The organism is Mediterraneibacter agrestimuris, from assembly GCF_943193195.1.
Taxonomy (GTDB): Bacteria; Bacillota; Clostridia; order Lachnospirales; family Lachnospiraceae; genus Schaedlerella; species Schaedlerella agrestimuris.
Genome location: NZ_CALPDG010000014.1, coordinates 1 through 57,671 on the forward strand (window position 1 = coordinate 1; position 57,671 = coordinate 57,671).

The 57,671-nt window shown below is 38.1% G+C and carries 49 protein-coding genes and 3 pseudogenes (1 of these 52 running past the window's edge); 7 read left to right on the forward strand and 45 right to left on the reverse strand.

The genetic code is table 11. The annotated features are described in order from the left end of the window. Positions 1–537: 537 nt before the first annotated feature. The 21 genes from NFS18_RS08665 to NFS18_RS08765 form a co-directional block, all read right to left on the reverse strand. Positions 538–1,326 carry an ABC transporter permease subunit gene (locus tag NFS18_RS08665; protein WP_251389664.1) on the reverse strand — a complete coding sequence of 263 codons (789 nt, stop codon included), beginning with the start codon at positions 1,324–1,326 and terminating at the stop codon, positions 538–540. A 1-nt stretch (position 1,327) separates the two neighbouring features. Beyond that, positions 1,328–2,191 carry an ABC transporter ATP-binding protein gene (locus NFS18_RS08670; protein WP_251389665.1) on the reverse strand — a complete coding sequence of 288 codons (864 nt, stop codon included), beginning with the start codon at positions 2,189–2,191 and terminating at the stop codon, positions 1,328–1,330. Beyond that, entirely contained in the window at positions 2,166–2,639 is a 474-nt protein-coding gene (locus tag NFS18_RS08675) for a DUF3021 domain-containing protein (protein WP_251389666.1), read from the reverse strand. The genes NFS18_RS08670 and NFS18_RS08675 overlap by 26 nt, the downstream gene beginning before the upstream one ends. Then, positions 2,632–3,081, reverse strand: coding sequence for a LytTR family DNA-binding domain-containing protein (locus tag NFS18_RS08680; RefSeq protein WP_251389667.1), 450 nt, complete (start codon positions 3,079–3,081; stop codon positions 2,632–2,634). Before NFS18_RS08680 ends, NFS18_RS08675 begins: the two co-directional genes overlap by 8 nt. 149 nt (positions 3,082–3,230) lie before the next feature. Further along, complete coding sequence (locus NFS18_RS08685; protein WP_251389668.1) at positions 3,231–4,010, reverse strand: enoyl-CoA hydratase/isomerase family protein; 780 nt, start codon at positions 4,008–4,010, stop codon at positions 3,231–3,233. Between the two features lie 14 nt (positions 4,011–4,024). Continuing rightward, on the reverse strand, positions 4,025–5,491 hold the full coding sequence (locus NFS18_RS08690; protein WP_251389669.1) for an acetyl-CoA hydrolase/transferase C-terminal domain-containing protein: 1,467 nt from the start codon (positions 5,489–5,491) through the stop codon (positions 4,025–4,027). Beyond that, positions 5,492–6,640 (reverse strand): acyl-CoA dehydrogenase family protein, encoded by a 1,149-nt coding sequence (locus NFS18_RS08695; RefSeq protein WP_251389670.1) that lies wholly within the window; start codon positions 6,638–6,640, stop codon positions 5,492–5,494. It lies immediately after the preceding gene. A 16-nt stretch (positions 6,641–6,656) separates the two neighbouring features. Continuing rightward, positions 6,657–7,430 carry an SDR family NAD(P)-dependent oxidoreductase gene (locus tag NFS18_RS08700; RefSeq protein ID WP_251389671.1) on the reverse strand — a complete coding sequence of 258 codons (774 nt, stop codon included), beginning with the start codon at positions 7,428–7,430 and terminating at the stop codon, positions 6,657–6,659. 12 nt (positions 7,431–7,442) lie between these two features. Next, positions 7,443–8,909 carry an SDR family NAD(P)-dependent oxidoreductase gene (locus NFS18_RS08705; protein WP_251389672.1) on the reverse strand — a complete coding sequence of 489 codons (1,467 nt, stop codon included), beginning with the start codon at positions 8,907–8,909 and terminating at the stop codon, positions 7,443–7,445. Beyond that, on the reverse strand, positions 8,881–10,236 hold the full coding sequence (locus NFS18_RS08710; protein ID WP_251389673.1) for an SDR family NAD(P)-dependent oxidoreductase: 1,356 nt from the start codon (positions 10,234–10,236) through the stop codon (positions 8,881–8,883). Before NFS18_RS08710 ends, NFS18_RS08705 begins: the two co-directional genes overlap by 29 nt. 1 nt (position 10,237) lies before the next feature. Then, positions 10,238–11,509, reverse strand: coding sequence for a beta-ketoacyl synthase N-terminal-like domain-containing protein (locus NFS18_RS08715; RefSeq protein ID WP_251389674.1), 1,272 nt, complete (start codon positions 11,507–11,509; stop codon positions 10,238–10,240). A 3-nt stretch (positions 11,510–11,512) separates the two neighbouring features. Continuing rightward, positions 11,513–12,841, reverse strand: coding sequence for a beta-ketoacyl synthase N-terminal-like domain-containing protein (locus tag NFS18_RS08720; RefSeq protein WP_251389675.1), 1,329 nt, complete (start codon positions 12,839–12,841; stop codon positions 11,513–11,515). An 11-nt stretch (positions 12,842–12,852) separates the two neighbouring features. Further along, a complete protein-coding gene (locus NFS18_RS08725) occupies positions 12,853–13,647 on the reverse strand; it encodes an SDR family NAD(P)-dependent oxidoreductase (RefSeq protein WP_251389676.1) in 795 nt (264 codons plus the stop codon). Positions 13,648–13,657: 10 nt separating this feature from the next. Further along, a complete protein-coding gene (locus NFS18_RS08730) occupies positions 13,658–14,623 on the reverse strand; it encodes a ketoacyl-ACP synthase III (protein ID WP_251389677.1) in 966 nt (321 codons plus the stop codon). Positions 14,624–14,639: 16 nt separating this feature from the next. Next, positions 14,640–15,635, reverse strand: a complete 996-nt coding sequence (locus NFS18_RS08735; RefSeq protein WP_251389678.1) for a ketoacyl-ACP synthase III — start codon at positions 15,633–15,635, stop codon at positions 14,640–14,642. Positions 15,636–15,648: 13 nt separating this feature from the next. After that, positions 15,649–16,650 (reverse strand): ketoacyl-ACP synthase III, encoded by a 1,002-nt coding sequence (locus tag NFS18_RS08740; RefSeq protein ID WP_251389679.1) that lies wholly within the window; start codon positions 16,648–16,650, stop codon positions 15,649–15,651. Further along, positions 16,647–18,320: a CoA-transferase gene (locus tag NFS18_RS08745; protein ID WP_251389680.1), complete on the reverse strand. Its 1,674-nt coding sequence runs from the start codon at positions 18,318–18,320 to the stop codon at positions 16,647–16,649. Before NFS18_RS08745 ends, NFS18_RS08740 begins: the two co-directional genes overlap by 4 nt. Continuing rightward, a complete protein-coding gene (locus NFS18_RS08750) occupies positions 18,317–19,561 on the reverse strand; it encodes a beta-ketoacyl-[acyl-carrier-protein] synthase family protein (RefSeq protein WP_251389681.1) in 1,245 nt (414 codons plus the stop codon). The genes NFS18_RS08745 and NFS18_RS08750 overlap by 4 nt, the downstream gene beginning before the upstream one ends. Positions 19,562–19,580: 19 nt before the next feature. Beyond that, positions 19,581–21,092 carry an acyl-CoA carboxylase subunit beta gene (locus tag NFS18_RS08755; RefSeq protein ID WP_251389682.1) on the reverse strand — a complete coding sequence of 504 codons (1,512 nt, stop codon included), beginning with the start codon at positions 21,090–21,092 and terminating at the stop codon, positions 19,581–19,583. Further along, a complete protein-coding gene (locus NFS18_RS08760; protein ID WP_251389683.1) occupies positions 21,089–22,213 on the reverse strand; it encodes a CaiB/BaiF CoA transferase family protein in 1,125 nt (374 codons plus the stop codon). The genes NFS18_RS08755 and NFS18_RS08760 overlap by 4 nt, the downstream gene beginning before the upstream one ends. An 18-nt stretch (positions 22,214–22,231) precedes the next feature. Beyond that, on the reverse strand, positions 22,232–23,407 hold the full coding sequence (locus tag NFS18_RS08765; RefSeq protein ID WP_251389684.1) for an aspartate-alanine antiporter-like transporter: 1,176 nt from the start codon (positions 23,405–23,407) through the stop codon (positions 22,232–22,234). Between the two features lie 804 nt (positions 23,408–24,211). Between NFS18_RS08765 and NFS18_RS08770 the strand changes: the two are divergent. Both NFS18_RS08770 and NFS18_RS08775 read left to right on the forward strand, forming a co-directional pair. Then, positions 24,212–25,446 (forward strand): annotated as a pseudogene (locus NFS18_RS08770) (IS110 family RNA-guided transposase). 382 nt (positions 25,447–25,828) lie between these two features. Next, positions 25,829–26,548 (forward strand): annotated as a pseudogene (locus NFS18_RS08775) (IS110 family transposase); the annotation flags it as partial. An 18-nt stretch (positions 26,549–26,566) separates the two neighbouring features. Here the strand turns inward: NFS18_RS08775 and NFS18_RS08780 are convergent. Then, positions 26,567–27,699 (reverse strand): IS3 family transposase gene (locus tag NFS18_RS08780; RefSeq protein ID WP_251389687.1). Its coding sequence is split into 2 segments (ribosomal slippage): positions 26,567–27,432 and positions 27,432–27,699, totalling 1,134 coding nucleotides; the frame shifts between segments, so codons are not numbered across the junction. Positions 27,700–27,773: 74 nt separating this feature from the next. Between NFS18_RS08780 and NFS18_RS08785 the strand changes: the two are divergent. Further along, positions 27,774–28,163: pseudogene (locus tag NFS18_RS08785) on the forward strand (IS110 family transposase); the annotation flags it as partial. Positions 28,164–28,443: 280 nt separating this feature from the next. Here NFS18_RS08785 and NFS18_RS08790 read toward each other — a convergent pair. From NFS18_RS08790 to NFS18_RS08860, 15 genes are all read right to left on the reverse strand, one after another. After that, entirely contained in the window at positions 28,444–29,103 is a 660-nt protein-coding gene (locus NFS18_RS08790; protein ID WP_251389688.1) for an ABC-2 transporter permease, read from the reverse strand. Next, positions 29,100–29,948 (reverse strand): ABC transporter ATP-binding protein, encoded by an 849-nt coding sequence (locus tag NFS18_RS08795; protein WP_251389689.1) that lies wholly within the window; start codon positions 29,946–29,948, stop codon positions 29,100–29,102. Before NFS18_RS08795 ends, NFS18_RS08790 begins: the two co-directional genes overlap by 4 nt. 1 nt (position 29,949) lies before the next feature. Next, positions 29,950–30,324 (reverse strand): GntR family transcriptional regulator, encoded by a 375-nt coding sequence (locus tag NFS18_RS08800; RefSeq protein ID WP_251389690.1) that lies wholly within the window; start codon positions 30,322–30,324, stop codon positions 29,950–29,952. 232 nt (positions 30,325–30,556) lie between these two features. Next, positions 30,557–32,146, reverse strand: a complete 1,590-nt coding sequence (locus tag NFS18_RS08805; protein ID WP_251389691.1) for a hypothetical protein — start codon at positions 32,144–32,146, stop codon at positions 30,557–30,559. Next, positions 32,130–32,852 (reverse strand): ABC transporter ATP-binding protein, encoded by a 723-nt coding sequence (locus NFS18_RS08810; RefSeq protein ID WP_251389692.1) that lies wholly within the window; start codon positions 32,850–32,852, stop codon positions 32,130–32,132. Before NFS18_RS08810 ends, NFS18_RS08805 begins: the two co-directional genes overlap by 17 nt. Positions 32,853–33,078: 226 nt before the next feature. Further along, positions 33,079–35,643: a heavy metal translocating P-type ATPase gene (locus NFS18_RS08815; RefSeq protein WP_251389693.1), complete on the reverse strand. Its 2,565-nt coding sequence runs from the start codon at positions 35,641–35,643 to the stop codon at positions 33,079–33,081. A 39-nt stretch (positions 35,644–35,682) separates the two neighbouring features. Next, complete coding sequence (locus NFS18_RS08820) at positions 35,683–36,051, reverse strand: metal-sensing transcriptional repressor (RefSeq protein ID WP_251389694.1); 369 nt, start codon at positions 36,049–36,051, stop codon at positions 35,683–35,685. Between the two features lie 167 nt (positions 36,052–36,218). After that, the gene (locus NFS18_RS08825; RefSeq protein WP_251389695.1) at positions 36,219–37,049 is read right to left on the reverse strand and encodes an Mrp/NBP35 family ATP-binding protein; all 831 of its coding nucleotides are present in this window, start codon (positions 37,047–37,049) and stop codon (positions 36,219–36,221) included. Positions 37,050–37,152: 103 nt separating this feature from the next. After that, the gene (locus NFS18_RS08830; protein WP_251389696.1) at positions 37,153–38,292 is read right to left on the reverse strand and encodes an ABC transporter permease; all 1,140 of its coding nucleotides are present in this window, start codon (positions 38,290–38,292) and stop codon (positions 37,153–37,155) included. Continuing rightward, the gene (locus tag NFS18_RS08835) at positions 38,279–39,448 is read right to left on the reverse strand and encodes an ABC transporter permease (RefSeq protein WP_251389697.1); all 1,170 of its coding nucleotides are present in this window, start codon (positions 39,446–39,448) and stop codon (positions 38,279–38,281) included. The genes NFS18_RS08830 and NFS18_RS08835 overlap by 14 nt, the downstream gene beginning before the upstream one ends. Positions 39,449–39,460: 12 nt before the next feature. Beyond that, complete coding sequence (locus NFS18_RS08840; RefSeq protein WP_251389721.1) at positions 39,461–40,390, reverse strand: ABC transporter ATP-binding protein; 930 nt, start codon at positions 40,388–40,390, stop codon at positions 39,461–39,463. Between the two features lie 441 nt (positions 40,391–40,831). After that, positions 40,832–41,305, reverse strand: a complete 474-nt coding sequence (locus tag NFS18_RS08845; RefSeq protein ID WP_251389698.1) for a very short patch repair endonuclease — start codon at positions 41,303–41,305, stop codon at positions 40,832–40,834. 17 nt (positions 41,306–41,322) lie between these two features. Beyond that, positions 41,323–42,546 carry a hypothetical protein gene (locus tag NFS18_RS08850; protein ID WP_251389699.1) on the reverse strand — a complete coding sequence of 408 codons (1,224 nt, stop codon included), beginning with the start codon at positions 42,544–42,546 and terminating at the stop codon, positions 41,323–41,325. Beyond that, positions 42,530–43,774, reverse strand: coding sequence for a DNA cytosine methyltransferase (locus tag NFS18_RS08855; protein WP_251389700.1), 1,245 nt, complete (start codon positions 43,772–43,774; stop codon positions 42,530–42,532). The genes NFS18_RS08850 and NFS18_RS08855 overlap by 17 nt, the downstream gene beginning before the upstream one ends. A 4-nt stretch (positions 43,775–43,778) precedes the next feature. Next, positions 43,779–43,991, reverse strand: coding sequence for a helix-turn-helix domain-containing protein (locus NFS18_RS08860; protein ID WP_251389701.1), 213 nt, complete (start codon positions 43,989–43,991; stop codon positions 43,779–43,781). 447 nt (positions 43,992–44,438) lie between these two features. Here NFS18_RS08860 and NFS18_RS08865 point away from each other — a divergent pair, with 447 nt between their 5' ends. Next, positions 44,439–45,506: a sensor histidine kinase gene (locus NFS18_RS08865; RefSeq protein WP_251389702.1), complete on the forward strand. Its 1,068-nt coding sequence runs from the start codon at positions 44,439–44,441 to the stop codon at positions 45,504–45,506. 20 nt (positions 45,507–45,526) lie between these two features. Then, positions 45,527–46,144, forward strand: coding sequence for a response regulator (locus NFS18_RS08870; protein ID WP_251389703.1), 618 nt, complete (start codon positions 45,527–45,529; stop codon positions 46,142–46,144). On the opposite strand, the gene NFS18_RS08875 is transcribed toward NFS18_RS08870, so the two are convergent. The 6 genes from NFS18_RS08875 to hrcA form a co-directional block, all read right to left on the reverse strand. Then, the gene (locus tag NFS18_RS08875) at positions 46,141–46,992 is read right to left on the reverse strand and encodes an aldo/keto reductase (RefSeq protein WP_251389722.1); all 852 of its coding nucleotides are present in this window, start codon (positions 46,990–46,992) and stop codon (positions 46,141–46,143) included. The genes NFS18_RS08870 and NFS18_RS08875 overlap by 4 nt on opposite strands. A 45-nt stretch (positions 46,993–47,037) precedes the next feature. Then, positions 47,038–47,514: a YbaK/EbsC family protein gene (locus tag NFS18_RS08880; RefSeq protein ID WP_251389704.1), complete on the reverse strand. Its 477-nt coding sequence runs from the start codon at positions 47,512–47,514 to the stop codon at positions 47,038–47,040. Between the two features lie 196 nt (positions 47,515–47,710). Further along, positions 47,711–48,895, reverse strand: coding sequence for a molecular chaperone DnaJ (gene dnaJ / locus NFS18_RS08885; protein WP_251389705.1), 1,185 nt, complete (start codon positions 48,893–48,895; stop codon positions 47,711–47,713). A 373-nt stretch (positions 48,896–49,268) separates the two neighbouring features. Further along, the gene (dnaK, locus tag NFS18_RS08890; RefSeq protein ID WP_251389706.1) at positions 49,269–51,134 is read right to left on the reverse strand and encodes a molecular chaperone DnaK; all 1,866 of its coding nucleotides are present in this window, start codon (positions 51,132–51,134) and stop codon (positions 49,269–49,271) included. Between the two features lie 298 nt (positions 51,135–51,432). Continuing rightward, positions 51,433–52,110: a nucleotide exchange factor GrpE gene (gene grpE, locus NFS18_RS08895; RefSeq protein WP_251389723.1), complete on the reverse strand. Its 678-nt coding sequence runs from the start codon at positions 52,108–52,110 to the stop codon at positions 51,433–51,435. Between the two features lie 27 nt (positions 52,111–52,137). Beyond that, the gene (hrcA, locus tag NFS18_RS08900) at positions 52,138–53,187 is read right to left on the reverse strand and encodes a heat-inducible transcriptional repressor HrcA (protein WP_251389707.1); all 1,050 of its coding nucleotides are present in this window, start codon (positions 53,185–53,187) and stop codon (positions 52,138–52,140) included. Between the two features lie 246 nt (positions 53,188–53,433). Here hrcA and NFS18_RS08905 point away from each other — a divergent pair, with 246 nt between their 5' ends. Continuing rightward, complete coding sequence (locus NFS18_RS08905; protein WP_251389708.1) at positions 53,434–53,973, forward strand: chromate transporter; 540 nt, start codon at positions 53,434–53,436, stop codon at positions 53,971–53,973. Positions 53,974–53,976: 3 nt separating this feature from the next. After that, positions 53,977–54,531: a chromate transporter gene (locus tag NFS18_RS08910; protein ID WP_251389709.1), complete on the forward strand. Its 555-nt coding sequence runs from the start codon at positions 53,977–53,979 to the stop codon at positions 54,529–54,531. 139 nt (positions 54,532–54,670) lie between these two features. On the opposite strand, the gene hemW is transcribed toward NFS18_RS08910, so the two are convergent. After that, positions 54,671–55,918: a radical SAM family heme chaperone HemW gene (gene hemW, locus NFS18_RS08915; RefSeq protein ID WP_251389710.1), complete on the reverse strand. Its 1,248-nt coding sequence runs from the start codon at positions 55,916–55,918 to the stop codon at positions 54,671–54,673. An 81-nt stretch (positions 55,919–55,999) separates the two neighbouring features. After that, positions 56,000–57,671: the 3' portion of a translation elongation factor 4 gene (gene lepA / locus NFS18_RS08920; RefSeq protein ID WP_251389711.1), read on the reverse strand. 143 nt of this gene lie beyond the right edge of the window; only the last 1,672 of its 1,815 coding nucleotides appear in the window; the start codon falls outside the window, past its right edge — the gene reads right to left on this strand; the stop codon is at positions 56,000–56,002.

Consider the following 57,671-nt stretch of genomic DNA (forward strand, 5'->3'; position numbering starts at 1 on the left):
TGGGAGTCGCTATAAAGTTCGTCGGTAGCTACGCCTAAGTGGACTTTCACCACAGAACAAGGGCATGCCCGTCATACCTAAAAAAGACACCCAGAACTTCCATTCTGAATGTCTATATTTGTTTTCAATATTCTATTTTGGTCCTATCGACTAAAAGTGCACCGCACCTTAAAACTTACCTCCCGGTCTTTTGAGTCGGAACTAAAACCACTTGTCTATCCTTAACTGAATATACAAAAGCTAGATTCCAAAATCATATTAACACAAGATGTAGTATGAGTTAACGTCCGAATTTTTATATATACAGAAAATGGAGAAATACTTATCCTCTCCCCATTATTTTCTTTTGTATTAAACGACAGGGCATAATAATCATAACCAAAGCTTCCACTTCATTAACTTACAGTAAAATTATTCAAGTTTGTTTACAGTCACCACCCGGAAGGATGGTCTACTTTTAGCTAAATACTGGCTATAAAGTTTTTATCACCTACTATCAAAAAATTTATTCAAGTATTTAACTAAACTAGTTCTAGATTATACACACAAATCTCTTCGACTATACCATAATTGTGCCACTCCTGCTGCCACTAAACTAATGACAACACCAGTTATTATCAATCCACCTTTACTTTCCTCCCCTACAAACAAATCCGTAGCATTTGCAAAATAAAATGGTGTTACATATTTTAAAAACTTTGCATCTGTAATTGTATGATATATAATATCAGCTAAATACATAAAAATTGCAATTCCAAGTGACAAACCAATCTGCTTTCTGTGACAAAATGATGATATTAAAAAGCATATACTTCCAATTTCAAATTGCATAAAGAAAGCTACAAGATGATAGATACAATATTCATATAATTTAATATTGGCATCAACTGCCAAAAAACTTATCCCTTCAAAAATGATACAAAAAATATTAAAAGTAATAACTAAAATAAGCATTGCTACATATTTCCAAAATACAATAGCGTGTCTATTCGAAGGAAAAACATATATAAATTCTGCTGTATGTCCTTCTTCTTCTTTAGAAAGAAGAGAAGCACCTATCATTGCAGCAAACATTGCACCCCCTAATGAAAAAATAACACTAATTGTTGTAGCATAATAACCTTCCATTGTTGCAATGCTAATTTTGCTCATTCCCAGTGCATTTGATATATTTTTCATATTTGAAAATGTTTCTGCCATATCTTCCATTCCTTCAGTCATACTTGGAAACAACAAAATGCACCCCAAAATACTTATTCCTACACAAAGACTCCATATAAAAAACACTTTAAAATTCATCTTCAATTCATGTTTTACAAATGTCATGCTACTTACCTCCTTCATTTTTATTATAATAATGTATGAAGAGCTCATCTAAAGAAGGTTCTTCAATAAGTACATCATCAACTGACTGACCATCTAATTTATGTATCAATTCTTTCATCGAGCCGGTATAGGAAAATGTTTCAACTTTATTATTATGCCATATTTTTACGAAACGCAAATTGGTATGCGACATTTTTTCTATACTATCTTCTTTTAATACACATCCATTTTTTATGATTGCTGCACGTGTACAATACTTTTTTACTTCAGATAAAACATGCGATGATAAAAAGCATGTTGTTCCATTTTGATTAGCTTCTTTAAGAATATTAAAAAAAGTTTCTTGCATCAATGGATCTAATCCAGATGTCGGCTCATCTAAAATCAATAATTCAGGTTTGTGTTGTAATGCACAAATGATACTAACCTTTTTCCGATTACCTAAAGATAATTCTTCAACTTTTTTTTCCAATGGAACTTCAAGTATTTCACATAATCGGTTACTTTCTTTTTTACAATTCAATTTTCTTGCGTCTGCTGCTAATTGTATTACATCTTTTACTTTCATAGTAGGGTAAAACATAGTTTCAGAAGGCATATATCCAATATGTGCACGCATTTCTGAAGGGCTATGATACTCATTTCCTAATAACTTAATATTTCCTTTTTGATACTGAATCAAGCCAAGCATACATCGGATTGTTGTTGACTTTCCAGCTCCATTAGGCCCCAGAAATCCATATATTTCACCTGCTTTAACTTTTAATGAAATGTCATCTACACCTTTGTGTTTTTTATAATATTTTTGAAGATGTTCTATTTCTATTGCATATCCTTTGTCATCTTTCATTGTTAATTTCTTCATTTTTTATTCCTCCTTGTTTTTTGTAATTATCCAATAGAAAGTTTAGTCTCTTTGTATCAATTTTTCTTTTTAATTTATTTATTAAAAATATACAGGTATAGCAAGAAAATATATATCCCCAAAAAACAACTGTATTTATCCAACAAGAATCAAACCACTGCAATATCTGAGAAATTGCTGTATATAAAGTAGAACATATAATTATCTTGACTACCTCTTTCTTTCCGAGGCTATCAGCTTCATCAAAATTTTGTAATAAGTAAACTTGAACATACCCCATTAAATAGCAAACAAAAACAATTTCCATTAGATACAAAATATTAGCTTTCAAAGAATGTTGAATAATTTGATAAATATAATAATAAAAAGTAACACATATACTATAAATACTTGCTTTATACTCAATAGCAATTTCTCTACTTAAAAATTGACTCCATCTATTATTCATCCTGATACCCCTCTTGTAAAATTTGCCGCAATCTACCAGAATATTTTCTAGAAATAATTACTTGCTCACCGTTTTCCATTGTTGCACGAATTCTACTATATGGTTCGCTTTTTAAATTACTAATTTTATAAATGTTTAAAATCATCGATTTAGAGCATCTAAAAAAGCCTCTCTCTGAATAAATTTCGGTTAATATTTTAAGCGTTTGAGAAAGTTTAAAAACATGATCGAAAGTATATGCAAATGTTGTTCCATCAACATTTTCTATGTACAATATTTCTTCTGGAAGTAAAAATATCATTTTTTCGTTTTCTGATGCAACAATTTTTCTACTTTTCCCGTGAACAATTTCGACTAGCGTTTGAAGCGTTTTATTCATTTCTCTATAACGAATGATAATTTCATTTTCCCCTTGAAAAATCTGTTCCATTGTAAGTTTCACAAATACTAAGTCCTCCCTTCTTTACTGATAGTATAGCAAATAAGAAGATAAACTCAATAGTAAATGGGGTAAGTTGCAAATCAAGAGTCTAACATACATTAATTACTTTATTTTTTATTAATCATGTATATAAATTACAAAACCAAATACTAAATCTCCTTAAAATTAGGCATTCTTTTAGAAAAAAAAGCCTCTATTCCTTCCTGCTTATCACCATATTCCATCAAAACAGCTTGACACATTTTCTCATATTGCATACCAGAATAAGTATTATCTTTATTTCCTATATTTATAGCCATTTTTGATAAGTATAATGCCATTGGAGATTTCTGGGATAAAGTATCGCTAATACGTATACATTCAGTAATTAAATCTTCTTTGTTAACTATTTTAGAAATTAGACCATATTCTATCGCCTCATTAGAAGTCAATCTTTTTCCGAGCATTATGACCTCCTTCGCCTTTGCTTCACCGATTAGCCTAATCAATCGTTGTGTACCTCCTGCTGAAGGAATTAATCCCAAAGAAGTTTCTGGAAGGGCAAAACAAGTGCTCGAGACTGCGATTCTAAAATCACATGCCATTGCAAGTTCCAATCCTCCTCCCATAGCAACACCATTTATTGCAGCTATAACTGGTGTATAATAATTTTCTATCTGATAGCATAAGTCCTGAAGATTGGTCTGCAAAATATCAAAACATGTTTTGGATCTTATCCGTTTTAGATCTCCACCAGATGAGAATGCTTTTTCTCCTATACCGGTTATAATTAGCACCTTAACTCTCTTTTTTTCTTTAAATAAATTCAAAGCTTCTATTAATTCATTAGTTGTGTGATCATCGATTGCATTATAGAATCTTTCTCTAGTTAAGGTAATAAGACCATATTTTTCACATAATATTTTAATTTTTATATTTTTAAACTCCATATTTTTCTCCTATTTCAAATCATAGAACCATGCTTCTTGAAGTTTACATGCATTTGAAAAGCATTTGCCAAGTCGTGAGGAGTGTGTTTGTTTCCGTTTTTTTCTATAGCATTTTTATAATATCTCCAGAGTTGTTCCTTATATTTTGGATGTGCACAATTATTAATGATTATCTCAGCTCTTTCTTTGGGGGATTTCCAACGTAAGTCTGCAATTCCCTGTTCTGTAACAAATATCTGTGTATCGTGCTCTGTGTGATCACAGTGACTTACCATAGGAACAACACAAGATATTAACCCATTTTGGGCCGTTGATTTTGTAGCAAAAATATTGATTTTAGAATTTCTTGCAAAATCTCCCGAACCACCTATACCATTAATGATGTTAGAACCTAATTTATGTGTAGAATTAACGTTCCCGTATATGTCAAATTCTACAGGAGTATTCATTGCTATGACGCCTAAACGCCTAATCACTTCGGCACTATTAGAAATATCCTGTGGACGTAAAATGATTCTATTCTTAAAATAATCTATATTATCAAATAATACCGTCTCTTTTGCTTTGGATAGGCAAATAGCACATGTAGAAATCCCATCAATTATACCTTCATCAAGAAGTTCAAATGCTGTATCTTGCATAGTTTCTGTATACATTTTTAAACCTTTAATTCCAATACCACGTAATCCTGCCAAAACCGCATTGGCAACTGCCCCTACGCCAGATTGGATGGGAAAGTTTTTTAATAAATCCGTATTGCTATCTAATTCTGCTCTTAAGAAACTTATAATATGCTCTGCAATTTTATCCGATTCTTCATCTTGTGGTACAAATTGTGGATATGTTCCGTCCTCGTGAGTAAAAACAATTGCTTTAATTTTACTTATCTCACATGGAATATATGTAGTTCCCACTCTATCCGTTGCCTCACATATGGGTATAATATTTGCCGATGGTGCATTACCGGCATAAAAGATGTCTGCTATTTCACTAAATTCAATTGGAATTTGAGTATTTACTTCTAAAATAATATTTTTTGCATATTTAGCTAAAAAAGGTGAAATTCCAACAGACGTCGTTGGATATATACCATTATCATCTACTTTTACACATTCAATAATTGCATAATCAATATCTATTATACCAGTCTCTATCATTCTTGGAACATGACTTAAATGTATATCAGAATATAATATTTCCCCATTATTTATACAACGTCTCACATCAGAATGGGTTTGATATGGATATCTTTTTTTGATTAAACCTTTTCTGCATAATACACCTTCTGCCTTGTCTCCAACAGAAGCAGATGTTATTAGGGTCAAATCCCCAGCTTCTATATATTGAGGAATGACTTTAGGATCTCCAGACAGAGTGAAACCACTAAATCCTAAAGTCATCCCAGGCATTATCAATTTTGCTGCTTCTGAGGCATCAGTAACCATTTTCTTTAATTCTTTTGTAACTCTATTTGTAACCATCTAATCCACTTCTTCCATATTGTTCATTAAATTTTTAACTATAGATTCCTTATGTATTTGGGAGGTTCCTTCGTAAATCTGACACACCTTAACATCTCTATATAACTTTTCCAATGGAAAGTCACTTAGATATCCATTACCTCCACATATCTGTAACGCATCAGAACATATCTGAGTCGCCATATCTGTACTAAATACTTTAGCATACGACGATAATTGTTCTGGATCGGAATTCATTTTAAGATTTTTAGCAGCATACCAACCAAGTAATCTGGCCGCTTTGATTTGAATATCCATCTCTGCAATTGTATGACCAATTGCTTGATGCTTCCAAATTGGCTTTCCATAACTATATCTTCTATTTGCATATTTCATAGACTCGTCTCTGGCTTTCCTTGCGATTCCAACGGCCATTCCTGCACAACAGATTCTATTGTATTCAATACTTTTAATAGCCAGCGAAAGCCCATTTGTCGAGTAAAGATTCTGCTCTGATGGAATAATAACATTTTTCAATTCGAGTTTCCCTATAACATTGGCCTTTTGTCCCATAGTTTGAATAGGACCACTATAGGTTACTCCATCGCTCTTCATGTCAACTATAAACATAGAAAACTCTTTTGGACTTTTTTCACCTATACGCGCAAACACTATTGCATAATCAGCAAATGGTATTGCAGATATTAATGTTTTACTTCCATTAAGTACATATACACCATTCTGATAAGTGGCTTCTGTATTAATATATGTCAGGTTACTCCCTGCCTCTTCCTCTGTGTATGCTAACGAAAATATTTTCCCATTTAACATTTCTCTAAAATATCTCTCTTTTAACTTTACATTATCACTTAACAAAATAGGAACTGTGACAGCATCTTGCACTTGTAACGCGGTTCCAATTCCTGCACATCCCCATGCAAATTCTTCGGCAATTATGTAGCGTTCTATGATACTATATCCCAGACCACCATATTCAGTAGGAATCATACAGTTCAATAATCCCTCCCTTTTTGCCAACTTAATAATTTCTAAGGGAAATGTTACCTCTTTATCATATTTTTCTGCAAAAGGTAAAATATTTTTAACGGTAAACTCATGAGCTTTATCTTTTAATTTTAATTGGTTCTCATCATAAATTATATTTAACATATATTCCTCCTTGGTCCTACACTAAGTGCTTATTTAGTTCAAAAAACTTTCGGGTTGAATTTTCGGTGCTAACATTATGATCCATAGGAGTAATCTTTAAAATTGTAGAAAGCTTATAGTTATTTATTTCATACAAATCTGTAATAATCTTTGCTATCTGCTCAGGCTGTAATATCTCATTTTTATCTACCCCTAATAAACTAGGATCTATCGCTAATTTTGTATTAACCCATCCTGGACATAAAGAATATATGTGAATACCAAATTCACTAACATCTAAATCCAAAATTTCCGATAATCGATTAAGGGCTGCTTTACTTACACCATATACCCCCGAATACTGAATTGCTCGACTTCCTATTTCCGATGAAATATTAAAAATCCATCCTCTCTCGTGCTCTTTCATTTCTGGTAACAAGTAATGAATAAATTCATAGGGAATAGTTAAATTTAAATGAATTACGGATTTCCACAATTTCATATTTATTTTATCTATTCCTCCCATTGCAACTCTTCCAGCAGCATTTACTAAAATATTGATCGCTCCTAACTTTTTTTGAACGCATTCAATAATAGATAGTACTGAGTTTTCAATCATCAAATCTTGAGCAACAACAATAGATTCACCGCCAGATTTCTCTATAATCTTTTTTACTTCTTCTAATTTCTTGGCATCTCTTGCGACTAGAGCCACTTTCACACCTTTTCGCGCTAAGGCTATAGCGATAGCTCTTCCAATTCCACTTGATGAACCTGTAACAATAGCCACATCTTTATGTATATTTTCCATTGCACAATCCTCCTATTCATCTACTAATTCCGGAACCTTAATCAAGGAATATCCACCATCTACAATGAGATTTTTCCCAACAAGATAATCAGATGCATCACTAACCAAAAAACAAATCACCCCCGAGATGTCTTCTGGATTTCCTAATCTTCCCATAGGGATTTTTTTGCGCCATTGATTTCTATAACTATCAGTAGTGAAATTCATAATTTGTGTATCAATATACCCGGGAGCTACACAGTTTAGTCTGATACCATATTTTGCTCCCAAAAGCGAAATATTTTTCGTTAATTGTGTCATTGCAGCCTTTGTCACGCTATATGAAGCTAATCCATATGATGGTACGAAATTGACATCTATTGTGCTTACCCCAAGTCCTACACCTCTAATATTGTTATCTTTCCACTTTTTAAATAACATTTTTAGTGCTGTAGAATATCCCTGATAATTAGTTTCGTACATAGTTTTATAGTCATTTTCATCATTTAGTTCATCTGTAACATACCCTATTCCTGCAACATAAATAAAAATATCTATTTTCCCAAAAAACTGCCACGTTTCTATAATTGCATTTTCAATATTTTTTTGACATTTAACATCCTTTTGTAAAACAAGACTTTTAGTTTTTGACATATCTATTATTTTTTGAATTTCTTCAAGCTTCTCTTTTCTTCTTGCGATTAATGATACGCAAGCTCCTCTTTTAGCTAATTCAAGGACAGTAGCTTTCCCTATACCAGAACTACAACCAAAGACGATTGCCACCTTTCCTGTTAAATCAAATTCTCTTTGGTTTTCTTTTGGATGTACTAATATACTTGTGCTTTTTTTTATAATACCTTCTTTAATCGGAGGTGTTACTTGATTCATTTCAAGTCCACCATCCAATACGATGGTTTCCCCAGTCATGAATCTTGAACTTTCCGAAAGCAGAAAGGACATTGTAGACTTGATATCCGCCAATTCGACGCATCTGCGTATAGCAAGTCTTCGAAAATATGACCATTCATTATTTATAGAAAAAGATTTGTCTCGTTCTGGGAAATATCCAATTTCTATATTATTATACGTGATATTTTTTTTTGCTAAATCAATAGCCTGCTGCTTAAAGAATGTAACAATGGCCTTTTGTATAGAATACGATCTAGAGTATTTAATTTCATATTTATATCTTTCAAATCCATTTGTTAATAGAACAATTCTTCCGTTATTTTGTTCTTTTAGTTTTTCTATATACTCTTCAATTTCTTCAAATATTACATTCAAATCTGTAGCTTGCGTATGTTGACAAGAAAACACTAATATTCTAGGTGTTCTTTCGATTTTTTTGCGTTTTTCTATACACTCGATATTTAATAATTCTAGAATCCTTTTAGCCAATGATCTCGCATAATCATTAGTTCCTAGAACATATGCAGAATCATCAATTGTTTTCATAAAATCCTTTTCTTTATCCTGTATATCCGTATATTTTACCAAGTGAAACCCCTCCATCAATACAAACTGTGCTTCCTGTAATATGGGCAGACTCGTCATTTACTAGGTATCTTATAACGAATGCTACATCTTTTGTAAAACCAGGTCTTTTTATTGCCATTTTCTGTAACCAATATTGCTTATATTTTTCATCTAAGAATTCTGACATAGGTGATTCTATCCATCCAGGTGCTACACAATTAATTCTAATTCCGTACTTACTATAATTTAGAGCTACAGCCTTTGAAAAATGGATCATTGCACATTTACTTACTCCATATGCTTCCAATCCCGGCAACAGTGCTCTAATTCCTCCAAGCGAAGAAACCCCCACTATATTTCCAAACAATTTAGAACTTCTACAACAATTAATATAAGTAGAAACCGCTACTCGATATCCTTCCATATTGGTTTCCCATATTTGCTTCCAAATGTCATTAGTTTTCAGCATGTTTTCTCCATCAAAGTATCCAGATGAATAAATCATTCCGTGAAATGGACCACTTTTATATGAATCACTAATAGCTTTTTGCAAAGTATCGCTATCTGTTACATCTACTTTATTTATTTTGACATTTACATGATATTTTTCCTCGATATCTGTTTTCATTTCCATTAACATATCTATACGTCTTGCAAAAAGCACTAAATCTGCACCTTCACTCGCTAGTTGATAAGCAGTTACTTTTCCAATCCCACTACTTGCTCCAATAATAAGATATCTGGACCTCTTTACAGAAGTGGTAGCTTTTACTGTTTTTAATGGATTATCTAAAATTGGCTTCAATGGATTAATGTCAATCCCTCCATTAATCTTCAGTGTTTGTCCTATCATATACGTGTTTCCCATACCATATAAAAATTCAACACCATAATACAAGTCTTCGAATATTGTTTTTCTTTTTATAATCATCCAGGGTTCTAATTCAATTGAAGTATCCTCAACATATGTCCAATAACCTAAGTCTATAAAATTTGCAATAATTTTATAAGTTCCCCATTCAAGCAATTTAGTTTTAACCCAACTTAAAAGTTCGCTTTGTGCACCATAAATTTCAGCAGCATTTGGTATTCGAGAACTTTGATCTAAATAATTCATGATGAAAATTATTTTTCCACCACCTATATTCTTCATTTTTTCAATCAGTAACTCAATTTCATGATAGATAAGTTTTCGAGGTTCTTTATCATAAGTATTGTAAAAGCTAATAATACACCCTAAAAATGGTCTATCCTCATCACCCCCTTGTTTTTTTTGAAGGCTTTCAATTATGTATTCACATTCATTTTTTAAAACTTTATTATTACCAATAATTTCATATTTTTCCATTTTATTTATCCTCTATTAGCATTATTGAACAGTCTCCACCAGCACCACAACTCATCAACATGGAGTATTTGGATTTCTTCTTTATGTATCTTTTTATAATTGGAGTTGCACATAAACTTGCAAATTTTTTTTCGCAATTTATTGACGGAGCAATTATACCCTCATTCATCATCATTAAATTACATACTAACTTCAAGATTCCAGCTATGCCTCCAATATGTCCAAACGCTGCTTCTTGGTTTGTTAAATATATTTCACCATTATATTCATTTTCTCTCCGAATATAATTTAGTGCTTGTATAAAGAATTCTTCTATAAAATCCGCACCTTCTGCGAAATCATTAATAAACCCTACTTCCCCAAGCCCAATTTTTGCATCTTTTAGTACTTCTTTCACAGATTTTCCAAAGTTGTCTGGATTACCGCAATCAAACATTCCATGCCCATTCCTTCTTGAATTACTATAATGAAGACGAAATGCTTGCGTATTTTCAGAACAATTATTTTTACTGTCTTCTCTTTCCATAATAATTGCTATAGCACCTTGACCGCATGCATTTCCTTTTGTATTCACATCGTGAGGCCTAATATCTAAAGGATTATCCGTTATTGCAGCTATTGTTTTTTCTGTTTTCATTCGGTAGGATACCGAAGAAAAATATAACGGATCATTTGAATCATCCACGCCTATAATTATTACTTTATCTACATAATTTAATAAAAGTTTTTCACTAGCAAGCTGTATGGCATTTAGTGTTGAAGCACAGCTTCCTGTTAAAGTAAGTACAGGACAATCTAATTCCAATACTTTGCTTATACCACAAGCTACACTTCCAGGTGTTCCTTGAATAAAAAAGTCAAATCCAACTTTACTTTTATTGTAGTTAAATAATTTAGTAAATTGCTTATTTACTGTTTCTAATGTAAGCATAGTTGAAGTAACTACCAATAGTGTTCTTGCATTTGAAAGTTCCTTAGAACTATAATTTGCATCTTCTAAAGCTTTTTTTGTGGCTAAAATGCCCAATAAAGTTGCTTTAGAGTATTTTTCAATATGCTTTTCAGATATATTCAATTCCTCCCTCTGCCAATTGTGTATTTTACCTGCCACCCCGATATCATAACTTTGATATTCTGGTGTCTTAGATATTACACATTCACCATTTTTTATAATTTCCCAAAATCTTTTTTTTGAATTACATATACCAAATTTTTTAATATCTGGCAAAGCAAACCCTATGCCAGTTAATTTCATATAGTCACTGCTTGGCATATACTAATACCTCCCTAACAACACAACACTGCACACACCACCTGCTTGGTAATTAAAGCTTAATGCGTAATTGAATGTTTTTTCCAATGTATTGTTACCCGGCACTGGATCAAATAGACATATTTCATCTTTTTGTTTACATCCAGCGGTAGGACAAATTTTTTTATTATTCATCATTAATAAAGTACCAGATACTCCTGTAATTCCTAATGCAGATGAATTATGCCCAAAACATGCTTCTTGAGATGTTACCGGAAGTAAATTAATTTTTTCTTTAAATAATGCTCTTAAAGCATTGGCTTCAAAAATATTAAATATTTTATCTCCCTGTGCTCCTCCATTTATATATCCAATATCATCAAGAAAATATTTGGAACCCAAACATTTCTTAATTGCTCTCACTAGAGATTCTCCTGTTTCATCAATTGACACTGCACTTGAATTATTCTCACGCGCTGTACACTGATTCAAAATTTCGCCATATATATGTGCATTCCTTCTTATTGCGTGTTCTTCACTTTCAAGAATAATAGTGGCAGAACCAATCCCGGAATTGTATCCTTCAGCTCTTTTATCATATGGTGCCATTAGTTTATTTAACAAAAATTTTGTTGGCGGAGCCGAAAAAGAGGCTTTTTTTCCTGTTTTTTCTGCTTCTTCAACTAAACCAACATATTGTTGAATAACCTCCATGTCTATACTTTCTACTCCTGTCACAACTACGCAATCTGTTTCGCCAGTTAATATCATTTTTTGTGCTAACCCAATTGAAACATTTCCAGATGCACATCCACATGAAACTGCAAACTGGGCATTTCCACTCTTTAACATAGCTGCTTGAACTAAAGCCGCATCGTTTACTGGAACAGAAATCATCAATCTATTAAACATTTTTAATGTGTCTTGTGGCGTTGTTTTTAAACAATCCATAGTTGAAAATTCAGAATAGCTGTTAAAATTAGTTGCTATAGAAGTTCTTGCCGTTATTACTGCAGCATCTTTAAAATCTCCGCTTTCAATACTTAGTCCTGCATCATCACATGCTTCTTGGCAGGAAATAACACTTAATAGATGTGTTAAATTATAGTTATCCAAATATCTTCTTGGAACGTATTTTACAAGTTTTTTCAAATCTTCTTCAGATTTTTTAATAAACCCATAATAAATACCATTATTTTCAGTACATATTTTTCCTGAAGATATAATGTCCCAAAAGTCTTTTTTAGTGATGCATAAGTCTCTCTCTCCATTCGCTTCCTGAACTCCCGGTAGTGCAAATCCCATTCCTGTTACAACAACCCTTTTGTCATTTTGCAATAAATTTTCAATCATATTTTCCACCTCTATTTATTAAAAATAACTTTTGAAGGATATCCACCTCCGTCTAATTCAATAATATTTCCTGTCATATATTTGTTTTTTACACAAAACAATACGGCCTCGCTAACTTCACTTTCTTCTGCAAACCGTTTTAATGGTACTTGATTTTTTAGTTTATCCATATACTCATTATGCCTTTCACTTTTTTCACATGCCGTTCTTAAAGCATCACCTATAATAGCACCAGGAGCAACTGCCATACAACGTATCCCATATCTAGATAATTCAACAGCAATTGAACGAGTCATAGAAATAACAGCTGCTTTTGCTGCTGTATATGCGCATTGTGCATACGCGCCTTTCCATAATGAAGTTGCTATATTAATTATAATTCCTTCAGTTTTTTGTTCGATCATAGTTGCGGCAGCTTCTCTACAACATAAGAAACTCGAAGTTTGATTAAGTAAAATTGTTCTCTCCCATTCTTCCAAACTATGCTTAATAATCGCACCTTCAGCGTTTTGATACACAAATTTTTTTGATAAATTTTTCCCAACACAGTTCACGCAAACACACAATTTACCACAGCTACCGATATACTCAAAAAGTTCTTGTACATCTGATTCTCTTGTTGCATCCATACAATATATTTCCAAAACAATACTTTCTTTTTCTGCTCGTTTTACCGCTGCATTTAAATTTCCCTTACTCTTTCCTGTTATTAATACTCTATATCCATGCATGTATAAAGCATTAGCAATTACGAATCCTATACCTCTACTTCCTCCAATTACTACAGCGATCTCTTTTTTTCCCATATACTTTCTCCTATAATCTTAGCAATGTAGCACCATAATAAATTCCGGAACCTATTGAAGGGCAAAGACAAATATCACCCTTTCTAAACTTTCCCGTTTCTAGGTTAATCGAAATAACTAGGGGGATTGATGCACTAGATACATTTGCGACCTCGCTGAAATTGGTAATAAATTTCCTATCTGTGCAATTAATATGTCTTTTAATTTCTTCATGAACTACTTCTGTTCCTGGATGTGGCACTAGCCAATCGATATCTTGCATAGATATTTTATTTCTGGAAAATATAGTATCAATAGCTCTTTTATTCAATTCAGCTGCTACTTGTGCTAACTCAGGTTTGCTTTTAACCCATCCCTCTGGCATTTTTGCCTTTACAATATCTTTCAGGGAACCATCATTTTTTAATTCAAAATCTATAATTCCACCAGTTGCATTAGTATTTTTAGTTAATACAAGTGAAGCAGATGCATCTCCAACAATTAATTCTCCTTTTGATCCAGGCCTAACTCTATGTGAAAACTGTTCTGTACAAATTATCAGGGCATTATCCACTCTATCATGTGCTTGCAAATACATGCACGCAGTCATAACTGCTGTTGCAAAACCACAACAAGCCGTACACAAATCAAAAGCCATGGCATTCTTAGCTCCAATCAGATTTGCCACCGACGGTGCCAAATCTGGAACATATCTTCTTTCTGTCCAATTTACTAAGAGTAGTAAATCTATGTCACTAGCTTTTAATTTTGCATTTCTCAAAGCATTTTCTCCAGATATTTTCGACATAAGTTCTATAGTCTCCTCATCACTAGACCAATGTCTCTTTTTAACTCCTACATTTCCAATGACTTTTTCATCTATAGAACTTGTCTTTAATGTAATACGAGAATTAACTTCTTCCGTTGTAACAACTCTTTTGGGTAAGTAATGTCCCCAACCTATAATTTCTATTCCATTTGTTTTTAAAGTACTCATATATTATCCTTTCAATTTAATATTTAAATAAAATTCCACCCCAACTGAATCCACGACCAATACTACATGTGAGAATTAAATCACCGTGTTTAATGGTACCCTTGTCAATAAATTCCGAACAACATCCAGGACCACCCACACTAGATGTGTTTCCTCTTTTGTCTATATTTACTAGCAATTTTTCCTCAGGAATTTTTAGTTTTTCTTTAAGTTGTTTAATGATATTAATATTTGCTTGATGAGGAATAAACCAGTCTACATCTTCTATTTGTAATTTGTTTCTGCTTAATATTTCTTCCGTTACTTCTGTTAAAACTTTTGGCGCAATTTCACCGACTTTTTTACCCTTCATCAATACTTTATTTTCATCATCAATATCAAATGCTTCAAAATAATTGCCATCTGAATGGATCACCACATCAATTAAATCTGATTCTTTCTTATCACATATTTGCCATATAGCAGCCGCTGCTCCTGCTCCGAATAACGTAGAATTTTTAAATTTAAAATTTAAGATATTCTTAGGACTTTCTACACATACTATTAATGCATTCTTTTTATTCATTGAATGTAATAATGCTGCTGCTGCCATAGAAATATTTACAAATCCTAAGCATGCAACTGCCGTAAGATCGAAACAAAAAACATTGTTCAATCCAAGTTCTCTTTGCAAGGGTGGTGCTATGTCCATATACTTATTTGATGTTGTGGATGGATTACATACAGGACGTGCTGTAGCACTAGTGCAAATTAAAATATCTATTTCGTCTTTATCCAAATGCGCCTTTTCCAATGCATCCATAGCAGCATTTTTAGCCAAATCAACAAAAGATATTTCATTGTTATCTGCCCAATGTCTGGTATGAACTCCTGTATGTTCTACTATCCAGTCAGCACAAAAACCAAATTTCTGTTCTATCGCCTTATTGTCTATTGGATCTCCTGGAAAGTAATGACCCATACCTAAAAGTTTAACTGGCGCCTCAATATTTTTTGGTATTATATTTTTCATAATTTCCTCCCTCTTAGGCTTTAAATAGAATTCCGCCCCAGTTGAATCCTCTCCCAAAGCTACACGTAAATATTAGATCACCTTTCTTTATCTTTCCCATATGATAATACTCTGATAAACAACTAGGGCCACCAACACAAGATGTATTTCCTCTTTTGTCTATATTAATCAACATCTTATGTTCTGGTATCTCCATTTCTTCTTTAAGTTGGTTGATAATATTAACATTAGCTTGATGTGGTATGAACCAATCTATATCCATTATTTTTAGATTATTCCTTTCTAAAATTTCTTTTGTGACATTAATTAAAGATTTAGGGGCAAACTCTCCAACTTCTTTTCCTTTCATTAATATCTTGTTGCTATCATCAATATCAAAGGCATTAAAATGAGTTCCATCTGTATATAAGGAAACATCTAACAAATCCGAATCTGATCTAGCACATTTTTCCCATATTGTGACCACAGCTCCCGCTCCGAATAAAGTAGAATTTTTATAATTAAAGTTTAGTACCGGCTTAGGATTTTCAACACATACTACCATTGCTCTCTTTAAATTCATTGCCTTTAACATCGAAATTGCAGTTATTGTTGCATCAATGAATCCCACACACGCAGCTCCACCTATATCAAAACATAATGCATTACTTAAATTCAATTCTGCCTGTAAAGGCAATGCAATATCCATATACTTATTACTTAATGTTGATGGATTAAAGAATGCTCTTGTTGTAGAACTTGTACAAACAAGAATATCTATATCTGTTACAAGGATTCCAGAATTTTTCAATGCATATTCTCCAGCTTTTTTTGCTAAATCTACAAATGTTTCTTCGCCTTCCTTAGCCCAATGTCTACTTTTAACTCCAGTATGTTCTACTATCCAATTTGAATCAAATCCATATTCTTTTTCTATTGTATTATTTGTAACAGGGTCTCCTGGAAAATAATGTCCAATGCCCAATAGTTTCCCTGGTGCATTGATGAATTTTTGCTGCAAATTTTCTTTATTCATTTCCTATAAACTCCTTTCCTATCAATCTCCCATACCACTTTTCGTTCTTCTTCTGAGATTTCTTGTTCATACTTAAGAATTTCTTTAATTTGATTCTGTTCCCATTGTGAATATTCTGACAATGCATTTTGTGGAGTAATATATTTTTTCTTAGCATCATACCAAGAATTTAACTTAAATTTACCGTCCTCCTTTTCAAATTCTCCAAAAGTAGTTACTATAGAACAAATATTTGCACCCGGACTTGTAATAAAGTTTACTTTATTCACTAATTTCTTTTTTCCTGGTACACAAACAACAATACAATCTGTAACCGAAGCAATATCATTAGCACCCCCTGAACCTGTCATATATGTTCCATCAAATAATTGTGAAGAATTAATATTTCCGTAACAATCTATTTCTGCTGCTCCTATAACTCCTAAACATGTTCGTTCAAATCCCACCTGTGTACCTAACGTTTGAAGAATATCGCATCGTTGCTCAGTAGTATCTGCAATCTTTTGACTAAACAGAAATACATCTCCATCTACCGCCGTCATCCCATAAAATCCTAATTCAGCCATAATATGAATCCCGATACCTTCTTTATTAAGGATTCTTTGTGCTACCCATGTAGCTATGTGAGACATTCCAATACCCGCTAAAATTGTTTTGTAATTTCCTTTTTTTACTTTTCGTATAATAGTTCTAGCGGCTAATATAATTAAAATTTCATTTAAAGTAAGCTCTGAATCAATGTTTATATCCTCATACTGTTTTTTTCCTTCATGGATAAACTTCCAATTATGTTTGGTAATACGTTTCCAATAATCATGTGAAAAGCACTTTTTTATATTATCCATATACCACTTTTGAGCTGTTAAGGGATCTGAAACTAATTCACGTGCTTCAACAAAATAATCGTAATCATCATAATAATTTTGAATTCCTTCTATACCAAATGTACGTACAGCCTGCGGGTATGCGCCATACGGGACTTCACAGACTCCCAATACCCGGCTACCTGGAATAATTACTTTATCAGAATGCATCTGAAAAGTATTTGCATCCACTATCTTTTCTACTGTGGCAAGAACACCTTTTCTAGCCGCTAGACATCCCCACTGTCCTTCTCCAGATGGTGAACTTAGTATTATATTTCCGTTCGTATCTGCACACACTCCATGTACTACTGTAATATCTGGAAATAAAGACTTAATTAATCTTATTTTTTGGTCTTTGTTCTCTCCAACTAATATGGTGTTAGTGTAGCTTGAATTTTCCAAATCACTTTCACCTAAAGAATTTGTCACCATATAGGGTAAGTTTAATGCACCGCCCATTAGTCTTAATACAAAAGTCAACAATGAAACCATCTCTATTTCAAATGGTATATGATATTTTAATACATTAGCATACAAACTGTTTGTCCTTGGTTTCGGGTAGTTATCTCCTAAAAACCCTGTTATTACTTTTTTTGCTATTCCTGATATTGCAATTGCATGTAAATTTCCGTGCACTGCTGTAACGCTAAATGTAAATTGTGGATTTTTTTCTTCAAACATTCTAATCATTGTATTAATTAAGGCATTAGGCCTAGCCATTGTAGAAGCAATATGGATATACATTTTCTCTTGAACATTTTCCTCTATCATTTTTTCCAAATTATCGTATATAATATTTTTCATCTCACTGCTCCTATAGCACACATTGAACTTTGGCTTCCCATTGCATGTGCCATGGAAATGATTAAACTAACATCACAAGCCCTGCTTCCTTCTGTAATATGATCCAAGTCACATTCAGGATCTGGCTGTTCAACATTTATTGTTGGACACAATACTTGTTTTTTAATCATCAGCGCACTTGCTGCCACATTTAAGATTCCCGCTGCTCCAAACAAGTGACCATATATAGGTTTAATTGATCCTATTGGCGGACACTTCTTACCATTTATTAATTTTACTATTCTACATTCTGCTAAATCATTGTAATAAGTAGCTGTTCCATGTGCACAATAATATGATATCTCCTCTGGCTTTTTCTTAATTTCCTTGAGCATTTCTTCCAACATTTGTGCATTCTTATTTCCTGTTATATCCATACGTGTAGCATGTTCTGCTTCGTTTGTTACAGATGTTCCTAAAACTTCGCAATATATTTTTGCATTTCTTTCTTTTGCATGCGAAAGCTTTTCAATACAAATAGCTACTGATCCTTCTCCCAAAGCAAATCCTTCTCTATTTATGGAATATGGACGCATAGCTCTCTTAGGATTTTCCTTTTCGTGACTCATAACAGAAGTTTTTTCATCAGAATAGAGACCTAAAACTGTTTTGCAGATAGGAAATTCTGTTCCAAGAACCAACATAACATCTTCATTTCCACATTCCAACTCGTTTAATGCCACTCTAATTGCTTGATGTCCGCCAACACATGCGCAACTTAATGTAGTTACAAATCCTTGTATATTTCTATAAATCGCATACAGTGATGCGGTAACACCATTCAATCCAGAAAATAAACTATTACTACAAATTAACTCTTGATCAGTACCGGCATGTAGCAATACATTTGCCCAATATCCCTGAGTTGAACGGGATGTTGACTCTACTATACCAATTCGTTTGGGTGAAATATCGTCACGACTTAGACCACTACTTACCATACAATTTTCTAGTGCAGACATGCCAATTAAAATCTCTCTTGAATACTTTTGTGCAAACCGCTCTTCAAGATCTGGTAAATATTTTTGGTAATCAAAATTCTCTATTTCAGCTGCAACTTTCACTTTAAAGTTATCTACTTTTACACTACTAATAAAATCCAGTTGTGAATTTCCCTCAGACAAATTTCTCCATAAAGTATCTTCATCAAAAGTATTTGGTAACATAACTCCTAATCCGGTAATAACATATCTTTCTTTCATAAATATTCTCCTTTACTTCTTATAGCGGAATAATTCCATGTTTCTTTTCAGCACTATTTTTTCTTTTGGATTCTAAAAATTGGATGGTCTTAAATATACATTCACGAGTATTCTCTGGTTCAATTACATCATCTACAAATCCTATTTCCAACGCCCTTTTTACACTTACATATTTTTCTCTATAGTCATCACTTAATTCTTTGATTTTATCCTCTACATTATCTGAATCTGCAAGTTCCTTTTTATAGATAATTGGAATTGCACCTTTTGCCCCCATCACAGCAATTTCTGTATTCGGCCAACTATATACAAAATCTATCCCCATGGACTTACACCCCATTGCCAGACAGGCTCCACCATATTCCTTACGAAGTATTACAGTAATTCTTATTGTTGTTGCCTCAGAATATGCATAAAGCATTTTTGCTCCATGCCGAATGATTCCCTTCTTTTCTTCTTTAGGACCAGGTACAAATCCCGGCGTATCGACTAATGTTATAATTGGAATATCATAAGCATCACAATATCGAATAAATTTTGCTGCTTTATCTGATGCATCAGTGTCTAATATCCCCCCTAAATAGTTAGGATTGTTTGCTACTATTCCAGTTAGTACATCTGATATTTTGGCAAATACGGTAACAATGTTTGGAGCAAATTCTTGATTGACTTCCAATAGGCTATCATCATCACAAATGTATGCTATAATTTTTTTAACATCATATGTTCTTCTTGGATCAGTCGGTAAAATATTATCAATTTTTACATTATTATTTTTAAATAATCTTTTCTTTGAGCCTTGAGGAGAATAAAATAATGGTATTTTAACCTTTTCTTTGACTGAACTTGGTAATGTTTTAATTAAATCTTTTACCTGGTTATAACATTCTTTCTCGTTATTACATCTAAATTGTGCTACTCCTGATTCCTGCGTATGTACTTTTACTCCTCCGAGTTCCTCTGCAGAAGTCTCTATTCCCATAACTTCTTTTACCACTGTTGGACCTGTCAAAAACATTTTGCTGAGATCGTCAATGAGAAAAATAAAATCTTGTAATGCCGGAGAATAACAAGCTCCTCCAGCACATGTGCCAGCAATTATTGCAATTTGCGGTATCAAACCTGACGCTTTCGTATTACTACGAAAGATTTTTCCGTATGCTTCAATTGCTAAGACACTCTCTTGAATTCTAGCTCCACCTGAGTCTAGTATTCCAATAACCGGACAACCGATCTGTATAGCAAGTTCAATAATATTTGCAATTTTTTCTCCATGCGTGCTTCCTACAGTGCCTCCTGCTATAGTAAAATCCTGTGCATATATGCAAACTTTTTTTCCCTCTATAGTTCCAAATCCTGTAATAACAGCATCATAGTCCTTTTTATCTTTCCCATCTGAGAAACTCATGATATCGACTGTACCAGCATTTACCTCTACAAAACTGCCGTTATCTAAAAGCATATTAATCCTTTCAATTGCATGTAGCTTCCCTTTTTGATGTTGCTTTTCTATATTGTATTGTCTCTTCATATTTGATTTTTCTCCTCCCTCAAAGAATCATTCTGTTCTCCAAGTCTTGGTACATCCTTATTGCTAACCTTCTTTATTGTCGAAAAATTTATTGGATTTTCCAATAATATATTGTCAGTAAGCAGTTTTTTCTTTATTAAATTTTCTACAAATTTTACATCTTCTATCTCAACAACCGGTGCCACACAAGCATCTTTATCCTCTAGAATCATCATCCACTCCTTTTGGGTTTTTTGAAGTATGATTTCACTAATGCAGTATCTTAACTCTTTCATTGCATTATCATCATCTATAAGTTCAACATATTCGGGATGTCCTATTGCGTCACAAAATTTCTTCCAAAACTTCCATTCAATGGCTGCTACACTAATCATTTTTTTATCCTTTGTTTTATATACTGAATAATTAGCATATGCACCATATAAGGTATTGCTATCAAATTTAGGTTTTTCTCTACTTGCCAGGTAATTAGGGAGAATTATTGGCATACAATTTCTATAAATACCATCCAAAATAGATATATCAATATACTGTCCTTCTCCCGTTTTTAGTTTATTTATATAAGCAATCAATATTGCAACAATTGTATTCATGGATGCACTTATGTCACTAATCAATATTGGGGGAACAATTGCTTCTATTTTGGTATCTACTATATTTTTTGTCATTAAATCTAATAATCCGGAATAACTAAGATATGTCAAATCATGCCCTGCCTTTAAAGACATACTTCCATATTGTCCAAATCCAGAAATAGAACAGTAAATAATGTCCGGCTTTATGTTACATACACTTTGATAATCTAACCCCGCCTTTTTCATGACTCCAGGCCGAAACGATTCAACTATAATATCTGTATGTTCTATCAATTTTAATATTTTTTTATAATCTTCTTTGCTATGAATATTTACAGCTATACTTTTTTTTCCTCTATTTAGAGAGGCAAATGCTGCTCCAAATTCCCCTTCCTTTGCTTCATATTCCCTTAAATAATCACCTTTTACAGCTTCTTCAATTTTGATTACTTCTGCCCCAAAATCAACAAGTATTTCTGTGGCATAAGGCCCCGGTAACAATCTTGAGAAATCTAGGACTTTTACGTTTTCTAAAATATATTCCATTTGCAAATATCTCCTCTACTAAAAAAATAAAGCTATAATTTGACAAGATAAAACTACTAAAATTAGTGCTACTGGATATGTAGATGCATACGCTGATGATACATCACTTGTTCCTGCAACATTTACTAATGTGCCTAATGCAGGTGTACTTGTCATTCCTCCCGTTATTGCACCTAGATTATTAAGTAGTGCCATTTTCAACACATATCTTGAAAATAAATAGGCTAGTAATAGAGGTATTATCGTCATTACACCACCATATATAACTAAAATAAAACCATACTTTTTCGCAACCTCTACAAAGGCACTTCCTCCATCATATCCAGCACTGATTAAAAATAATATCAACCCAATTTCGCGGACTACCTCTAAAAATTTTTCATTACATCTCACATCTATAATGCCATTAATGCTTTTTATTCCACCTACTAGTAATGCCACTATTAATGGTCCTCCTGTCATTCCTAGAGAAAAAACAACTCCGCCTTTCATCGGGATATTTATATTTCCCAAAACTATTCCAAATACTATAGAAAACGAAAAACTTAAAATTCCGAATGGTTCGATTTTTTTACCACAATGTACTATTCTTTTTTCGTTTTGACTTAAAATGAGTTGGCTTCTTTCATATTCAATATCAGCATGTAGTATTCTAGGAAACAATTGCACAAAAATTACAACAGCAAGCACTCCAAAAGGATATTCTATTGCATGTCCAACTGCTACATTTTTTAGTAATAATTCGGTTCCTGAATATACTTCTTGAGCCGCTGAATATCCGGGTGTACTTGTTAAAGCACCTGAAAGTAACCCAACCGCAAGACTAGTTTCCACTCCTGTACAATTAATCAATATAACGCATACTATAGAACCACTTAGAACACATACAGCTCCAGTTAACACATAAGATACAAAATATTTTTTTATACTTGAAAAAAAATTTTTTCCTGCCATAATACCAACTGATGTTATAAATAGCACTAGTCCTAAATTCTGTACTATTATTGGTATTTCCACGTCAAAAATTGAGTTTTTATATTTTTCACTAATCCCACCTATAAGTAGTGCAACTATAAATACAGCAGATGTTCTAAGGGCAATCCCTTTAACAGAAACAGCACCTAACAGATATCCTAAAATTACGATTAAAAAAATTACAAATATAGATTGAGACATTTCACTCAGTTGAATCATTTCACGCTCTCCTCCTTTTTGCTATTGAAGCATGTATAATCTTCCTTTAAATTTGCTTTTCTATTATTCATATTTTTTCCTTAATCCCCTCCCGCACTAAATATTTCCATCTCTCGACACAGTAAATATCATAATTTTTGCTTGGTATATTGGGATATGTCCAAAATCTTATGTGATATACTAATTTAAAAACAATTTCAAATAATGAACGTTTTCTCTCTCTTTATACTGGACATTCATCCACATCATTGAAGAAAGATATTTAACAATTTCCAATTTTCTATAATATACCACTAATAAAACCACAAATTATGTCTACGTAACAAAACCGACTATTCATGTAATTTTTCCTATAATATTGCTTTCTACTACTTGGTCACTTTCCTAAATATATAACAAAAACCACTTTTTGATTTCTGTCCATAAACTATTTACATCTAATAAGTTGTTATGCTCTTTTTTCTCTAATTCCTCTGTTATATCTTTCATTTCAATCATAATCATATTTCCCTAGCCTTATTGCCTAAACCACCATGCCCGCACACTTGGCGCCACCATAAATGAAACTGTGCAGGCTGTAGGTTATTGAATTTATTTGTGCTGTTATTTATACTTAGTGTAACGGCAAAAATCGTGCTTATTTGGGGCCAGCAGCCCGCTGCCTAAACTGATTTCAGGTACTCTCATTTGCACCACCACCTGTCCAGCCCGCTTGAAGAACTCAACTTTCCGGCAAAAGGACGTATAGTAAAATGATAAGAGACAGAGTACCATGCCGTAAATTTCACCTCGGAGGTGCCAGTAATGGATAAAATTTACGACAAATGTGTGGTATTGATGTGCACAAAAAGCTTATCGTTGCCTGCTTCCGATGCGGCAGAAAGCAGGAAGTACGTGACTTTGGTGCAACAACCCGGGAACTTCTTGCATTGGCTGACTGGCTCAAAGAAGGCGGCTGCGAAATGGTCGCCATGGAGAGCACGACCTCTTATTGGAAGCCGCTGTTTAACATCCTTGAATCTTCTGACCTGAACGCCATAGTGGTTAATGCACGTCATATGAAAGCTGTTCCCGGCCGAAAAACGGATGTAAAGGATGCGGAATGGATCGCAGACCTTCTTCAGCATGGATTGCTTCAGCCCAGTTATATTCCCGACAAGGATCAGCGTGAACTGAGAGAATTAGTCCGCTATCGCAAAAGCCTTGTTGGTGAACGTACCAGAGAACTGAATCGCCTCCAGAAAATGCTGGAAGGTGCCAACATCAAGCTATCCGGAACCGTATCAGACATCAATGGCAAAAGTACCCGTAGTATATTGGAATATCTCCTTACCGGAGAATCCATTGACGAAGCAAAATACGACGAAATGTATGAGCAGAAAGTGATCGCCCATAATCTCAAAGCCACCAAAGCGCAGATCATTGATGACCTGAACGGTGTCATGTCTTCTTTGCAGCATCGGATGATGAAAGAGCTTCTTGTCCATTTGGACAAGCTGAATAAGCATATCAAAAACCTGGTTGACGAGATTGACAACTTTATGAAGCTGGAAGAAAAGCAGGCTTCACAGGCCATTCAGGATGTGACCGGCATCGGTAATACAAGCGCTCAGGCCATCATTTCCGTCATTGGCACAGACATGGAACGTTTCCCCACAGATAAGCACATTTCTTCTTGGGCAGGATTATGCCCTGGTGACAATGAAAGCGCCAAAAAAAGCAAGTCCTGCAAAACCAGAAAAGGAAACGCTCTCTTGTGGACAACATTGATTACCTGTGCACATGCTGCTGTAAAAAACAAGAAATGCTACTTTTATGCTCAATTTATGAGGATCAGTGCCCACCGTGGGTCAAAGCGTGCCTATGTGGCAGTGGCTCATTCCATGCTCATTGCAATATACCACATCCTCAAGGATGGTGTTGTTTTTAAGGATCTGGGAGCTGATTATTACAATCAGTTCAATAAGGAACGCAAAATCAATGCGTACCTTAAAAAGTTAAAAGCGCTTGGCTGGGAGGCTCCAGTAGTTGCCGCATAAGTTTGACAGTTAAGTTCAAAATCAACTTTTTTAAGTTTGACAGGGGCAGTCTGCACTTTTTTGGCTACCCGAAAGGTTATGTTTCATAGTAAATTCGTCTCTACATTTTCTGCTTCATCCGTATCTTCTTTTCTCTCATCCAAATCCACTGATTTTTCCCAGACATATTCTTTCAACTCCTCATATTCCTACTCTGCTTTTTGATATCTGCTGGAAATCTAATAAATTCAAAGTCCTGCTACCAACACCACCAAAAGAAATAGCCCAAGTAACAAATGTTCTTTTCTCATATTCTGCCTTCAACGAAAAAGACACCAGTACACCCTATAGATATACTGTTGCCACACTATTTTGCTACTCTTTAATGATGAGTGGTCATAGAATGGTAAGTGTAGAAATTGATGTTTCAAAGGGGAAGAGTACGGTCTGTATTCTTAAACCATATGGAGAGATTGTATGCAGTCCATTTGAAGTCATGCATGTGGAAAAGGAATTGGAATCGTTAGCAGAACTTCTTCAGCGGCTGGATGGAGAAATCCGGATTGTGATGGAAGCGACAGGGATTTATCATCTCCCGGTTCTTACTTTCTTTCAGGAGAAAGGTTATTTCATAGCGGTTGTGAATCCTTATGCAATGAAAAAATACGAAAGTAATGAAGAAATATATGCTGAATTAAAACTCTTAGGCCGCCGATACCGGCATTACATGGAGCAGCATGTAAGGGCTCTTCAAGAATTGATACATGTCTTGGACTATACAATGCCTGGAATCAAAAAGTTATTGAAAAGCTGGAATGAAGCGAATAACAAAGATAAACTCAGTGATTTCGTAGATGTGTTCTGGCATTTTGATACGATCACTTCTATGAGCAGGGAAGATTTCCTGTCTGCTTACATGGAGTGGGCACGGGAAAGGAAATACCATCAGAGCCAATCCAAAGCAACAGAAATCTATGAATTGGCATCTAATGGTATTCCTACACTGTCTTCCAGTACTCCATTGACCAAAATGTTAGTACGGGAGGCAGTATCAGTATTAAGGACCATTGACAGTTCCTTATCCCATATCTTAGCACGAATGCAGGAACTTGCAAAGACGGTATGGATTGTCAACAGTAAACTAAACAACTTTTTTAAGGTTATTCATTCGATACTCGACTGGTGTTAGATACCCGAGCGAAGAATGAATTCTATGATTGTTAAACCAATTCACATAATCAGCAAGTTGCAGTTTTAACATGTCCAAATTCGCAAATGTTTGATTTTTTACCAATTCAGTTTTGATGATTTTAAAAGTTGCTTCCGCAACTGCATTATCGTATGGGCATCCCTTGTGACTTAATGATCTGGTGATTGCAAATGTTTCCAAAGTTTCTTCTATTAGTTGATTTTTGAATTCGTTTCCACGATCACTATGAAAAATATTGATCTTATCCAGGCTTTCGTTTACTGTCATGAATGCTTGTTTTACAAAAGCTGCCGTTTTGTGTGGACCTGCACTGTATCCTATGATTTCCCGGTTAAAGAGGTCCACAAGTACACATATGTAATTCCAGTTCATTCCAACCCGGACATATGTTAAATCACTTACTACTACGTTTCGATATGGTTGTTCCTCGAATTCTCGATTTACAACATTTGCTATTTTAGACTCATTGCAGGTATCCTTCTGCGGACGGAACTGAGCGGTTGTATATGTTGATACAAGCCCTTCCTGCTTCATGATTCGACTGATACGACGGCGTGATACAATCATATCTCTCTTACTTAATTCCTGCTTTATTTTGCGGGTTCCGTAATTGTTACGACTGGCTTTAAATATGTCAATTACGGCTGCAGTTAATTCAGATTCATCTGTTTTCTGCTTGGCTTCATAATAATAAGTACTTCTCGGAACTTGTAGGACTTTACACATTACTGACACAGAGTATTTGTGAACATTTGCTTTGATCACATTTACTTTCGTCCTAAGATCAGCGCCGCTTGTTTTAAAATATCGTTTTCCATTTTCAGTTGCCGGTTCTGCTTACGAAGTTCAATCAGCTCCTGTTGTTCCGGCGTACGATTATCCTTTTCCTTAAAGGATCCGGAATTGTCTGCCTGGGCAATCCATTTATCCAGGAGTGATTTGGCAATATCGTATTCACGTACAATGTCGCATTTGCGTTTGCCACTATGATATAAATCTACAAGTTGCTGTTTAAATTCTGGCGTATAAGAACGCCGTGGTCTAGGTTGCTTTTTCTCGGACATAATTAAATTTCCTTTCTTCATATAGATTCATTGTATATGCCCTTAAAAAATCTGTCCAGTGTATTGTAACCGATTCAGTACCTGAATATTCAACTGTGCGGGCTATGGGAGGGGTAGGGGATGTTCTTGCGCCAAAACTTATAGCAGAGATTGGTGATGTAAGAAGATTCCATAGTGCAAAAGCACTCACAGCATATGCCGGCATTGATCCGCCGCCATACGAATCCGGTCAATTCGTTGGAAGTAATCGGAGGATAACTAAAAGGGGGTCTTCTACTCTTAGGAAAGTTGGATATGAGGTAATGAGAGTTTTGAAGAGTCATAAGGAGCCAGAGGATGACGCAGTCTATCGGTATATTTTGAAAAAAGAATCTAAAGGGAAGAGTAAGAAACTTGCTAAAATCGCTGGATTAAATAAGTTTTTGAGGATTTATTATGCAAGAGTAAACGAATTGTATTCATAAAGAAAATATCCTGAATAAAGGCATATAGGCTGGCAAATAGAAACCAGCCTTTTTAGGATGCCTAAATCATCTCAATTTGAAATAATTAAAAATTTTCAAGAAAACGCTTGACTTTTGTTAGCAGGTTTTTTTGTGGAGAAAAGGAGCTGTGCACTAATACTCTTAGTGCGGCAGCCCCTATGCTGAACTGTTACTACTAATTTTACGTTAAAAAACAGGGCATAGGGAGCATCCTCCATAAAGAAGATGTCCCTATGTCCTGTTTTTATAAATTTCCTTTTTAAAATTCTTTTTTGTCCATGATCCGAACTGATATCAAGTAAGAAATCAAAACAAGTACAATTACAGCCGCCGTCCCCAGTGCTGCCCACATTCCCATAGGAATCTTACTCAGGCTTATCATTATCTCTGATGTTTCGATCCCTCCGATTTCCATCAGCTTTTCTCCAAGGTACACAACCACAAAAACCACCGCAAAGCTGGCGATAATTGCAATCTGGCGCTTATCAGAGCCAAACTTGAACTGTATCGGGACGGCCACTGCTCCTATTAACATTCCTATTCCCAGCGCTCCCGCCGCTGTAAAGAAAAGGATCATAATCTCTTCTTTCTCTCCTCCTCGTATAATGACAGTTCCAATGCCAAGCAGCAGAGAAAGCATCCACCCAAGAGCAGATATCAGTATATAAAATACATATTTTCCTTTCACATATTCCTTCCGGCTGATCGGCATTGTAAATAAAAACGGAAATCCATTGTCATATTCATCATAGGATATGGTAACCAGAGCAATAAGCCCGCACATAATAGTTAAGTAGGAGATTGCAAACTGATACTGTTCTGTAACCCCCAAAAAAAATACTACAAAAAAACCTGCCGCCAGAAAAAAAGACTTCTGTGATTTTAGCAGATCAAAATCCTTTATCATCATTCCTTTCATGCCATTTTCCCTCCGATCATCATTGTCATTACTTCATCAATATTACCCTTTTCCAATTCAATCTCCGGATAATTTTCCTGATAATATTGCCTTTGTGCCGTCAGGCAGCTATACCCGAATTTTTCCTCCCTGCATCGCAGCAGATATTTCCTGTCCAGCTTTTCATACTGTTCTTTTGTTACCTTCAGCACGGCATAATTACCCAGCAGTATATCTGTCTCCTCATGCATAATGATTCTGCCGTTGTCAATCATATACAGATCGTCGCACAACCCTTCCAGATCACTGGAAATATGTGAGCTGATCAGGATTGCGCGCTCTCCATATTCCATATATTCCCGAAGGAGATCCAGAAGCTCCTCTCTGGCGATCACATCCATTCCGGAAGTCGGCTCATCCAGTATCAGAAGCTTCGCATTGTGGGAAATAGCAGTCAGAAATTGTAATTTTCGTTTCATACCCGTGGAAAACTCTTTTATTTTCTTATCCATCGGGAGCTGGAACCGTTCACAATTCCGTACAAATTCTTCCTTCTGAAAGGTCGGGTACAGGCTATTCATGACCTGAATCACATCTTTAACCATCAGATAACCGCTGAATCCAGAATCTGCCAAAACCACCCCCATCTGCCGCCGAGCATCCACATCCAGCTTCTCCACCGGTTTCCCCAGGATCTCAGCGCTCCCTCCATCCTTTTGGATCAATCCCAATGCCGCCTTAAACGCTGTCGTCTTACCCGCGCCGTTCTTGCCGATCAGTCCGGTAATACAGCCCGGCTGTACTTCCAGTGAACAATTTAAATCAAATCTGCTGTAATGCTTTTCAATATTTTTTAAAACCAACATCTCATTCATCCTCCAAAATCAATTGAAATAACTCTTGAAGCTCTTCACAGCTCATGCCGCAGCTTTTTCCTTTTCGGATGGCCAGTTCCAAATCGGTTTCCACTTCTTTTCTCTTCTCTTCCAACATGAGTTCCTGATTCGCGCTGGCAACAAAACTCCCTTTGCCATGTACAGTATTCACGAATCCTTCCCCTTCCAATGCGTCATACGCTTTTTTTACGGTCAGTGCACTGACCTTCAGCTCTTTTGCAAGTGACCGGACAGAAGGGAGCGCTATCCCTTCTTCTAATTCGCCATGCATGATTTTCGCTTTGATCTGTCCGACAATCTGCTCGTATATGGGCTGCATTGAAGAATGGTTAATAATTAAATTCATGACATCCCTCCTTCATTATAAACAGTATATAACAGTTTATAACTATTGTCAACTGTTATATACTGTTTGCTCATAAATTTTAAAAAAATGTAAAATATGTTTTAAATTTAAATGAAAATATGAGCAAACTGAAAAAAGGAACTGTCTTCGTTCCGGCAGTTCCCTTTTTCATATCAGTATTTTATGAATATTCTTTTTTACAATGTGCACTACTCAGCCTTTCGGCTTATTACTACACTGTTACCTTCTGGTTCCTTTTATACAATACAAGTGTTGCCGCACTGATCATCACTACTGTAGCTGCATTGATAATCATATGAAGATCACCAAACAAAATCAGCAATACGATCGGAATCATGGAAGATATCATACTCAACAAAAGGGTCAGCATGGTAGAAGCGCTTTGTTTGACAACACGCACTTCATTTTCCCAGTCAAATACCGGAAATGCAAGATTTATCGTCAGTCCTGCCACCGATAAGAACAAGGTATACACAAGCGGAACCACGATCAGCCAGATTCCATCTTTTAAAGATGGTTTTACCGCCAGAAATGCAAATACCTCCGCTACTGCAAAAAACGGAAATGCAATACTCAGATTTGCCAAAATCTTTCCGTCCAATATCTGTTTCATGGTGATCGGAAGCGTCTGTGCCAGCCACCACTGCTTTCCTTCCATGGAAATAGAACAAGAGCTCATGGGCATCAGATTTCCCACCATGGACAGCACAAATGGCAATACGAGAAGTATATTCCACTCTGCCGGAAGGTCCAACATTTCTAATACATTTTTTCCGCCCAAGACCCATAGTGCAACAGTCATCATCAAAGCCAGAATATATCCCACAATTGTATTCACCACATATACTGAAGAAGCAAAATACCGTTTTATTTCTCGTTTCCAGAGCGCTTTCATTGCAGAACTTGCGGAAAGACTTCCCATTTTATAATTATTTTTTGCGGCAGTCGCATTTAACGCACTACAAATGACTATAAAGAATTTCTGCAATATTGCAAGCAATATTCCTGCAAATATAAGCGAAACTCCAATCAACATTCCGCCTTGCGCCAAGTTATTGCCCAAGACAGAATTTCCAAACCACCCCGCAGGCGGATAAATCTTCTGAATCTGTTCAATTGCCATCACTGCCAGATTACGGAGCATCGTCAGATCAATCTGTTCCAGACTTTCCTGATAACCGGCTATTCCAAAATTCACGCCAAGTATGGCAACGATCAGTCCTATTGACAACAGAATATTTACCAGATTTTTATACCGCATTCTTGAACTTATTGCAAAAATCAGAGAGCCTGCCGCCGTTGCGATCGTCAGCGGAATGCATGGCAGAAACAGCATTCCTATGATCCCCCAAATATAAAAGCCAAAAGATGGCTTCATCAAAATCCCGTAGAGAATTCCGCCCGGAATTATAACAGCCATACTGATCAACAGATCTGTTACATACATCGTCAGAAAACGGCTCGTAACAATCGCAGCCTTACTCACCGGAAGTGAAATCTGAATCTCATATGTGTTTATCTGAAAAATTATATTTGCCGCTTTAAAAAAAGAAAAGCAAAGGATAACGAGACTGACGATCATATACAAGTAATAAGGAACCACTTCTCCAATTCCCAGCGAAACCATTCCTATCGTAAATGCACTGATATATCCAAACAATGCAAGCATCAAAATCACATAGACAATTCCCATGCCGATAAAACGCATGCGTTTTGATTTATCTTTCCCATGGCGCACTATATTCAGTCCGCAGATATTACAAAGCTGAATTGCTGTCAGACATTTAATTTGATGCAGCATCTGTCACCACCTCCATAAATACAGATTCCAGAGAGTCTCCCTTCGTCAGATCCGCAGTTGCCCCGGACGCGATCAGCCTTCCCTGCTTTATAATCGCCACTTTATTGCAAAGTCTTTCTGCCACATCAAGCACATGCGTTGAAAAGAAAATGGCTGAACCTTCCTCGCACATCCGGTGCATTTTATTCTTCAGGACAAGAGTCGCCTTCGGATCCAGTCCCACAAAAGGTTCATCCAGCACCATCAGCTTCGGACGATGAATCAATGCACCGATAATCGCAAGCTTCTGTTTCATTCCATGTGAATAAGAAGAAATCAGATCTCCCAGCGCACTAGTAAGCTCAAAATCGTCTGCTTCTTTCGCAATCCGTTCCTCCCGCTCTTTCTTCCCAATATGGAAAATATCCGCAATAAAATTCAGATACTGGATTCCTGTCAGATATTCATACAGGTCTGGATTATCCGGAATATACGCAAGAATCTCTTTACAGCCAAGAGGATTCTCCTTTACAGAAATATTGTCCACAAGAACCTCACCCTTTTCAAAATCATGGATTCCCACAATACACTTGATGGTAGTTGTCTTTCCTGCGCCGTTGTGACCGATAAATCCATAGATATCTCCCGCCTCTACATGTAGATTCAAGTCATCCACTGCCATCTTGCCGCCTTTATATGTTTTCGTTAAATTTTGAATCGTAAGCATCTCTCTTCCCGCCTCCTTATTTTGTTATCTTTCGATATCATAATGATATCACTTTGTCATTGAAATGTAAAGAAAAATATGTTAACAATAGGAAAAGAGAGTAATCGAAAAATAGAATCCCCCATACTAAGTTCACCTGCAGTGAAAGGGTGGATTCTATTTCTCCATACTCTTAATATATCATATTTTTAATCGGTCTGGTAATATTACAAATGTTATCTCTTTCTTACTCAACAGAAAGCACTTTATAATCTTTGTCTTCTACCGTTTTCTTCAATACTTCATCCGCAAGCTCTGCATTCAGTGTAATAACGGCAGTTCCTGTTTCATGGCTTACTTCTGCCGCATCAACCTCTGCAAGTGCCTCTAACGCTTTCTTTACTGCCGCTTCACAGTGACCACACATCATTCCTTCGATCTTCATTGTCTTTGTCATAGTTATTTCCTCCTGTTTCTTTTTAGATTTTACTTTTATGCTTTTATCTCTGCCCGCATCGTGAAGCTTAAACCAATTCAGACGCAGTGCATTTGATACCACACAGAAGCTTGACAGGCTCATAGCCGCCGCTCCGAACATAGGATTCAGTTTCCACCCAAATATAGGATAAAACAGACCTGCTGCCAACGGGATTCCGATCGCATTGTATATAAATGCCCAGAATAAATTCTCATGAATATTCCGCAATGTTGCACGACTCATACGAATCGCCGCAGGCACATCACTTAGACGGCTCTTCATCAATACTACATCTGCTGCGTCAATAGCAATATCCGTACCTGCTCCAATGGCAATTCCCATATCTGCCCTTGTCAGCGCAGGCGCATCATTGATCCCATCGCCTACCATGGCTACTTTTCCTTTTTGTTTCAGGGAACGGATTACACTCTCCTTGCCTTCCGGCAGTACCCCGGCAATTACTTCATCTACACCAGCTTGTTTACCGATGGCTTTGGCAGTACGTTCATTATCTCCGGTCAGCATAACAACATGGATTCCCATATTCTGCAGTTCTCTGACTGCCCGCGGACTGTCTTCTTTTATCACATCCGCAACTGCAATAATTCCAATTAATTCATTGTCCCGGCTGAAGAACAATGGCGTTTTGCCTTCTTCTGCCAGCTGCTCTGAAATGGATTTGATTTCTTCCGGTACTTTTGTACGATCGCTGATAAATTTCAAATTACCACCGCGAAGTATTATGGAATCTGCCTCACCGCCACTTAGCTGTTCCTGTCCTGCCATCTGTAACCGGGCTGTCAGTCCGTTGCCTGGAACAGCCTGAAAATCAATTACTTCTTTTGCTTCAAGCCCCCGCTTTGCCGCTTCCATCAGAATAGCTCCAGCCAGCGGATGTTCACTCTTTTGCTCCAATGCATAGGCAAGCTTAAGAAGTTCTTCTTCCGTTACATTCTCCACAGGAATAATATCTGTCACCTTCGGATCTCCGCTTGTAATCGTTCCAGTCTTATCCAGTGCCACGATCTCCATTTTACCGGTTTCTTCGAGAGACACCGCTGTTTTGAACATAATGCCGTTCTTAGCACCCATTCCGTTTCCTACCATAATTGCAACCGGAGTTGCCAGACCAAGCGCACAAGGACAACTGATCACCAGTACAGAAATTCCCCTTGCCAATGCAAATCCAACGCTCTCTCCCATCAGCAGCCAGACAAGGATCGTGACTGCTGCAATGCTGATAACAACAGGAACAAACACACCCGACACTTTATCTGCCACTTTTGCAATGGGTGCTTTGGTTGCCGCCGCATCACTGACCATCTGAATAATCTGTGAAAGCGTAGTATCCTCACCAACTCTTGTTGCCTCGCATTTCAAAAAACCGGACTGATTCAAAGTTGCCGCTGAGACTGCATCCCCGATTTCCTTATCCACCGGAATGCTCTCTCCTGTAAGAGCCGCTTCATTTACCGCACTGCTGCCTTCTAATACGATACCATCTACCGGAATATTTTCTCCCGGACGCACCAAAAATATCTCACCCTTCTTCACCTGCTCAATGGGTACTTCCTGCTCTATACCATCTCTTACAACAACAGCCGTCTTAGGAGCCAGCTTCATCAGACTTTTCAACGCATCCGTTGTCTTCCCCTTGGAATGAGCTTCCAGCATCTTACCGACTGTGATTAATGTCAGTATCATCGCTGCCGATTCAAAATAGAACTCATGCATCCATGACATCACTGTATCCATGTCCATTTTCATCTGTGCATCTGTCATGGCAAACAGAGCAACTGTACTGTAGATAAAGGAGGCTCCCGCCCCGAGAGCAACCAGTGTATCCATATTCGGTGCTTTGTGGATCAGCCCCTTCATACCACTGATGAAAAATTTCTGGTTGATCACCATCACCATTCCCGTCAATATTAACTGAATCAACCCCATCGCAACATGATTTCCAGCCAGAAATGCCGGAACCGGCCAACTCCACATCATATGTCCCATAGAAAAATACATCAGTGGAATTAGAAAACAAAGCGAAGCAATCAGACGCTTTTTCAATACCGGCGTCTCTCTATCCTTTAGCATCTCTTCATCCGCGCCGGCTGCCCTGTCTTTCTTCTCCGTGTCTGTCCCTTTTACAGCCGCCCCGTATCCTGCCGCTTCCACAGCTGCAATGACAGAATCTGCTGAAACAGTTCCTGTCACTCCCATAGAATTGGTCAAAAGACTTACCGTACAGCTCTCCACGCCATCTAATTGAGAAACCGCCTTCTCCACCCTGGCGCTACATGCCGCACAGCTCATTCCTATTACATTATATTGTTCCAATTAATCACCCCTTCTCATTCCAAATAGAAATTCTGATCTTTACTTCATCAGTTTCTGTAATGTTGCAACCAGCTCATCAATTGTATCACCCTTCCCCTGACGGATATCTTCCGCCACACAGGTACGGATATGCTCTGCCAGAAGCATTTTGTTAAAACTGTTCAACGCTGCGTTGATTGCTGATACCTGTATCAAAATCTCTGTACAGTAGACATCATTTTCCAGCATATGCTTCACACCGCGCACCTGACCTTCAATCCGGTTCAAACGATTCACCAGTTTCTTATACTCCGCGTCTGAACGTTCCTTCGTCTTAAAAGAACAACAGCAGCTATTCTGAGACTCGCAGCTTTCTGTTATGCTTACTTCCTCACTTATATTCTGTTCCGTTTTTTTAGTTTCTTTCATACTTTCTTCACCTCATTTAAACATTATTATATACCCCAGTAAGGTATATTGCAAGGATTTTTTTAAGAAATTAATAAAAAGCACAATTGTAAATCGCTCTACAACTGTGCCTAAATATTTTTCCACCACACATTCTTACGGACTTTGCAGTAAATTTTCACTCTTTTTTACAATTCAATATTCTTCAGATACGGATTCTCTGCCTCGTAAAACCGTTCTTCCTCTACGATCTCTGCCAGCTTTGTATCAATCGGCATTTTGCCAAGTACCGGAACACCCAGCTCCTTTGCAATATCATCAATATGACTCTCACCAAATACATGGATTTCCTTACCGCAGTCAGGACACTTTACATAACTGTAGTTCTCCACCAGACCGATGACTGGAATATTCATCTGAACCGCCATATTGTATGCTTTCTTCACGATCATCTGCACCAGATCCTGCGGAGATGTCACAATTACGATTCCGTCTACCGGAAGAGACTGGAATACAGTCAACGGAACATCACCTGTTCCCGGCGGCATATCTACAAGCAGATAATCAAGATCGTCCCAGATAACGTCTGTCCAAAACTGCTTTACTACCCCTGCAATGATCGGTCCTCTCCAGATAACCGGTGAATCTTCATCATCCAGAAGCAGATTGACAGACATAATTCTTGTTCCATCCTTTGCAAGACATGGATAAATCCCCTGTTCTGTTCCTGCTGCCTTCTCATGTAAACCGTACATCTTCGGAATAGACGGACCTGTTACGTCCGCATCCAAAATCCCTACATTACAACCTTTCCCTTTCAGCATACGTGCAAGAGATGCTGTCACGAGTGACTTGCCGACGCCCCCCTTGCCGCTGACAACTGCGATTACTTTCTTCACATGAGAGTATGGATTAGCCGGCTCTCTCAAATCATTTTTTTTACTGCTGCAATTGCCTGCATGAGCGCATCCAGAACAGGACTCCTCAGTACATCCGCTGCCATTATATTCTTCTGCCATAATTACTTACCTACACTTTCTTTTTCTTATCTGCTGATATAACCAGCGAATTAAGTATACCACAGTCTTCACATTTCAGACAATTTTTTTCTAATTTTTTCCTCTATACCGTTCTCCTTCTCTTCACCACTGCTAATGTAATACACACAAACGCAACTGCAAATATAAACTGGATTCCGACTGCCTGCAGCACCTTTCCCTTCACCATATCCAGTCCATAACCGCCAAGCAGATCATTTGCCTGTTCAAACCAATAAACCGGAAGAAACTGCGCTGCCTTTTTTACGCCTGCACTCATCACATCAAGCGGCACAAATGCCCCGCCAAGGAAGCACATTCCAAGAGATACTACATTTACCATTCCATTTAAGGAATTGATTCCCTTTGATACACTCCCCACTAGAAAGGATACTGATACTGCCACACAGAGCAGTGCCAGTGAATTCAGAATATAATAAGGATTGCCCGGATTGCCTGAAAGCTCCTTTCCATAAAAGAGAACTGCCGCTGCCGCTACAATCCCCCACAAAACCAATGCAACCGTTCCGCATGCCAGCAGCCCTTCAATACTCTGTCTTCTGCGCGGCACTGCCGATGCCTGCATTCTCATTTTTAAATCTCCGCAGCGCATGGCTGATACCATACTGCCGACCACATAACCAAGTACCCCCAAAAACAGGTACGGAAGATAGCGAAAATAAAAAAGAGAATCAGATATTTTCCCCGCATTCCCGGCAATATCAAGCAGTTCTACATTCACCGCTGCTGCTCTTGCTGACTTTGCTGCTTCCTCCTCCGTAAACCCTGCCGCTGCATAAACCCTGGCATTATTCAGATAACTGTTCAGCTGCTGTTCTGCGTAAAATGCAGTATAAGAACCGGGCACCTGTGTCACACTCAGTTTTTTTCCATTTACAATACAGGCTTGATAAAAGTCTTTGGGAATACGCACCACATACTCTATATCTCTGTAATACATCTTCTCTTGCATCATAGCTGCGTCATCTTCCATCTCCATCACTTCATGGACTTCTCCCAGATAGGACTTCAAAGACTGTGCCATCGCTCCGCCGTCTTCATCTATAACTGCAATTTTCAAACTTTCTGCCTGATATCCAGAGACTCCCTTATCCCCGTTCATCATCTGAAACAGCAGTGTAATACCGAAAAAGATCAGCAGATACAGCAAAAACATTCCCGCATTTTTCTTAGCCACATACATATATCCTTTATAAACTGTCATAGCGTTCTCTCCTTATCTTTACAAATGAAGCTGCCAACAAGACTGCCGCCATTACACTGAGAATCATAAGGCTGCGGAAATACCGGCTTCTGTCATCGTATACATTAATGCAGTAAAAAGCATCTGCAACCACCGCCGCCGGATTAAGCCTGTTCAGTATCGGAATATGTTGTTCTACCACATTTTTCATGTCTCCGTTCATCAGTCCTGCAAAAAAACTGCAGCTCATGGAAATGCCAAGCATAAGAGCTACTTTCACGCCTTCCCCGAATTTACTGATACTACCAATGAAGATTCCCATAGATACACCAATAATACAGCCTGCCAGTACAACCAACATCATTTCCGGCAGCGAGCCTGCAAATTCCTGCCCCAGTACATACCGGATATAAAGAACCAGTATCATCACATTAATAAAATGCAGGAAAAAAGAAGAACACATTTCTGATAAAATCAATGCCAGCTTACTTGTAGGAGTCGCACATCTCCGTGCTGCCAGCGGCATCAGATCTGCCTGCAGCCACAGTGCAGAACCAAGCCCTATAAATGTCCCGTAAAGACATGCCATGGCAATTAACGCATAGAAAAACTGTGCATTTCCATTGGTTGTACGCCCGCCCAGAGATACCTGTTCTACCAGACTTTCATATTTTGACATCTGTTCCATAGCCGCCCACATCCCTTTCGGGCGGGCTTCCCTTACAGTTAAAAGGGTCTGTTTTCCATTTTCATAGCTTTCCAGCAGAGACTGTAAAATGCTCTCAGGAATTCCATTTGCTCCAACAGTCAGACGGATTTCCCCATCTGTATAAAAGATGCCGGATATATCTTTCCTTCTCAATGCTGCTTCCGCTTCCTTCTCAGTCATCTCCTCTGTCTGAATCAAATGTTCCTCTGACTCTTCGATTTCCGTCAAAAACTCTCTGAAAATCTCACCTTCACTTTTCACCATATTTTCTAAATTTTCCTGCAGCTTATCACTCGAATCCTTTTCCATCACAACAGCTGTCCGCACGGTTTCAAAATCTGCCTCTTCAATACGACCAAATGCAAAGTAAAACAAAGTTGCCATCAAAAGAGGAAACACCAGGGGCCAGAAAATTGTTTCAAAATTTCTTAATTTCACCCGAATACTATATTTGATCAAATGAAACATCTCTTTCCTCCTCTAATCTCTCAACTGTTTCCCTGTAATCTCCAGAAATACATCATTGAGCGTAGGCAGTTCTGAATAGACTCTGCCAAATGCTATCTCCCGTTCCTGCAAGTAGTTCAATATCCTGATCAGGTTGTGCTTTGCACCTGTACAACGCACGGTCAGTACCTGTTCCTCATACTGGACTTCGAACACCGAAGGAAGATTTTTCAGCCCCTGTAAATGCTCCTGTTTCAGCGCAACTGCTTCTACAGTCACGGTCTCTCCTGTTTTAATCATACTCTTTAGTTCTTCCTTTGTACCCACTGCAATCACTCTTCCGTGGTCCAGGATCGCAATCCTCGTACAAATCTGTTCCACCTCTTCCATATAATGAGACGTATATATGATTGTTGCTCCCTGTTGGTTCAGTTCTTTAATTCCTTCCAGAATCCGGTTTCGGCTCTGTGGGTCTACCGCCACTGTAGGTTCATCCATAATAATTAACCGCGGCTTATGGGCGATTCCGCAGGCAATGTTAAGCCGCCGTAAAAGTCCCCCGGAAAGCTTCTTGGGACGAACCTTTCTGTATTCTTCCAGCCCCACAAAATGAATGGCTTCTTCCACCAGCTTTTTTCTCTTTTCTTTATTCTGTATGTACAGACCACAGAAATAATCAATATTTTCATACACTGTCAATTCCTCAAATACAGCCACATTCTGCAATACAATTCCAATCTGTTGTTTTGCCTTATAATTGTCCGGACTCATCTCCTCTCCAAAAATACGAATGCTTCCTTTATCATATTTCAGCAACGCCAGCATACAATTGATCGCCGTTGTCTTTCCCGAACCGTTCGGCCCCAGCAGACCGAATATTTCCCCTTCCTCTATTTGCAAATTTAGATGGTTCAACGCCACCAGATTGTCATACCGCTTCACAAGATTCTCGATTTGAATCATCATGCTGCCTCCCTTCATTTTTCATGATAACAGTATCGCATATCCTCTGCATTTGCAAAAGTGCCGCTTGTCATCATATCCATATGACAAATGTAATGAGTTGTAACTATTCAGCCTTTCGGTGCCATTCTTTCTAATGAGCAAAACAAAAGGCACTAACTTTTATACGGTTAATGCCCTTATTTTTATATCTGTAGCCTCAGACTGACCAGTATTTTTTATTGTAAGAAATAAATAACCACAATTATCTACTAACTGAAATGATAAAAGTGGATTTAAATTTTCTATGTACTGTTGTCACGTTTTATAACTAAAATAAATACTACTGTCGACTGCTATCGCAGATAAAATCACTGACAACAATGTGATTTTATTGGATGTAGACGTATCAACTATTGTACGAAGTATTTTTATAATTTCATCAATTTTCTCCATATTCATTCAATTGTAATATTCTTCATCAAGATTAACACTTTGCATTTCCTCATCAAAAATGGCTTCCTTAATTGTTTCCACGCATTCTTCCAGATTTCTTTCTATGTCACTTTCCCATATTCTTATTACCCTCCATCCCATAGCATTTAACAATTTGGTATTTTTCTTATCTCTCTCCACATTTTTTAAGATTTTATTCTTCCAATAATCGGAATAGCCTTGTAATTCTTCCTCAAATGATTGCAGTCCTCTTATCGCCCAATTATGTCCGTGCCAAAAATCTCCATCACAAAATACAGCAATTCTATATTTTGTGATAACAATGTCTGGTTTACCTGGTAGTTTCTTATAATTTACTTGATAGCGTATTTTATTTTTCCATAAGGCTTTTCGTAAGAGTAACTCCGGTTTGGTATCTTTAGATTTAATTGCGGACATAATCTTATGCGTAACTTCTGGTTTCCTTTCTTTGTATGCCATAAAATACCACCTTCGAATCATAATTTATGATTCAAAAATTCTCTTTCCATACTTGATCCATTTGATTTATTGCAATATGGACATATATCTTCATCTTTTTCTCTAAATCCCTCTTCTTGGGAAATTATTTCCTGTACATATGTCTTTCCACAATGTTTACAAATAACTGTATTTATTCCATAGCTCTGTTTATTCACTTGTCCGAAAAAAAATGTTTCTAACGCATCCATTGATATTTCATATTTAATATTTGTTATTCTTGATACAGCTGAACTCCATGCTAATATTCGTTTACCTAATTCAGAATGACGAGACGGATATCTTTCAAGTAAAACAGGTATTCCCTTATCTGCCATTACTTGTAAGAAAATGTCAACATTATTTTTTACTCGTCGAAATACTCCCGGGAATTTAACTACTTCTCCATTTGACATTTGCATTTCTTCTTGACCGCCTGCTGAAAACTGATCTCTAATATGTGGATCAACCACTCCCTGCGAAGTTAACCATAATGCATATCTATCATAATCTCCACCAAATACTTCTGGATAATTAACACAGCCATATACTGTTAATTTTCTTTTTTCATCAGTTGGAACATTTTTCCATAGCCTTATAGTTGCGGAAACTGTTTCATCGGCAGCGTCTCCCGCCCACCAAAGTCTCTCCCCCGGCTTTAATTGACTCCTATAATATTTAGAGACTGGGGCAATAGGATTTTCCATCTGTCGTAACTCATCATACGAAATGCCAATTTTATCAAAAATTGTATCACCTTTATTCAATTTCATGTTAATCAAATATCTTGGCATATGAGTAACAGCAATCCCATATAAACATTCTTCATATGGTTTAGAAATAAATTCCACAGAACTGCCACCAAGTTTTCCAAATGTCATGTATATTCTTTCAACGTCAGATACTCTTGTTGTTTCCAGAATACTGCTTCCTGTTGAAGTCCAATGGTTCTCTTTGGTGCTCTTTACTTCAACTCCATAGAATTTAGCGGCAACAATATCTGGAAATTTTTGTCCAGATATTTTCTCAATCGTATTCTCAAACGGTGTTCCTATGGCACACTCCTCTAATGCAGATTTCACATCATCTTCTAACGGATTTCCTCCTCGAGTTGCATAGTATTTCGGTCTTTTTTTTGCATCCTCATTTAATACTTGATCTGTTTTTAACATTAAATCCTTAAATTCTGACAAATCTGGTTTTGAATTAACTGAAATTATCATTTTCGGTCTCCTTAAAATAAATATCCCATTTCTGTTCAAGATTTTTAGCTATATTATAAGCCATTACACAAGGTACTGCATTACCTATTATTTTATATGCTTCACTTGCGGATACACCTTTGTTTTGCTCCGTCTTTTTTAAGATGAACTGATAATTATCTGGAAATGTCTGTATTCGAGCACATTCTCTTACGGTTAATCTACGTTCCTGTAAATGATTTACAAGTTCCTCTTCATGTTTTCCACCATGTTCTTTACTCAACCGTCTAAATTCGATGTTACCATGATGTTCAGATCTTATAGTGGGTGCAACACCATCCAATTTAACTTCTACCTGCCCTTGGCAATGTTTCCCCATATATTTAGCTTTAGAATATTTTTTCTGAGATATATCATTACTGCATTCCGGTTCTTCCAGATTTATAAATGCATCATTACATGTTACAACTGGAAAAAGATTATCCCCATGCGTTTTTATTGGATATGGATCATACTCTATCGGAATCACACTTTCTTTTAAAGCCTTTTTTGCGGTTCTGGTTAATGCGCTTTTTTTTAAGCCGAAAAAAATAACTCTTTCTCTTGATTGAGGAACACCGTAATCCGGAGCATATAAAACTTTAGCAGGAACAACTAAATAGCCCCCATTACCTGCTTCCGAAAAATCATGTTCAATAATCTCTTTTACATCTTCGAGATTAGTTAATCCCTTAACATTCTCCGCAATAAACAACTTAGGAGCAGTTATACTTATTACTTCCCTCATCCACATATAAAGTTGTCCACGACTCTCTATTGATGGTTCATCTTTGTCAAGTTTTTCTCCCAAATGACTTTTCCGTGAATTAAATCCTAACCTTTTTCCAGCTATTGAAAAATCTTGACAAGGAAATCCTCCTGTTACAACATCTATATTACTTGGAAATACTTTCTTACCTAATTTTGCTTCTTTAACTAAATCAACTATACTTTCCAAGTGATAAATTTCATTTGCGTCTGGCTTCTCATGCTTAAAATATGATACCCAAGCGGCTTTGGCATCTGGGCGAATATCATTAGCAAAAACCGTATCAAATACTGTAGGAGCAACTCTAACCCAATCTCCTGCTTCTTCCTGAATCCAATCGGAATGCAATTTGCAATTGATTGACTTTTTCAGGCACCAAAAATCCCCTTCAAATCCAATATCCATTCCACCACATCCAGAAAACAATGACAATAACTTCATTTTTTTAGTTCTCCTCAAATTTAACAAAATCTAAAATATCATTTGGTGTACAACCCAATACCATACATATTTTTCCTATCACTTCTATTGAAACAAATTCATCCTTCCCAAGATGTGCCAATGCGTTACTGCTGATTCTAGCTTTATGCATTAAATCGACTTTTTTCATTTTTTTATCTATTAACAACTTCCATAGTTTATCGTAACATACAGTCATCAAATTCCTCCTAACAAAAACTTTCTTTCAATATATCACATTTCACTCCTTTCCTCAATTTATTTTCTCAATTCTCAAATTTATTTTTACTTAATAATTATATAAATAAGAGATATGTGTATGAATTTTTCTATTTTCAAACACATATCTCCAAATATATTTACCATGACAATGTTTCCATTATTTTTTTATTACTTTATAAATACGAATCCCATCACGTAACCCACATCAATATAAGAATTGTTCAGCATCAGCACCACTGTTAAAGATCATATCACCGTATCTTACAATTTCTGTACACCTTGCGTATATCCACAATCTTTTCGTCTTTCAACAATTTCATTTAATATGATTTCATCTCCCCTATCTTACATTATTTCTTTTTTTCTTTGCCTGTCTTTCTCTTTTATGATACGATGTACATGTACATAAGAAGGAGAACCTGCTATGCGATACTTTCAAGATTTGATCCTGCTGTATATTTTTGGTTCATCAGCAGTATTATTTACAGAAATCACACCATCTCTTGTTGTTGCATTTTTATTTGCAGCGATACTTATCTGTGCTTGTTATTTCCTGGAATCACGGACATTCCGAACATTCTTAAACTGCCTGTATTTTATCGGAGCATTGTTTATGCCGGTCTGTTTCTGCTTTTACCCGGTCATATTCTACCTTTTGCTTCGGGATAAACAATTCATCTGCGGACTTTTGGGAATTGTCTTCTATATGTATCATATCCTTGGTTCCAGCATGACGGCTATTCAGATATTTTTTGGCTGCCTGGCATTTGCAGCTGCATGGATTCTGCAGACACGAACTCAGGAATATAAGAATCTGAGCCTCAAATTTTATCATACAAAGGATGACAGTCAGGAACGTGAACTTTTGCTGACTGAAAAAAATGAATCACTGTTAGAAATGCAGAACTTTGAAATTTATGCCGCCACGCTCAAAGAACGTAACCGGATCGCCCGGGAAATACACGACAATGTGGGGCATGTCCTTTCTCGCTCCATTTTGCTGACTGGAGCGTTAAAAACTCTCAACACACAGGATGAACTGTCTCCTATGCTGGAGAATCTGGATATTTCCCTGAATTCTGCCATGGACAGCATCCGTACCAGTGTCCATGACCTGCATGACGAAGCAGTCAATCTGGAAGAGGCAGTTCGCGGAATGGTGGCGGACTTTACATTCTGCCCGGTACAACTTAACTACGACATGGGAAAGGAACTTCCAAAGGATATCAAATACTGTTTTATCAGTATTACCAAGGAAGCGCTTGCCAATATCATAAAGCACAGCAATGCTGCGAAAGTTTCTATTCTCATGCGGGAGCATCCGGCATTGTATCAGCTCTGCATTGAAGATAACGGCTCCGTTACTACAGCAAAAGAAAGCTCGGGTATTGGTCTTTCCAACATGAAAGAGCGTATCCGCAGCTTAAATGGAACATTTCAGATTATACAGAAACAAGGGTTTAAGATCTTTATCACCGTACCGAAACAATAATTCTTCCGGAGGAACAAGATATGAATATTATAATTGTAGATGATGACGTCCTTGTATCAGGCGCACTTAAAACAATCTTAGAGGCAAATGAAGATATTACCGTATCTGCTGTCGGCACAGACGGTAAAGATGCTATATCTCTTTATCAAAAACATCATCCTGACATACTGCTTTTGGACATCCGCATGAAAGAAATGAACGGACTGGAAGCCTCCGAAATCATTTTAAAAGAATTTCCAGAGGCAAAAATCCTGCTTCTCACTACATTCTCTGATGATGAATATATTGTAAAAGCAATAAAATTGGGCGCCAAAGGATATCTGCTCAAACAAGATTACACCAGTCTTCTGCCCGCTCTGCGTGCCGTCCATTCTGGGCAGACCGTATTCGGAAATGAAATTGCTGCTAAGATTCCCCATGTCATTCAGAATACAGAAGCTTTTGATTATTCCGCATATGAAATCAGCGAAAGGGAACTAGAAATCATCCGTTTGATCGCCGATGGACTCAGCAACAAAGAAATCGCCTCAGAGTTATTCTTAAGTGAAGGTACTGTACGAAATTACCTAAGTACAATACTGGATAAATTAAACCTGCGCGACCGGACACAGCTTGCCGTTTTTTATTATCAACATTAATAGACTCTTTCTCTGTCCGGATGCTCTCCTGACCAGCCTGCCTGCGGCATTGTCCGCAAACGAAACATATCTTCTTTAGAAATCTCAAAACCAAATAAATCCTGGTTCTGCTTCATCCTCTCCATCGTAGAGGACTTTGGCAGCGGGATCACACCATTCTGAATAGCAAACTTAAGACACAATTGTGCGGGAGATACCTGATATTTCTCGGTCAGTTCCAAGAACAGCTTATCTCCGAACATTCTTCCCCGTCCGATAGGACTCCATCCCTGTACACAGATGTCATGTTCTTTACAATACTGTACCGCAGCTTCCTGCGTATATCCGGGATGATACTCCAATTGATCTGCCATAGGAGCAATTTCACAATTCTCCAAAAGGTTTTCGATATGATGGGGCAGGAAATTACTCAGTCCAATCGCACGAACTTTCCCTTCCTTGTACAATTCTTCCATTGCCCGCCATGTCTCTATATCTAGTGTTTTCCAATCCTTATAATCCGGCGTTGGAAGAGGCCAGTGGATCAGGTATAAATCTAAATAATCCGTTCCCAGATTCTCCACCGTTCTTGCAAAAGCAGCTTTCGTTTCCTCATATCCCATCTCTGTTTTCCATACCTTAGACGTGATAAAGAACTCTTCTCTTGAAATACCACTTTCCTGAATCGCCTCTCCTAAATATTTCTCTGTTCCGTAGAAAGACGCCGTATCAAAATACCGGTATCCGGCTTCAATTGCAAGACAAATCACTGCTGCACTTTCATCCGCTGCTGCTTTATATGTTCCATATCCAAGACAAGGGATTTGTACATCATTGCTTAATGTGTAACAATCGTAAATGCTTTTCATCTTCATTCACCTTTCTTCTATTGAGATATGTGCTTTTATAATTTGTTAATCCATTTCAATAATTTTGCACACATCAATCCATTCCATATATCCTGTATGTTTTTGTATTTCATCGATTGTCAGCTTCACGGCGCTGTTGGAGCTGCCTGCCGCCGGATAGATTACATCAAATCGTTTCAGAGATTCGTCCAAATATACTTTGATTCCTTCCTTGAGCACGAACGGGCAGACTCCTCCTGGGGCATGTCCTGTTGCCGCCTCTACCTCGTCATATGTAATCATTTTTGCCTTCTGATGGAAATGTGCTTTGAACTTTTTATTGTCCACCTTCGTATCTCCTGCAGTCACAATGAGAACCGGGGCTTCATCCACATAAAAAGACATCGTTTTTGCAATCTTTGCAGGCTCACACCCCACTGCCGCCGCCGCAAGAGCAACTGTTGCACTGGACCTTTCAAACTGCAGTACCTTATCTCCAATTCCCTGTTCATCAAAATATGACTTTACCTTTTCAAATGACATCTCTTATCTCCATTCTATCACTTTTTTGTAACTATTCATCCTTCCGCTTCATAGTCACTAAATCCGCCCTATTTTAAATTCACCTTCGGTGAAAGGGCGGATTCTATTTTTAATCAAATTTTGTTCCGCTGTGAACACCATGGGTGTAAACAGTATCAGAAAAGAGACGGTATCATTTCTGCCGTCTCTTTTTTTCTTATTCTTCAAATGCTTCTTTTACCTTATCCATGAATCCTTTTTTCTTCTTCCCTTTTTCATCTTCCGGAGTCGCCTGATTCAGACTGTTTCCTGCAAGCAAATCAAACTTACGAAGAGCTTCCTTTGCTTCTGCACTCAGCTTATCCGGTGTCTGGATTACCAGCGTCACATAATGGTCACCGCGCACAGAAGAATTTCTCAGTGACGGAACTCCCTTGCCTTTTAAGCGTACCTTTGTATCGGTTTTTGTTCCCGGCTTCACTGTATAAATAACATCGCCGTCAACAGTCGGCACTTTCACATCGCCGCCCAATGCCGCCTGAGCAAAAGAAATCGACACAGTTGAGAAAATGTGTACATCCTGACGCTGGAAAATCGGATGTCTGGATACATTCACTTCTACAAGCAGATCACCTCTCGGTCCGCCGTTTATACCCGGCTCACCCTTTTCGCGGATACGTACACTCTGTCCGTTGTCAATTCCCGCCGGAATAGACACCTGAATCTTCTTTCGGCTGGAGGTATATCCTGTTCCTGCACAGGAAGAACATTTCTCCTTGATCACCTTACCAGATCCGCCACAATTTGGACAAGTCTGCACATTCTGAACAGTTCCGAAGAAAGACTGGGATGTAAATACAACCTGTCCTTTTCCGCCGCATTTCGGACAAGTTTCCGGTGATGTTCCCGGCTTCGCACCTGTACCATTACAAGTTGTACATGGATCTTTTAATACCAGATCCAGTTCTTTCTCACAGCCAAACACAGCCTCTTCAAATGTAATACGGATACTTTTACGAATATTTGCACCCTTCATAGGACCATTGTTGGCACGTCCTCCTCTTCTTCCGCCTCCGCCAAACAAATCGCCGAAGATATCCCCAAATATATCGCCGAAATCAGCGCTATTAAAGTCAAAACCGCCGAAACCACCCGCTCCGCCGGCGCCGCCTTCAAATGCCGCATGCCCGAACTGGTCATACTGGCGGCGTTTGTCCGCATCACTCAATACGGCATAGGCTTCTGATGCTTCTTTAAACTTTTTTTCTGCTTCTGCATCGCCCGGATTCATATCGGGATGATATTTCTTTGCCAGCACACGGTATGCCTTTTTGATTGCTGCGTCATCAGCATCTTTACCAACACCGAGCACCTCATAATAATCTCTTTTCGTCTCTGCCATAATTATCTAACCTTTCATCTGTCACTTACTCAAAAACGTCCACCGGACGTTTTTATCGCATGCTTGACAACATAGAAATTCTACGAAACCGAATAACTCCGGTTCCGTAGAATTATATCTCACCTCGCTAAGTGCCGCGCATGATGTTCGATTTACCAGGCTCTTTAGAATGATACTCCTCTCTATGTCCAGAGTATCTACCTTCACTCTAAGCTCGCAAAACACCTCGCCAAGTGTTCAGGCATCACCAAGTTCCCTCGAACAGTCTTCGCACTAAGCTCTGTAGATGATACTCCTCTCTTTGTTCGGAGTATCTACCCTCACACTAGGCTCGTAAAAAACCTCGCCAAGTGTTCAGGCATCGCTAAGCGCTCTAGACTTCTTTGAAATCTCCGTCTACGACATCATCATAACCTTCCGGAGCCGGTCCTGCTTCTGGTGTCGGTCCTGCCTGAGGACCTGCACCTGATGCTGCACCAGCCTGCTCATACATCTTCGTGAACAGCTTCTGAGCACTTTCCATCAGTTTTTCTTTTGCAGCTTTGATTTCTGCTACCTGCTCATCTGTTGTCTCTTCTGGTGCAGACTTTGCAAGTATATCTTTCAGAGCCTGGCAGTCAGCTTCTACAGCCGCTTTATCTGTTGCATCCAGCTTGTCGCCTACTTCACTGATAGCCTTCTCTGTCTGGAATACCATCGCATCAGCTTCGTTTCTTGTATCAATTGCTTCCTTACGCTTCTTATCCTGAGCTTCAAACTCAGCAGCTTCTTTCACTGCCTTGTCAATATCTGCATCAGACATGTTGGAACCAGCTGTAATTGTGATATGCTGCTCTTTGCCTGTTCCCAAATCCTTTGCAGATACATTTACAATACCATTGGCATCAATGTCAAATGTTACTTCAATCTGCGGGATTCCACGCGGAGCCGGCGGAATTCCATCCAGTCTGAATTGTCCGAGAGATTTGTTATCCCTTGCGAACTGTCTTTCACCCTGTACAACATTGATATCTACTGCTGTCTGATTATCTGCTGCTGTAGAGAAAACCTGACTCTTCTTTGTCGGAATTGTAGTATTTCTTTCAATCAGTCTTGTAGCAACGCCGCCCATTGTCTCAATAGACAATGACAGTGGAGTAACATCCAGAAGAAGGATATCTCCTGCACCTGCGTCTCCGGCAAGCTTACCACCCTGTACGGAAGCTCCAAGCGCTACACACTCATCTGGATTCAGAGACTTACTCGGCTCTTTTCCTGTCAAACGTTTTACCTCTTCCTGTACAGCCGGAATACGTGTAGAACCGCCGACAAGCAGTACCTGACCTAATTCAGAAGCGCTGAGTCCTGCGTCAGACAGCGCACGTTTTACCGGTTCTGCTGTCTTCTCTACAAGGTCGTGTGTCAGCTCGTCAAATTTTGCTCTTGTCAGGTTCATATCAAAATGCTTCGGTCCCTCAGCAGTTGCTGTGATAAACGGAAGGTTGATATTTGTTGTTGTAGAAGAAGAAAGCTCTTTCTTTGCTTTCTCTGCTGCTTCTTTCAGTCTTTGGAGAGCCATCTTGTCTGTAGACAGGTCTACACCCTCTTTCGCCTTGAAGTCTGCCAGCATATAATCTGTAATCTTCTGATCAAAGTCATCTCCTCCAAGTCTGTTGTTACCCGCTGTAGAAAGAACTTCTATAACACCATCGCCAATCTCGATGATGGATACATCAAATGTACCGCCGCCAAGGTCATATACCATGATTTTCTGCTCTTTTTCGTTATCAAGTCCGTAAGCCAGCGCTGCTGCTGTAGGCTCGTTGATGATACGTTTTACATCCAGACCCGCAATTTTACCTGCATCCTTTGTAGCCTGACGCTGTGCGTCGTTGAAATAAGCCGGAACTGTAATAACAGCCTCTGTCACTTTTTCACCAAGATATCCTTCTGCATCAGCTTTCAGTTTCTGAAGAATCATTGCAGAAATCTCTTGCGGGGAATACTTCTTTTCATCAATTGTCACTTTAAAATCTGAACCCATCTCTCTTTTAATAGATGCAATAGTCTTGTCGGCATTTGTTACTGCCTGACGCTTCGCAGGCTCACCTACCAGACGCTCTCCGGTCTTTGTAAATGCTACTACAGACGGTGTTGTTCTAGCACCTTCTGTATTTGTGATAACAGTTGGCTGCCCGCCTTCCATTACTGCTACACAGCTGTTTGTTGTACCCAAATCAATACCAATAATTTTTCCCATTTTTATGTCCTCCTGTTTTTATATTGAAGTTCTGCTTGCAAAGCTCAATCTGTACCTCGCTAAGCCTGGAATGTTCACGACTTTCGCACTAAGCTCAAAAACACTTCGCTAAGTCTGGAATGTTCGATTCACTAGACTCGAAATGACCTCGTCAAGTTCTTCGAACGACTTTCGCACTAAGCTCAAGAACACTTCGCTAAGCCTGGAATGTTCGATTCACTAGACTCGAAATGACCTCGTCAAGTTCTTCGAACGACTTTCGCACTAAGCTCAAAAACACTTCGCTAAGTGCTCAATGTCAATTTGCTACTTTTACCATGCTGTATCTCACGACTGTATCGCGGTACATATAACCTTTTTGAAGTTCTTCGGCAACTATATTTGCCCCCAGACTCTCATCTTCCACATGCAGCACAGCATTGTGGAAATCTGGGTTGAATTCCTGACCCACGGCTTCGATAGGCTTTACCCCGATGCCTTCCAGGGTTGTCATCAGTTTCTTATAAACCATCTCCATTCCCTGTACAAATGCGTCATTCTTATCTGCTTCCTCTACGGTTCCGAAACCTCTTTCAAAGTCATCGATAACCGAAAGAATTTTTTCTATGACATCTTTCGCACCTACCTCGTACATCTGAGACTTCTCCTTATCTGTACGCTTGCGGAAGTTATCAAACTCTGCCATTTGACGAGTAATTCGATCTGTCAGTTCCTCAATCTTCTCGTCTTTCTTATCTTTTTTCTTCTTTTTCCCGAAAAGACCTTTTCCGGATTTTGTATCTTGTTCCTCAATCTCTTCGTTTTCAACAGCTTCCTCTACCTCATCGGCATTCTCTTCTGCATCTGTGTTTTCCTCTGCTTCTTCTGAATCTCCCGGAGCCTCCGCTTCTGCCTCATCTCCTGTTTCTGCAGCTTCTCTGGCTGCCTTTGCCCTGGCTTCCTCTACAGCTTCCTTTACCATATCCTCTTTGCTCATATTTTCTGCCACCAGCTATTCACCTTCCTATTCTTTTGAATCCTTATAGTAAATCGCATCCAGTTCATTTTGCAAAATTTTCAGCGATTTCATAACATGTTTGTAATCCATACGCTTCGGACCGATAATACCGATGGTACCTTTCATGCCCTCCCCCAACTCGTAAGTTGCAGTCACAACACTGCAGTCCTTCATTGTCTTCACCGGTGCCTCGTCTCCGATATACACCTGAATTCCATGATTTTCTTCACTGGCCAATGTCTCGCTTACCAGTTCGGCAAGCTGTTGTTTCTCCTCAAATGCACTAATAATATCCTGTGCACTCTGCTTATCACTGAGCTCTGGATATTTGAAAATATTGGTCGCTCCGCTTGTATATATCTCCATGTCGTCATCCACATGAATGATATCCGCCACTGCATCCAGCACATTGCTGATTACCTGACTGTGAATGCCTGCCTGTTCTTTCAGTCTCGCAATCAGCCCGAGATTAATCTCTTCAATAGACATGCCATTAAGTGTTGTGTTAAGAAGCATATTCAGCTTCAACAATGTTTCATTGTCAAATGTTTCTTCTACCTCAATAATCTTGTTCTTAATAACATTGCCGCCCATTACGATAACTGCCACGATCTGCTCTGCATTTACCTGAGATAACTGAATGAACTTCAATGTATTCCGGCGGTTGATCGGAGCTGATACCAAAGTCGCATAATTCGTATTCGCTGCCAGCACCTTAGCTGCCTGTTTCAGCACTTTGTCGACCTTGTCAGTCTTTTCAAGCATCGTACTTTTCAATTCCTCAAGCTCTTGTTCCTTTTCCTCCATCAGCATATCCACATAAAGCCGATATCCCTTATCGGAAGGAATCCGTCCCGCTGACGTATGAGGCTGGAAAATATATCCCAACTCTTCCAAGTCTGCCATCTCATTACGAATAGTTGCGGAACTTAAATTCAAATCTGTTGATTTGGAAAGGGTTCTTGAACCAACCGGTTCTCCGGTCTCCAGATAGTTCTGGATAATGGCTTTTAATATAGTATGTTTTCTTTCACTTAATTCTATTTCCTGCGCCATGGTTCCTCCTTTCTTTCGGCTATTAGCACTCGTTTATTTTGAGTGCTAACACCTTTCGTATATTAAGATATCACCACACTTTCTTTTTGTCAACACTGTTTATGTTTTTTTTATATATTGAATATTTGCAGAAAATATCGTAAGATAATTTTCGGATCTCACCTATTATTATCCGTGAAACAGGTAAAAATATAGCAGCCAGAAATTATATTTCATAAAAATTAAAAAACATAATTGGAGGTTAGTATGAAAAAGTTAATAGAACTATACTGGGCTTTCTTCCGCATAGGCGGTCTGACATTCGGCGGCGGCATGGCAATGCTCCCTATGCTAAAGCAGGAAGTCGTTAAAAAATATGGCTGGTCCACCGAAGAAGAGCTTCTGGATATTTATGCGATCGGTCAATGTACACCCGGTATTATCGCGATCAACACCGCTACTTATATCGGTTATCAGCAGAAAGGGATATTAGGAGGTATTTTCGGAACTTTGGGAATGCTTTCCCCATCTATTATTATCATCACCCTGATTGCAACGATATTAAAAAGTTTCATAGATCTGCCAGTGGTTCTCCATGCACTTGCAGGCATTCGGATCGCAGTCTGCGCATTGATGCTCCAGACTGTATATTCTCTGGCAAAAGCAGGCGTCAAAAATTTCCTTGGACTTTTTATTTTCCTTGCCGGATTTCTGCTCGCAACATTTACTCCTGTTCCGACAATCCTGCTTGTGGTACTAGCGGCAGTCATTGGAATTGTAACATCTGCAAGAAAGGGGGATGCATAAAACATGATTTATCTGACTCTTCTTTGTGAATTCTTTAAGATTGGTCTTTTTGCTGTAGGAGGCGGAATGGCTACCGTGCCTTTTCTCATGGAACTTGCAGAACGTTATCCATGGTTTACTCCGGCGGAACTGGCAAATATGATTGCCATCAGTGAAAGCACTCCGGGACCTATCGGAATCAATATGGCAACCTATGCCGGATATAATGCCGCCGGATTTCCCGGCTCTCTGTGCGCAACCTTCGGACTGGTCGCTCCCGCACTGATCATAATTGTGATTATTGCAAAATTCATGTCGGATTTCAGTGAAAATAAATATGTCAAAGGCGCCTTCACCGGAATCCGTCCGATGATCGCTGCATTGATCGGCTATGCAGTCTGGCAGATTGCAGTGATCACCTTTGCAGACACGTCCGGGGAAAAGATTGTATTCCGCTTTGACGCAATTTTAATCTGTACAGCACTGCTGATCTTATTCCAATGGAAGCCCACGAAAAAAATGCATCCGATTGTATGGATTGCGGTTGGCGCAGTTGTTGGAATTCTGTTTAAACTGTAATGAGCAAAATAAGGAATGTGCCAGGCACATTCCCGCGCCGGACGCGGTCACCCGCAGAACTTCCCATTTATCATGAAACCATGCGGCAGCTTCTTCTTTAGTATCACAATGAGCTGACATGCTCATACGTTCATAGATATTACTCCAGCAAAAACTGTTCAAACACATAATTGCTGATATCAATTCCTCGTTTAGTCAGCTCAATTCTCTCTTCATCAGACCTGATCAGACCATCGCCTGCCAGCCGCATTAATTGCTCCCCATAGACCTCTTCTATCTCTTTTTCAAAGTTTTCATAGAATTTTGTTCTGCTGACTCCTTCCATCATTCTCAATCCCAGAAACATAAATTCTTCCATCTCATTTGTCTTCTCCAGATACTCTGTTTCCTCATGAATATCCGTCCGGTTCTGCACCGCATCTATATACTCGTCATACCGAGACAAGTTACGGTAACGTTGTTTTCCTATAAGAGAGGAAGCTCCCAGTCCAATTCCCAGATATTCCTTTCTTCGCCAGTAACCTTCATTATGACGGCAGGCATATCCTTTTTTTGCATAATTGGAAATCTCATATCTATTGTAGCCATATTGCTGTAACAGTTTTTCTGTTTCTTCATAAATAGCACGCTCAACATCTTCGTTGGGAAGAGGCAAATACTCCCGCTCTTTCAGTTCACTCTTCACACTGCCGCACACTCTATATCTTTCAGAGACTGCTGTTGTTTCGGAAGTATCAACATCTCTATCTCTATCTTTATCATCTCCATAGAGTTTATAAAAAGATGTCCCCTCTTCCACGATCAGACTGTATGCGGAAATATGCTCCGGCTCCAGCTCTGCCACGGTACAAAGAGTCTTTCTCCAGCTATCCTGAGTCTGTCCTGGAATTGCAGATATCAAATCTACATTCAGATTCATAAATCCTTTTTTCCTCAGCAGGTAATATGTTTCCAAAAACTGCTCAAATGTATGAATCCGTCCCAGCATCCGAAGTTCCTCGTCATTGACTGTCTGCAGACCGATACTGATCCGGTTGATTCCAGCACGCTTCCATGCATCTGCTTTCTCTACTGTCACAGTTCCCGGATTAACTTCTATCGTAATTTCTGCATTTTCTTCAATAAGAAAATTTTCCCTGAGCGAGGCAAAAATACATTCCATCTGCGCTGCCGAAAGTATCGAAGGAGTACCTCCTCCCACAAAAATCGTCGTCACACGATACTCTCGGTACTGCTCTCTGTGTCCTTCTATTTCTCTTACTAAGGTTTCCACATACTCCTGCCGCTTTTCTTCATCTGCGGGCGCAGATAAAAAATCACAATACGCACACTTCTTTACACAAAAAGGAATGTGTACATATAACTCTAGTTCTTTTCTTTTTTCCAAACCACATACTCCTGCTGTTTCCCCAAAAATAATTATGCTCCAAATATCCAGAAGCTATTTGGAGCATAATCCTTTTAAATCCTAATCTTCATCCAACTTTAACACACTCATAAACGCTTTCTGTGGAATCTCTACATTGCCAACCTGGCGCATACGCTTCTTTCCCTCTTTCTGCTTCTCCAAAAGCTTCTTCTTACGGGAAATATCTCCGCCGTAACATTTTGCTAATACATCTTTACGCATTGCCTTGACAGTCTCACGGGCAATAATTTTACTTCCGATAGCCGCCTGTATCGGAATCTCAAAGAGTTGTCTCGGAATCTCCTGTTTCAGCTTTTCACACATCTTCCGGCCACGTTCATAAGCTGTCGCACTGTGTACAATAAAGGAGAGTGCGTCCACTTCCTCTTTATTGATCAGGATATCCAGCTTCACAAGATCAGACCGTTCATAACCAAGCAGTTCATAATCAAAAGATGCATACCCTCTGGAACGTGATTTGAGTGCGTCAAAGAAATCATAGATAATCTCATTAAGCGGCAGATGATAGTTCAGTACCGCACGCTTCTCTTCAATGTATTCCATGCCCTGATATACTCCCCGGCGTTCCTGACACAAATCCATGATCGCCCCGATAAACTCAGAGGTCACCATGATTTCCGCCTTTACCATTGGCTCTTCCATAAACTCAATTTCCGCCGGATCCGGCAGGTTGGTCGGGTTTGTCAAATCAATAACCTCTCCGTTTGTCTTATGAACCTTATAAATAACACTGGGCGCTGTCGTTACCAGATCCAGATTATATTCTCGCTCAAGACGTTCCTGAATGATCTCCAAATGAAGAAGTCCTAAGAATCCGCATCGAAATCCGAATCCTAACGCTACAGATGTTTCCGGTTCAAACTGCAAAGCCGCATCATTTAACTGCAATTTTTCCAACGCATCCCGCAGGTCCGGATATTTCGCTCCGTCCGCCGGATACATACCGCAGTATACCATCGGATTGACCTTCTTATATCCCGGCAATGGCTCTGCACAAGGATTTGCCGCATTGGTCACCGTATCACCCACACGGGTATCCTTTACATTTTTCAGACTGGCGGTAAAATATCCTACCATGCCGGCGCTCAATTCATCACATGGGAAGAACTGTCCCGCACCGAAATATCCTACTTCTACAACCTCAGCCTTTGCTCCGGTCGCCATCATCAAAATCGGAGTGCCCTTTCGTATCGATCCTTCCATCAATCGGCAGAATACAATCACTCCCTTATACGGGTCATACACAGAATCAAAGATCAACGCCTGCAGAGGCGCCGATGCGTCTCCCGCCGGCGCCGGTATCTGATGAACAATTGCTTCTAAGACATCTTCCACATTTAATCCGGTCTTCGCAGATATCAGTGGAGCTTCCTCTGCATCTAACCCGATGACATCTTCAATCTCCTCTTTGACACGATCTGGTTCTGCACTCGGTAAATCAATCTTATTGATAACCGGCATTACGTCCAGATCATGATCCAACGCCAGATACACATTTGCCAGTGTCTGAGCTTCCACTCCCTGTGCCGCGTCAACTACAAGAATCGCCCCGTCGCATGCCGCAAGACTCCGGGAAACCTCATAATTAAAATCTACGTGCCCCGGCGTATCGATCAAATTAAAGATATACTCTTCTCCGTCCTTCGCCTTATACACGGTACGCACTGCCTGAGATTTGATCGTAATACCACGTTCTCTCTCCAGATCCATG

Bases quoted from the DNA above. Each gene is read 5' to 3' on its own strand.
- NFS18_RS08875 (WP_251389722.1), bottom strand. From the start codon at position 46,992: ATGAAAAGCATTTACGATTGTTACACATTAAGCAATGATGTACAAATC.
- NFS18_RS08795 (WP_251389689.1), bottom strand. From the start codon at position 29,948: ATGTTGGTTTTAAAAAATATTGAAAAGCATTACAGCAGATTTGATTTA.
- NFS18_RS08810 (WP_251389692.1), bottom strand. From the start codon at position 32,852: ATGCTTACGATTCAAAATTTAACGAAAACATATAAAGGCGGCAAGATG.
- NFS18_RS08830 (WP_251389696.1), bottom strand. From the start codon at position 38,292: ATGACAGTTTATAAAGGATATATGTATGTGGCTAAGAAAAATGCGGGA.
- NFS18_RS08720 (WP_251389675.1), bottom strand. From the start codon at position 12,841: ATGATTGAAAATTTATTGCAAAATGACAAAAGGGTTGTTGTAACAGGA.
- NFS18_RS08765 (WP_251389684.1), bottom strand. From the start codon at position 23,407: ATGATTCAACTGAGTGAAATGTCTCAATCTATATTTGTAATTTTTTTA.
- NFS18_RS08745 (WP_251389680.1), bottom strand. From the start codon at position 18,320: ATGAAAAATATTATATACGATAATTTGGAAAAAATGATAGAGGAAAAT.
- NFS18_RS08715 (WP_251389674.1), bottom strand. From the start codon at position 11,509: ATGCCAAGCAGTGACTATATGAAATTAACTGGCATAGGGTTTGCTTTG.
- NFS18_RS08820 (WP_251389694.1), bottom strand. From the start codon at position 36,051: ATGAAAGAAACTAAAAAAACGGAACAGAATATAAGTGAGGAAGTAAGC.
- NFS18_RS08880 (WP_251389704.1), bottom strand. From the start codon at position 47,514: ATGTCATTTGAAAAGGTAAAGTCATATTTTGATGAACAGGGAATTGGA.
- NFS18_RS08860 (WP_251389701.1), bottom strand. From the start codon at position 43,991: ATGACTGTATGTTACGATAAACTATGGAAGTTGTTAATAGATAAAAAA.
- NFS18_RS08865 (WP_251389702.1), top strand. From the start codon at position 44,439: ATGCGATACTTTCAAGATTTGATCCTGCTGTATATTTTTGGTTCATCA.
- NFS18_RS08740 (WP_251389679.1), bottom strand. From the start codon at position 16,650: ATGAATAAAGAAAATTTGCAGCAAAAATTCATCAATGCACCAGGGAAA.
- NFS18_RS08825 (WP_251389695.1), bottom strand. From the start codon at position 37,049: ATGGCAGAAGAATATAATGGCAGCGGATGTACTGAGGAGTCCTGTTCT.
- NFS18_RS08730 (WP_251389677.1), bottom strand. From the start codon at position 14,623: ATGAGTACTTTAAAAACAAATGGAATAGAAATTATAGGTTGGGGACAT.
- NFS18_RS08800 (WP_251389690.1), bottom strand. From the start codon at position 30,324: ATGAATTTAATTATTAACCATTCTTCAATGCAGCCCATATACGAGCAG.
- NFS18_RS08670 (WP_251389665.1), bottom strand. From the start codon at position 2,191: ATGAAGAAATTAACAATGAAAGATGACAAAGGATATGCAATAGAAATA.
- NFS18_RS08850 (WP_251389699.1), bottom strand. From the start codon at position 42,546: ATGATAATTTCAGTTAATTCAAAACCAGATTTGTCAGAATTTAAGGAT.
- NFS18_RS08840 (WP_251389721.1), bottom strand. From the start codon at position 40,390: ATGATTCAAATCGAGAATCTTGTGAAGCGGTATGACAATCTGGTGGCG.
- dnaK (WP_251389706.1), bottom strand. From the start codon at position 51,134: ATGGGAAAAATTATTGGTATTGATTTGGGTACAACAAACAGCTGTGTA.
- NFS18_RS08710 (WP_251389673.1), bottom strand. From the start codon at position 10,236: ATGGAAAAATATGAAATTATTGGTAATAATAAAGTTTTAAAAAATGAA.
- NFS18_RS08695 (WP_251389670.1), bottom strand. From the start codon at position 6,640: ATGTTAAATATAATTTATGATGAGAACCAATTAAAATTAAAAGATAAA.
- NFS18_RS08665 (WP_251389664.1), bottom strand. From the start codon at position 1,326: ATGACATTTGTAAAACATGAATTGAAGATGAATTTTAAAGTGTTTTTT.
- NFS18_RS08750 (WP_251389681.1), bottom strand. From the start codon at position 19,561: ATGAAAGAAAGATATGTTATTACCGGATTAGGAGTTATGTTACCAAAT.
- NFS18_RS08700 (WP_251389671.1), bottom strand. From the start codon at position 7,430: ATGGAAAATATACATAAAGATGTGGCTATTGTTACAGGTTCATCAAGT.
- NFS18_RS08760 (WP_251389683.1), bottom strand. From the start codon at position 22,213: ATGGAATATATTTTAGAAAACGTAAAAGTCCTAGATTTCTCAAGATTG.
- dnaJ (WP_251389705.1), bottom strand. From the start codon at position 48,895: ATGGCAGAGACGAAAAGAGATTATTATGAGGTGCTCGGTGTTGGTAAA.
- NFS18_RS08870 (WP_251389703.1), top strand. From the start codon at position 45,527: ATGAATATTATAATTGTAGATGATGACGTCCTTGTATCAGGCGCACTT.
- NFS18_RS08845 (WP_251389698.1), bottom strand. From the start codon at position 41,305: ATGGCATACAAAGAAAGGAAACCAGAAGTTACGCATAAGATTATGTCC.
- grpE (WP_251389723.1), bottom strand. From the start codon at position 52,110: ATGAGCAAAGAGGATATGGTAAAGGAAGCTGTAGAGGAAGCCAGGGCA.
- NFS18_RS08755 (WP_251389682.1), bottom strand. From the start codon at position 21,092: ATGAAGAGACAATACAATATAGAAAAGCAACATCAAAAAGGGAAGCTA.
- NFS18_RS08790 (WP_251389688.1), bottom strand. From the start codon at position 29,103: ATGAAAGGAATGATGATAAAGGATTTTGATCTGCTAAAATCACAGAAG.
- NFS18_RS08805 (WP_251389691.1), bottom strand. From the start codon at position 32,146: ATGCTGCATCAAATTAAATGTCTGACAGCAATTCAGCTTTGTAATATC.
- hrcA (WP_251389707.1), bottom strand. From the start codon at position 53,187: ATGGCGCAGGAAATAGAATTAAGTGAAAGAAAACATACTATATTAAAA.
- NFS18_RS08910 (WP_251389709.1), top strand. From the start codon at position 53,977: ATGATTTATCTGACTCTTCTTTGTGAATTCTTTAAGATTGGTCTTTTT.
- NFS18_RS08735 (WP_251389678.1), bottom strand. From the start codon at position 15,635: ATGAAAAATATAATACCAAAAAATATTGAGGCGCCAGTTAAACTTTTA.
- NFS18_RS08905 (WP_251389708.1), top strand. From the start codon at position 53,434: ATGAAAAAGTTAATAGAACTATACTGGGCTTTCTTCCGCATAGGCGGT.
- NFS18_RS08690 (WP_251389669.1), bottom strand. From the start codon at position 5,491: ATGGTTACAAATAGAGTTACAAAAGAATTAAAGAAAATGGTTACTGAT.
- NFS18_RS08725 (WP_251389676.1), bottom strand. From the start codon at position 13,647: ATGGGAAAAAAAGAGATCGCTGTAGTAATTGGAGGAAGTAGAGGTATA.
- NFS18_RS08685 (WP_251389668.1), bottom strand. From the start codon at position 4,010: ATGGAGTTTAAAAATATAAAAATTAAAATATTATGTGAAAAATATGGT.
- NFS18_RS08835 (WP_251389697.1), bottom strand. From the start codon at position 39,448: ATGTTTCATTTGATCAAATATAGTATTCGGGTGAAATTAAGAAATTTT.
- NFS18_RS08855 (WP_251389700.1), bottom strand. From the start codon at position 43,774: ATGAAGTTATTGTCATTGTTTTCTGGATGTGGTGGAATGGATATTGGA.
- NFS18_RS08675 (WP_251389666.1), bottom strand. From the start codon at position 2,639: ATGAATAATAGATGGAGTCAATTTTTAAGTAGAGAAATTGCTATTGAG.